We start from the raw sequence: 56808 nt of genomic DNA, 5'->3' as shown, positions 1-56808 counted from the left end.
TCGGATTCAGCCGACTGAAAGTTAGCAAAATCCCGCTGAGGCGGTAAGTTACAAGTACAAACGCTGTTTTTCCCGACTTTTAATCACAAGGAGCTGAAGTCTTTCGTGACTGCACAACCACGCGCCATTGAGCTGGCGACCGCCGCGGCGAAGGCCGCCGATAGCAAAAAGGGCGAGGACGTCGTTGTTCTCGATGTCTCTGGCCCGGTGGTGATTACGGACGCATTCGTCCTGGTCAGTGCTGACAATGAGCGTCTGGTTGCCGCAATCGTCGACGAAATTGAGGACGATCTGCGTGACCTCGGCGCAAAGCCGGTTCGCCGCGAAGGTGTTCGTGAAGGACGTTGGGCGCTGCTGGATTACGGCGACATTGTCGTGCATGTCTTCCGCAGCGAAGAACGCGACTTCTACGGACTGGATCGACTGTGGCGCGATTGCCCGCGCATCGAGGTCGAGGGCATCGAGCAGCCGAGCAATGAGGACGGCGAAGATTCCGCCCGCAATGCTCGTTCTATCGACGAGATTCCGCTGGCTGCCGAAAATCCGGACACGGATGAGTTTTAACTGTGGCGGGCTCACGCGAGGCACATGTGGCCGCTCGACGTCGCCTGATTATGCTGCGGCACGGGCAGACGTCGTACAACGCGACCGGTCGCATCCAGGGACAGCTGGACACGCAGCTTTCCGACGTTGGCCGCGAGCAAGCCCGTACTGCGGCGCAGTACCTGGCGGAGGCTGAACCGCGAATCACAAAAATCGTGTCCTCCGACTTGGCCCGGGCCGCCGACACCGCCCGCGCGCTAGCTGAGGCCACCGGTGCAGAGTTGAGTTTTGATAAGCGCCTGCGTGAGACCAACCTCGGTGAATGGCAAGAGCGCACCTACGACGAGATTGACTCCGCGTTTCCCGGCATGCGTGACCACTGGCGCCATAATCTCAACTGGGCGCCTAAGGGCGGCGAGACCCGCTTTGAGGTTTCCAACCGGATGCTGGCAGTCATTGCTGAGCTAGCGGACAACCCCGCGTGGGAGACAGACACTTTTGTGCTCGTGTCCCACGGGGGTGCCATTGCTGCTGCTACCGCAGCCCTGCTGCAGATGCCGCGCGACTTTTTCAGCACGTTCAACGGCCTGGGCAACACTGCGTGGGTCGAAATGGAGCAGCGCAGGCGCGTCAATGGTGAGACCTCCTGGTACCTGAATGCTTTTAACGCGAAGGTCCGTGAGCGGGAGTCGCAGGTTTTTGACTCTCCAGGAGGCCGCCATGCCCGGTGACGGTCGCGTTCGCATTGTTGTCGATGACACCGCGTGTCTGATGCCCGAAGTTGCCCGCAAGCTCGACATCACTGTGGTTCCCATTGGGCACGACATCAATGAAGACGCCGTCACCACGTCGGCAGTCAGCCCGCTGAAGCTGTGCGCCGCGTATGCGCGTGCGCTGGAACGCTCGAACAAGGACGGTTCTGATGCCGGCGTTGTTGCCCTGCATCTTGGCAAGGGAATGTCTGCGACCTGGTCTAACGCTGTCACCGCTGCTGGTGCGCTGGACCGCGTGACCATCATCGATACCGACACTGTAGGAGCGGGAGTCGGTGCCGCTGCGATCGCGGCAGCCAAGGCAGCGCGGGCCGGGGCCAGCCGTGATGAGGTTGCCGATGTCGCCCGTGATGTGCTGCAGCGCTATCGACTCTGGTTGTTTGTACCAAAGCTTGATTCGCTGCGCCGTGGTGGTCGCATCTCCGCGGGCCAAGCGATGCTCTCTACGGCTCTCGCTATCAAGCCCATCGTCGGCATTAAAGATGGCTCACTGGCACTTGTCGCCAAGTGCCGTACAGAAGCGAAGGTCAAGCAGCGCATGGTGGATTTTGCCACGAAGATGGTGCGGTCTGCGTCATCGGCGAACCGTCCTCCTGCCGTATTGCTGCATCACTCCGACGCGCTTGACGACGTCCACGAGCTCCAGGCCATGCTTGCCGAAGAGCTACCCGACGATACCCGGTTTAGAATCCTGGACTTGCCGGAGTCACTTACTGCTCATGTCGGGCAGGGAGCTTATGCAGTTGGCATGGTCTCCGGTGGCTCGATTGATTCGGATGCCATGGATTTTGAAGCAGAGATGGGTGTGACAGCGCTGCTCCATATTGTGGAGGAGAGTGACGCGGCTGTTGTTGATGCTGAGGTCGCGGACGCGGGGGAAGATGACTCTGGGGACTCAGTTGATTCCGCTGGCACCGCCGATTCAGGTGAGCCGATTACCGATCAGGCTGCGGTGAAACTGGTTGAGAATCCGGCTGCAAGTCGCAATCGAAATAAGCGAATCCATCGAACAGTCGTAACTAATGAACAGGGAATTCCGCTTTTCACCACGGCGGTTTCTAAGTTGCCAACGTGGAGCGAGAATCGCCAAGCAGCCCTGGACAAAGCTGAGCGTCTGGCGAAGGCTATCTCTGATTTGGCGCTGCGCGATAAGTCCGATCCTGAGGGAGCTGTATTTGGCACTGAAGGGGAGAAATCGCAGGAGTCGTCGTCAAGCGACACATGTGATGATGACGGCGACGAGAAAAAGAAATAGCTTCTGAACTGCGTAGATGATATGACCTGTGGATAACCTCCACAGGCCATTTTTTATCCACAGATAACGCCTCGATGAGCGTTCTCGTCGAGGTGGGGTGTGGAGCAGGGCGCTAGTGTGCGCATCGTGACGAATTTGCGGAATCGGCTGGCGGACTATCTGGAACCGATTGATCAAGGCAAGCGCATGGCGGTGGACTTTTCCACGCGCCGGGCGGTGGTGACGCCGCGGGTGGCGATGGCTGCGTGCGTTGTGATTGGGGTGTTGGCTCTGGGAGCGATCGCTGCGGTGGTGTGGCCATCGTCGCCGCAGGTAGAGATGCCAACAGTCCAGGACGCGACTGTCGCGGGGACGGCACCGGAGACGACCGTAACCTCAGTGGAGACGCCAGGCGGTCCCGGGCAGGAGATTAATGCACAGGCGGGGCTGTTGATTGTGTCGGTGGTGGGCTTGGTTGTAAATCCTGGCGTGGTGGAGGTGCCAGCGGGCGCGCGGGTGGTGGAGGCAATTGAGCGTGCGGGTGGGCTTTTGCCGGATGCTAATCCCGCAAGCGTAAATCTGGCGGCACCGCTGGTCGATGGTCAACAGATTGTGATCGGGACGGAGGCATTGCCGGCAGGGACGGTGGAGGGGAGTTCCGATGGTTCTGGCGGTTCTGGGGCCGGTGCTGCTGGCGTGGGTGGTCCGGCCGGTTCTGACGGAAAGATCAACATCAACACCGCCACCGTCACTCAGCTGGAGGAATTGCCCGGAATCGGACCCGCAACGGCGACGAAAATCATCGACTTTCGTGAAAAGAACGGGCCTTTTGCGAGTGTTGACGCGCTTGAGGAGGTTCCGGGAATCGGCCCGGCGAAGGTAGAGGCGCTGCGCGATGCCGCCACCGTCTGATTTGCGCGCTCGTGCTGGGCTCGATGTGCGGTTAGTACCAGCAGCGGTGTTGGTGTGGGCGACTGCGGTGGCGGTGATTATGCGCCCAGAATGGGCGATAGTTGTGGCACCGAGCGCAATCGTAACTGCGGTGGGGTTGCCGTTGGTGTGGCAGCGTTTGTCGTGGCGATGGGGCAGAGGTGCGGTGACCTTTGGCTGGCGAGCGATCACTACTATCCTGGTGCCAGCTGTGGCGGTCGCCAGCGTTGCGGTAGCCACGCGAGTCCGCATAACGCGAGCCCGGGCCCATGAGCTCTATCGCGACATTGGCGGGATGGCGAAAGTGCAATTGCGCCTTGTCACTGAGCCGAAAGCAACCGAGTTCGGGGCCAGTGTGAAAGCACGCATCGAAGGTCTTCCGGGACAGGTGTCGGTTTTCGGCGACGAGTCGCTGTTGGCGGTCACGAGAGACACCGTCCTCGAATCTTCCGCCGGTGTGCGCGCCGCGAGCAAACCCTGCATTAGTGGAATTCAGCTGAATCTACGCGGTGATGTTGAGGTCATCACACCACCGCAGGGGTTGGCAGCTCAGGTGCACCAGCAGCTCTTTGACTCAGCACAGAATCTCCCTGTTGGTCCCGACCGTCTCATACCCGCGATGGCCATCGGCGATGAGCGTGGTTTCACCCTCGCTGACGGCGACATGATGACCGCTTCCGGGCTTTCACATCTGTCGGCTGTCTCTGGAGCCAACGTTGCGCTCGTCGTCGGCGCCGTCGTGGTGGTCTTTTCCTGGGCTGGACCGCGGGTGCGAGTCGGAGTCGCCGCATTTGCCTTGTATGGCTTTGTAGCAATCGTGGGCACAGAACCCTCAGTGCTACGCGCAGTGGTCACCGGCTGCATCGGGCTATTGGCAATCATCGTGGGGCGAACTGGCCAAGCCATCGCAGCGCTGTCGGCTGGCATTATCGGGTTGATTCTCCTGGCACCAGACTTATCGGTGTCAGTGGGCTTCGCGCTTTCGGTCGCAGCCACCGCCGGGCTAGTCCTTCTTGCCGAGCCCCTTGCCAGACGCCTGTCCGCCACCACCGTTATGGGCACCTGGCCCGCCCCAGTAGTCCGCGCCATCGCAGTGGCAATTGCTGCACACGTGGTCACCATGCCAGTACTGGCGCTGCTCATCGGCGAAATTAGTCATGTCTCACTGCTCGCCAATCTTCTCGCCGCACCCGCCGTCGCACCCGTTACTATCGCCGGTTCTCTCGCTGCCGTTGCCGCCGCGCTGAATCTCAGTTGGCTGGTCAGCGCTCTGCTATGGTGCGCCGCGCCGTGCGCGTGGTGGATTCATCAGGTCGCACGCCTCACTGCAGGCATCATCGAGCCCGCCAATGGAGCGGTTCCGTTGGTCGTTTCCTGCGCGCTCACAGTTGCATGCTTTACGACGCTCTGGGGCTGGCCCCGTTTTGCGCTCCGCGCTGGGGCCTGTGCCGTTGTCCTGGCAGTCGGTAGTTATGCCGTTATATGGGTGTTCGGCCTCGACATTGCGCGTGCCCCAAAGGGGTGGAATCTTGCGGCCTGCGCTGAGAAGAATCAGATCGTTCTTATTCACGCGGGTGTTGTCGGAGAAACTGGTAACAATGCTGCTTCTGCTGACCGCTCTGCGCGAGATTCGGAGATCCACTCTGCACCGACTCCGCTCAGCCGGCAGTGCCGAATTGCCCTGGGGCTCACCGAGGAAAAGACGTGGTATTCCCAGGCGTTTGATGCTGCCGCTGATAATCCCACGATAGAAACCGTGGTGGTGGAATCCCCGTCATATATTGCTGAAGCAGTGAGCGGCAGAGCTCCCCCAGCACACCACTCACCCCAGTGGTTTATCGCCCGCGAGTGTGGGCCACGTGTGCGAAAAACAGTAATGACACCCGAGCACATTCCCGTGGTCTGCCCACAGCGAGATGGGCCACAAGCTCTCTATTCGAATGGTGATGTCTGGCGAGGGAGGTGAAATCCGGACTGTCCCGTAGGCTAGAAACAACAGTCGCAGGAATCAACGCGGAAAAGAGGTCGGGATTGAGCGCCGTCGCACCCGTGAATTTGATTGTGGGCAAAGAAGAGCTCCTGAAAGACCGCGCCCGCCTCGCCATTGTCGCCGCCGTCCGCGCGCAGGCGGCAACGGAGTCTGATCCAGGCGGACGCTCGGTGCCTGTGACCACCATCCGTGCAGGGGACATGACCACTGTCGACGCAGTGGAGCTTTTCAGCCCTTCGTTGTTTGGGGATGACCGCATTGTGGTTGTCACCGACTGCCAGGATGCGGGCAAGGAACCAGCGGCGCTGCTGATAGATTCTGTAAAGGATCCCGCGCCGGGCATCACGTTGATTCTCCTTCATACAGGTGAGGGACGTCAGAAGAAGATGGTGGCTGATCTGCGCAAGCTAGGCGTCCGCTTTTTCGAGGCACAACCGCTCAAACGAAACGACTTGCCCGGTTTCGTAGGTGAAGAGTTCGCCTCGCACGGGGTTAAGGTGCGTCGCGACGTTATTGATACCGTCCTAGATGCGGTCGGTTCAGATCTCCGTGAATTGGCAACCGCCATTTCCCAGCTGTGTTCGGATACCGCGGGAAAGGTCACCTCGGAAGCAGTGCGCACCTACTACGGTGCTTCGGCGGAGGTCTCAGGTTTTGAGATTGCGGAGCTCGCATTGCGTGGTCGCGGTGGGGAAGCGTTGGCCAAGATGCGCCGTGCTTTGCAGCTGGGAATGGCACCGGCACTGCTGTCGGCTGCAATCACAGGAATGGTCGGTGACGTAGCTCGGCTCCACGGGGCGCGTGGAGTCAATGCTCGTAGAGATGCCCACCGCTATGGCATGCCGCCGTGGAAGTTGGAGAAAACGCAGCGGTTGGCATCTGCCTGGTCAACCCCGGCGGTTGCTCGCGCTGTGGTTGTCGCAGCACAGCTGGATGCGGACACCAAGGGTGGCTCTTCGACGCCGGAGCTATCACTGGAACAGTCGGTGCTTCGTATCGCAGAGCTGGCGCATTCGTCCCATCGACGTTAGATAGCTCGGGGTCCTGCGGGAGCTTTATTTCCGTGGAAACTGTGCGAGTTTATGGCACTTTGATGCCGTTTTTTGGCCTATTTTTGCCATAAACGCAGTCAGTAACTTTGGCAGGGGCGGGCGGTCATTGCCATAAACGCAGTCCCTAACCCCATTCGCACGAAAAAACCGCCTCCCACCATATCCGAAATGAAATCGGAAAACAGCAGGAAGCGGTTATTTTCACGGCGTAAGCACGGCGTAAAGCAGTGCTCACACGGCGCAAGCGCAGCGCAGAAACAGCACAGCGCCAAAAGGGAATTAACCCTCCAGCTTATTGAAAGCCTTAGCCATACCGGACTTCTTGTTAGCCGCAGTGTTGCGGTGGAAGACGCCCTTGGTGACAGCCTTGTCCAGCTTGCGGGAAGCAACGCGCAGCTGAGCCTCAGCAGCAGCCTTGTCGCCAGCCTCAACAGCAGCCTGGAACTTGCGGATCTCGGTGCGGACTGCAGAGCGGATAGCCTGGTTACGCAGGCGAGCCTTCTCGTTGGTCTTGTTACGCTTGATCTGGGACTTGATGTTTGCCATCGTGAATACCTCTTGTATCCGTAGTAGTTGGAATTGTTACTGTCCGCCACCAGGAAAAACCCTGATCACAGTGCAAAATTCGGCTCGAAACTCTGCCGGTCAAACTGATCAACCAGCGCGATAAAGCTACGCACTGCGCTTATACAACGATGAAAACGCGAACCCAAGGTCCTGCCCGCGCTCGCCGCAAAGGAACGCAACGGTAAACAACTTGCAGAATTCTAGCAAACGGTCCGGCCTAATTCCAGCCGCACCTAATTCCAGCCGCCGCCCAGTTTCAGCCGCTGACTAATTCCAGCCGTAGTCTCCGCGCAGCCGGGCGGCGATGAGCTCGAAGCGCCTGCGGGGCATCATTGCACCGGCGCGGCGAATGCCAGATTCCGGGATGAGCAAGATGCGGTCCATTCGAACCCACGATGGCTTGGGGTCTTCATTCCAGAACCCGCTGCCGATAAACTGCCACTCCGGATGTTCACTGTGCTCGCTGCGTGTGGAGATCAGCATGCCCAGAAGATACTGTTCGTGGCGGCCAACCACGACCACAGCGCGCTCACGCAAAGCGGCATTTTCACCTTCGAGCTGCAGCGGAATCCACACCACTTCGCCAGGGTCGGCCTGGCCGTCCATGTCGGGGCTGTAGACGATTGTGCGGGCCAGCTCCGCTGTTGGACGTGCAATGGTTACCGAATCTCGCAGTCGAAGTAGGGCCTCCTTGGACTCGTCGGAAAGCGAGGTGTCCTGGGCGAGACCTAGCTGCGTGTTGAGCTTGAACAGCGCCTCGTCGAGTGTGTCGGGGCCGCGGAACCACTCGGTACCGGCGAAAAGACGCGCGCTGATGCGATTACGCAGGCGCCGCGGCCAGCTTTCGCGTTCATTTTGATCGGTGGACGAAGTGGAGCTCATGGAATCTAAGTCTAGAGGTTTAGTGCGGAGGGAATCGATAGGTAAGATTGTGCGTGATTGTATTTAAGCCCGGCTGGTCGGTTTTCGAGGCCGGCGCATATGGGTCGGCCAACGCCGCGACCCAATGCCCATAACGTCTTTATTTTTCGGAGTAGACCCAACGTGACCAAGAATTTTGCGGAGCAGACTTTTACGGACCCTTCACGGATTCGAAATTTCTGCATCATTGCGCACATTGACCACGGTAAGTCCACCCTGGCGGACCGAATTCTGCAGCTCTCGGGTGTTGTCGAGGCGCGCGACATGCGCGATCAGTACCTCGACAACATGGATATTGAGCGCGAACGAGGCATTACCATTAAGGCTCAGAACGTGCGCCTGCCGTGGGTTCCGCGCACAGGTAAGCACGCAGGCGAAGAAATCGTCCTGCACCTGATTGATACGCCGGGTCACGTTGACTTCACCTACGAAGTCTCGCGTGCGCTGGAGGCGTGTGAAGGCGCAATTCTGCTTGTCGACGCTGCTCAAGGCATCGAAGCGCAGACGCTGGCCAACTTGTACCTGGCCATGGAAAACGACCTGGAAATTATCCCGGTACTGAACAAGATTGACCTTCCAGCTGCGGATCCGGATAAATACGCGGAGGAAATTGCGCACATCATCGGCTGTGAACCGGAAGATGTCATGCGTGTTTCGGGCAAGACAGGTGAGGGCGTTGAGGAAATGCTCGACCGTGTCTGTGAGCTCATTCCAGCGCCGGTCGGCGATCCGGAGGCACCTGCTCGTGCACTGATTTTTGACTCCGTCTACGACACCTACCGCGGTGTGGTCACGTACATCCGTGTTGTCGATGGTCAGCTCAAGCCGCGTGAAGTCATTCAGATGATGTCCACCGGCACCAAACACGAGCTGTTGGAAATCGGCGTCGTCTCACCGCAGCCGAAGAAGTGTAAGGGTCTTGGCGTCGGCGAGGTCGGTTACCTCATCACTGGTGTGAAGGACGTTCGTCAGTCCAAGGTTGGTGATACCGTCACGCTGAACGCCACGCCGGCGGAGGAGCCGCTGGAAGGCTACGAAGAGCCAAAGCCGATGGTCTACTCCGGCCTGTTCCCGATCTCTCAGGCTGACTATCCCGACCTGCGTGATGCGTTGGAAAAGCTTCAGCTTAACGACGCTTCGTTGACATTCGAACCGGAGACCTCGGTGGCCCTTGGTTTTGGTTTCCGCGGTGGCTTCCTGGGCTTGCTGCACATGGAGATTACCCGCGCCCGCCTGGAGCGCGAGTTTGACCTGGATCTGATTTCGACGGCCCCGAACGTTGTCTACCGAGTGGTCACCGAGGACGGCTCTGAGGTCACGGTCCATAATCCGAGTGACTGGCCGGAGGGTAAGCTCCGTGAGATTTACGAGCCGATGGTTAAGTGCACCATCGTCGTGCCGAGCGAATTCGTTGGTCCCACCATGGAGCTGTGCCAGCAGAAGCGCGGTGAGATGGGTGGCATGGACTACCTGTCCGAGGACCGCGTGGAGCTGCGCTACAAGATGCCACTGGGCGAGATTATCTTTGACTTCTTCGACATGCTGAAGTCCCGCACCCGCGGTTATGCTTCGCTGAACTATGAAGATGCCGGTGAGCAGATTGCGGACCTGGTCAAGGTTGACATCCTGCTGCAGGGAGAGGCCGTCGATGCTTTCTCCGCTATCGTCCACCGCGACAACGCCCAGTGGTACGGCAACAAGATGACCAAGAAGCTGCGCGAGCTGATTCCTCGCCAGCAGTTCGAGGTCCCGGTTCAGGCTGCAATCGGTTCGAAGATTATCGCCCGTGAAAACATTCGTGCACTGCGCAAGGACGTCCTTGCCAAGTGCTACGGCGGTGACATTTCCCGTAAGCGCAAGCTGCTGGAGAAGCAGAAGGCCGGTAAGAAGCGTATGAAGAACATCGGTTCTGTCTCGGTGCCACAGGAGGCATTCGTGGCTGCGCTGTCGACCGACGAGGGCGGTAAGTAGAGGGAGCGGCTCTGCCTTCTTCGTGGAGCCTCCCAACCGGGAGGCTTAAGTTGCCTAGGTTTTGGGTGCGTTGCTGTCGTACAATCAGGCAACCTATCGCGCCTCTTTCAGAGCGCGACAGTATTGAAATACCTCAGTCGAAAGAGCTTGGCTGTGCCAGCGGCGAAACTTTCCGGAGCCACCGTTTCGCATGAGGCTAATGACAAATTGGCGTGCGTCTATCAGCAAATCTGGTTCCGTCTTAAAGATTTCACGGAGTGTTCCTATCGGCATTTCGACGCCCACAGTGTCAATGAGATTGTAAAAATGTCGTTCGAAATATATCCAAGAATGCTCACTTCTGATAATGGCGTTGTCGTAGCCTTTGTCGAGGACACATGAAGGCAGATTAAAGAAGACAAGCTGGTGCATATCTGCGATGCGCCCTTCTGGGTCATCGAAAGGGAATCTAGGAAAATAAGCTAGCTCGAGATTTCCGACGTTGAGTGTTGCGAATCGCCCACCCGAGGTATTCGGGTAGTCAGAGATTGTCCAGTACGTAGATTCCAGTTTTATTGCATCAGGGATTACGTGGCTGAGACAAAAAGCGAGATCATCTAATACAGCCGTATAGGTTTCATCGGATACCGAGGTTGGAACCTTGGAACGAAGCTTACTTGGAGTCGATGGGACTTCAGATAGGCGTAATTCTAGGTTTTCAAGTTCGTAATTGCCGTGGCCGAGTGCCCAATGGCTCTGTTCCTCGACGGTGACAACATCATCAAATTTTGAAGGCTGATTGTGGCCAAGGTTGAAAACCTTGTTCCGCAATTCAAAGCCGAGTGATTTTTGCCTAAAGATTTCTTGGTATTCCGCTTCGTCAAGATTTCCCACTGGCACCTCGCGGAACTGAATTGCTACAACGTCGTCCCAACCCTTGTGGTGGGATGAGCCGTGGACATGTGTTGCAAAACGGCTGACAACGTTTACTGATTGACCGACATATCGACAGCCATCGGCGAACTCGAGAACATAGATGCCACGTCGGTGGTTGCTGATTAGTGAGCTGATGCTCATGCCAGGTTCTAGTTCCCAGCGTTTGAAAACGATGTTGTCACCTGCAGGGTTCATGGATATTGATTTTATGGGTAGCGATTCTCCCGTAGTTAACCCTGCGCCAAACTCTCCGACTTCCGCTAGCCTGCGTGCATAACAATGAGTTTTCATTTTCCCAAAAACCTTCGACAAGCCAAAGCATATTGCTAGCGAGACTGCAGAAAGGTAAACCCCATGCCACGGAAACGGAAGAAACTGGTCGAAGATTTCGAAGAGCTGCTCGAAACCGGTGACATGGATGCGCTGAAGGCCGTCTATGACACTTGCGCGCTCGATGCGGTTTTCGGATACAACAAGGACACGGCACTCGCACTTCGGGACACCCCGCCAGAGCTCATGCGCTGGCTAATCGACCAGGGGCTCGACATAAACACCGAGAACCGCTTCGGTAAAACCGCCCTGGCAGAGCACGCAAGCCGGGGCGATACCGACAAGATGAAGGTCCTGCTCGAATGCGGTGCAGACATCGAAGCCGGCAAGCATTGGCCTCTTTTTCAAGCAGCGATGAATCATCAGCCTGAAGCCATTGCGTTTTTGTTGGAGCGCGGCGCTGATCTTCATCGTGAGAACCGTCTCTCGCATGGCCGCACAGCCTTCAAAGAGGCGGTCGCTACCGCCGATACGGATGCAGTCGGGCGAGTGCTAGACAGCATCGAGGTGCTCCTGGACGCTGGTTCGGAAATCGACGACGAAGTGCGCGAAGAGTTCACCAAGTTCGGTCGCCGCTACAACCGCCTGTCAGACAAGCAGCGCGACAAGTACCAGCCAGTCATGGATCGACTATATGAGCGCATCGGTGCTGACCGCCCGCAGGAAATCACGCCTCACGACGGCCACAGCGACATTATTGTCCCCGCAGACAAGTCGATCAACGGCCAGTTCCGATACCTCTGGAACTACCTGGTGCCGGGTGGTGGCCCAGCCGCGACTGTGCAGGGCGAAGTTATCCGCATCGTGGGCCGGCTCGGGTACGAAGCGCTGGAGATGGGCTACGTCAACTGGGACGAAGACTATGCCAAGATGATCGACTTCTGGCTGGAGACGGTTGGGGCCGCCGAGGATGCCATGGCCGTCGTAAAGCAGCGCAAAGCTGGTGAGGCGGACATTGATGCGCTGACGGAGGCGACAATCGAGTGGGTTACAGAGCACCCGCAGCCGATTGCGTTGGGCGAGGTCCCGTACCGGCGCTAACTCCCAAGAAGCTAACCCCGGTTTGGTGTTAAAAATCTGTTAATGGTTAGCCACTGCATCAATCGGTAGTGTCAGCTGATATCTTTGATGGGTGGAATCCGTATACCTAACAGCAATACTGTTTTCGATTATCGGCGGACTCGGTGCGTCGTTGCTTCGGCTGCCGCCGCTGATTGGTTTCCTTGGGGCCGGTTTTGCCGTTCATGCAATGGGGCTTGAGGAAATCCCGTTCATTGATTCGCTGGCCGAGCTTGGTGTTACCACCTTGCTGTTCACAATCGGTCTGAAGCTAAATCCGAAGGATATCGTGGCGCCACGAGTGGTCTTTTCGGGGCTTGGCCACGCGTTTTTAAACACGGTAGTTTTTGCCGTGCTGTTCGGTGTCGCCAGTTTCTTGCCGCTGCGTGAGCTCACGGGACTGTCGGTGACCGCGCTAATTTACATCGGCATCGCGACTTCATTTTCGTCGACGGTGTTTGTGATGAGCCACTTGGAGGAGCAGAACCGCGGTGCTTCGGCCATCGGACGTATCGCGATTGGTGTACTCATTCTGCAGGACATCATTGCGGTCGGCGTGCTGGTGGCATCGTCGGGTAAGACCCCGGAGCTGTGGGCGCTGGCGCTGCCACTATTGTTCTTCATTCGCCCGCTGGCGGCGCGGCTTCCCAACCGCATGTTCCGCACTGAGCTGCTGGTTCTCACCGGTATTGGTATTGCAGTGGCTTCTTACTCGGCTTTCGAACTGGCAGGGCTCTCTGGCTCGCTGGGGTCCCTGGTCGCCGGTATTCTGCTGTCTTCGCACCCAATTTCTGACCGTCTGTCGGAAGCACTGATTAGTATTCGTGAGCTACTGCTGGTCGCGTTCTTTATCGAGATTGGTCTCGGTGGTCTGCCAAGCGCGGGCGGCTACGTCATCGCTGCGATTATGGTGCTGTTCCTGGTGTTCAAGGCCACTATCTTCATCTGGATTCTCAAGCGCATGGGACTGTCGCTGCGCACGAGTGCGCTGGCGGGGCTGACGTTGAGTAACTACTCGGAGTTCGGCCTAATTGTGATGGCGGCGGCGACGCAACAGGACATTCTGCCGGAAGAATGGACCTCGATTATGGCAGTCGCCGTGGCGGGTAGCTTCATTGCCAGCTCGCTGATGGCCCCGCATGAGGACAAGCTGGTCAGCTTCCTGCAGAAGTTCGTCCCAGAAACCCCAGAGGACCGCCTGGTCCCAGAAGAGGCAACGGTCATTATTGATAACGCTGATGCCCTCATCATGGGTATGGGGCGCGTCGGCGTCGGTGTCTACGGCAGGTTGGTTAATGAGTACGGCATGAACGTCTTCGGCGTTGACTTCGATGAGGATCGCATTGAAGAGCTGCGTGAGCAGGGCTACCAGGTTATCCCGGGTGATGTGACAGACCCAGAGCTGTGGCACCACATCGAGTTGGAGAAGAAACCAGCGCTGTACGTGTTGGCGCTGTCTGAGCACGCTGAGACCTACGCGATGATTCAGAGCATCCGTAAGCAGGACACCGAAGCCGTGGTTGCTACCACCACTAAGGTGCAGAGGTTTAAGGATCAGCTTCTCAACGTTGGTGCCGACATGGCCGTCTACCTCTATGACGGTGCTGGCGAGGAGCTTGCCGACCGCGCAGTGGAAACACTTAAGCAGCGTTCGTAGCCGGATCCGTGACCCCGTGATGGGCTAGCAGGGCTGACGCGGCTAACCGCACTTTCAGATAAGCCTAAGCTGGAACTATGACTGATTTATATCTCGTGCGGCACGGCGAAACTGAGTGGTCGCGCACTGGACAGCACACATCGGTAACTGATCTTCCTCTGACTGACAACGGTCGGGAAGAAGCCGAGGCCCTGAACGGCTGGCTGGATCCGAAGGACTTTGGGCTAGTGCTGGCATCACCCCGCCAGCGTGCCCAAGAGACCGCTCGATTGGCAGGATTCCACGACTTCGAAGTCGAAGAGGATCTCGCGGAATGGTTCTACGGCGACTACGAGGGGATTACCTCGAAGGAAGTGCAGAAGACTGTTCCCGACTGGCAGATTTGGACTCACGGTGTGCCCAATGGCGAAACCGCGGAAGAAGTCCGTGAACGGGTTGAGCGCGTGGTCAAGAGGGTGCGCGAATCCGGCGAAGACAAGGCGATTTTGTTCGCCCACGGTCACTCGCTGCGTGCACTCACCACGGCCTGGCTAGAACTGCCCATTGCACTTGGCCAGTCCTTCCCGTTGAATACCGCATCCCTATCCGTGCTTGGTCGCTACCATGACCGACCTGCGGTTCTGCGCTGGAACCTCTCGCGGGGATTGTAGCGGCGTTGTACAGGTGTCTCGGTGAATTCGCCGATGCCATTCAAGCCGCCAACGCCGTCAAGCTCTGTAAGAGGTGCCTGTGAATCACAATTCCGATGCTTTCGCCCGCGTAGTCGACCGTGCCCGCGGTGTGCTCTATGGCCAGGTCATCGGCGATAACCTCGGCGCGCTAGTGGAGTTTTGTAGTGCCGAGGAGATTGCACAGCGCTACCCACACGGTGTCCGTGAACTTGCCGATGGCGGCACCCACAACATCGCCGCCGGCCAGCCCACTGATGACTCCGAAATGGCGCTGGCGCTGGCACGCTCACTGGTGCGCTGCGAAGGCTACGATGCCGCCGATGTCCGCGAGTCCTATGTGCGCTGGGCAAACTCCGACGCTTTCGACATCGGAGAGGCCACCACGGCAGCGTTGCTCCGGCGCGCGCCGAACCCGAACTCCCAGGCTAACGGCGCGCTCATGCGTATCTCACCGCTGGCTATCGCGTACTGGCGCAACCCCGCACGTGCTGGCGAACTCGCCCGCAAGGACGCCGCCATCACGCACCCGCACCCAGTGTGCATAGAGGCCAATTCACGTTACGCATCCGCGCTTGCCGACGTCATCAGCGGCGGCCTCCACCAGCCGCGCCGCGGCATTGGCGTGAGTGCGCTGATGGAGTGGCTGGCTTCCCAGCGCGCGCAGTGGGAAACCAAGTGGCAGGCCAGCGGTGCCGTGGTGGATAGCGGGGAGCCGGATTTCTCGGTGCATCAGGGATGGCTGCGCTTTGCGCTGTGGGCACTGCATGAAGAACTGCGCCGGGTAGAAGACAAAACCACGACCTTTGAGGACTCTCTGGTCCGAGTCATTGGCCGTGGCGGCGACACCGACACTAACGCGGCCATTGTTGGTGCTTTTCTCGGTGGCGTCTTTGGGGCCTCCGGCATTCCGCAGCGGTGGCGGGATGTCATTGATTCCTGCTCGCCGAAGCGAAACCGGCCCGCGCAGTATCACCCAAACGATGTTGCGGAGTTGGCGGAGAAACTGGTGGGCATGGAGAGCTAATATTCGGCGACGCACTCACTAATGAGTGGACGTATCGTCAGATTTCTTTCCACTTGACGCCGTTTCTTCTCGTCGTCCACGCCGAGCCTCCTTGGTTTACTTTTTATCCAGTTAACCCTGTATCCCGAAGATTTTCTTCATTTAGATAGTTGGCGTGGGCATTAGGGGACTCGGTGAGTCCAGCCCTCCGTGCCGTATTTGGTGTCAATAAGATGTTGCGCCGCAGCGAAGTCCTCGTCGGAAAGCGATGCTTCGGTGGCACCGTAGCGGTTGATGAATGTCTGCTTCATCGTGTCGATGACTTCCGCGCGGCTGGCACCGGTCTGGCGACGCAGCGGGTCGACGCGCTTCTTCGCGCTGCGCAGGCCCTTATCGGCAATCTTGGCCTTACCAATGCGCAGGACTTCCATCATTTTGTCGGCGTCGATGTCATAACTCATCGTGACGTGGTGAAGCACTGTCGAACCACGGCGCTTCTGTGCGGCACCACCAATCTTGCCGCCATCGGAGGTGATGTCATTGATGGGGACGTACCACGCATTGACGCCGAGCTGCGCGAGTGCAGCGATGACCCAACGGTCGAGGAACTCGTAGGATTCAACGTAGCTAAGGCCGGCGACCAGCTTCTCTGGTACATAGAGCGAGTAGGTGACGCAGTTGCCGCCCTCCATGAACATCGCGCCACCGCCGGAGAGACGACGCACCACTTGCACATCGTGCTTCTCTACACCCTCGGGCTCGAGTTCGTTGACATAAGACTGATATGAACCGATGACGGTGGCACGATCATCCCAATCCCAGAAACGCAGAGTTGGTCCGCGCTGTCCGGAATTGACTTGGTCAAGGAGGACCTCGTCGAGAGCAACATTCATCACCGTCGGCAGGACACCCGGCTGCACAACCTCCCACTCCAGATCCGTGAAGTCGACAGCCTGTGTCAGTGCGCGGCGAACGACCTGTGCCACGACGTGGGTATCAAAACCGTGCAGCCGCACCTCGCGGCCGGACTGATCCTCAAAATCCTTTAACGCTGCATCGAGGCGAGCCTGTAGGCGCTCCGTATTGTCCTCGGCAGATGCACCGAGGAGAGCGTCATTAATAATGTCGTAGGCCTCATCGGGCTCGAGGAAAAAGTCGCCCGAAATGCTTATCGACGAAATAGTGTCACCGGTGGTTTCACAATCGGCGACAACTAACTTGCCGCCGGGAACCTTCATTTCTGAGTGGAACTTCTGTGCGGGGATCATAGGTTTCGAGAGTACTCTCGCCGCGCGTTACGATGTCCTCCGTGTTTACGTCATCCTCATTAGATCAACGCGCCCGCAAAATTGTTGCCTGGGTAGCAGGCCTGAATCTTCTCGGTTTCTTCATTGAGTTAGTTGTTGCCTCAATTATTGGCTCCGCAGCTCTGTTTGCTGACGCTGCGGATTTCCTTGAGGATTTCCTCATCAACCTGCTGGTTCTCACCGCATTGGGTTGGTCGCTGGCGAGCCGTCGTAAAGCGAGCTTCGGCCTTGCCGGGCTGATTCTGATTCCGGCGATCGCGGCGTTCGGCACTGCCATCTGGAAGATGATCAGCGGTGAGCCGCCAGAGCCGCTAACGCTGTCAGTGACTGCGATTATTGCGATGGTCATCAACCTAGTCTGCGCGATTTTGCTGATGAATCTGCGCAAGGCTGACAGTGCTCTCATGCGTGGCGCGTGGTTGGCGGCTCGTAACGACGTCCTGGCGAACCTGCTCATCCTCGCCGCCGGAGTAGTCACCGTGTTCTGGTTCAGTGCATGGCCCGACATCGTCGTGGGACTTGTCATCGGTGCCATTAACCTCACGGCAGCGAAAGAAGTCTACGAGCAGGCGCGTGCCGAAGACCCCGAGCTGGAGATGGATGATGATGACGACGACTAGTGCCGGCTAGTCGTGTGTGGCGGGGTGCGGTCGAGGCCTACTTCCACATTTCCTTCTGCCACTGCGGCTTATGGGCGTAGGCGAACTCGTAGTATTCCTTGTTTTTCAGTTCGCTGGCTGCGGCCTGGTCAATTACAACCGTGGCCCGTGGGTGTAATTGCAATACGGACGCGGGCATAGAGACGCTCAGCGGGCCCTCGATGGAGGCGGCAATAGCGTGCGCCTTTGCGGTGCCGGTGGCCAGTAACAGGAGATGGCCCGCGCGTGAAATAGTGCCAAGCCCCTGGGTGACCACGTGGTACGGCACGTCGTCCGCGGAGTCGAAGAACCGGGCGTTATCCAGCACGGTCTGCGGGTGCAGCGTCTTAATGCGGGTCAGAGAACTAAAAGAGCTGGAGGGCCCGTTAAACCCGACATGCCCATTGGTGCCGATGCCCAGCAACTGAATGTCAATGCCACCGGCCTCGATAATCTTGCGTTCGTAGTCCTCGCAGGCTGCGCCGATGTCGTCCCCGAGACCATCGGGAATATGGACACGCGCCGGGTCAACATCCACGTGATCGGAAAACTCATTGTGAATCACGTGGTAGTAGCTCTGCTCATGCTCGATGGGCAGGCCCACGTATTCGTCGAGTGCGAAGAAACTGCAGTCCTTGAAAGTGACTTCACCAGCCCGATGGCGACGAATCAGTTCTCGATACGTCGCAAGCGGGGTCGATCCTGTTGCCACACCGAGGTTTCCACCTTTGTTGGCGTAGTACGCGAGGTAGTCCGAAGCGATGTTCGCGACTTCAGCCTCAGAATCGACGATGATGATTTCCATGGTGGAACACTCCAGAAAACGAGGGCTCGTGGCAGAAAATGAAAAGGGGCGGGGCAGAATTCTAGTGACTCCACAACGCTAGGCGCTACAGCCCTATTCAGACGAGGTTAATCTGCCATTGGTTAATTCCTGTAATTACACTCTGTTTTTCTTGTTTATCAACTTCTTCCGGGCAACGAAAAACACTCAGGGCAACGCCACAGTTGGCGTTACTCTGAGTGTGTTGGGGGCGTATTGTTTCTGGCCCTGGGCTACTTCACCCAGAAATTGCCGTCTTCGTCCTTGTAGATGATGTCACCAGCTTGAGCGACTTGGGTATCGTTGACCTGAAGCTCAACCAAATCCAGTGTTTCGACAATTGGTTCAACGTACACGCCACCGTCAAACCAAACCTGGAAAGCATCGGCCGAAGTCGAAGATCCTGAGAAACGGTGCTGTTCGTATTTGTGCACCGGAGCAAATGGGCAGTTAATCGCCTGTGCAATTGTCGGGGAAGCCACGACGGAGCCAAGTACGGCAGCGGCGCCGATGATAACAGCGGCGAGAGAGCGAGAGAACTTCATAGTTAATTCCTTCCCGAGTCGGGGTTATGACGCAGTTATGGGGATGCCGAAGTGCGCACTGTCGGCTGCTGTTGCTGTGGGCTAGACTGAGCCTTCTTTTTCAATGACAAGCATGCGCGCCTCGCCCTGCGGGTGCGCGACATGCTCGTCGCCGGCTTCTGCAAAACAGATAGTGCCAGGCGTTAATGTGCGTACGCATTCCTGTCCCGCATCGCGGTAGTGCATGTCGACGGCTCCGTCGACAACCACAAAGACCTCTTCGCCATCATTGATGTGCCACTTGTATGGCTGATCGCTCCAGTGGAGCCGGACGCTTGTGGCGCCAGTCATAGTGACAACATTCAGTGCACCCCACGGGCGATCAGCGGTGAAGTCTGCGGCTTCGATGAATTTCATGAGCCAATTCTAAGCGGATTTCGTCCCGAGTGGAAAGGCCTGGATGAACGGCTGCCGTCCGGTGTCTAGCGCTACCTACCGCCACTCGGCACTTGCCGGGTCAATACCTTCCTTACGGGCCTGAGCTTCAATCAACTCCAGCAGGTAGCCAGCATTGCCGCGGTAATACCGGTCAAACCGGGAATCAGCGACGTACATGCGAGCCAGCAGAATCTGCTTTTCTCGACCGGCCTCGTAGAAGCGGGTAATAGAGGCCAAGTGACGGTCAACTAGCTCGGCCGCCTCTTCGGAACCTGGCTCCACGTGTCGCTCGGCAGCGTCGGCAAGCGCATCGGCAAAATCCTTAGCCTCTGCCTCAAGAGCAGCCCAGTCGTTATCCGTCATGTTTTTCTGAGCCTGCTGGGACTGCTCCCACTCGGTGGTGTCACCCCAGCGCTCCTCAGCCTCGGCCTCTAGATTCTGCCAGTCGCGGCCCAAGAGCTCTGCCTTCGTCTTAGCTTCCATCGTGTGTCCTTCCTCAATCAGTTTGTCCAGAGACTGCACCATGTGGTGCAGGGCAGCGATCTTCTCTGTGAGAACAGTTCGCTGTGCGAGCAAACGATCTTTCCGACTTCTCGAGGAGGAATCGCAGTGGATGAACTCCTCGATAGTCTTCAACGGCACACCAGCGGCGCGATAGACCAGAATCTCCAATGCCGTGTCGATATCCTCATCGGTGTAGAGGCGGTAGTCGGACCACGTGCGATACTGCGGGCTGAGCAGCCCGATGGCATCCCAATGTCGCAGCGTGCGCGTTGTAACGCCCAGGAGCTCGGCTGCCTCGCCGATGGTGTACTCGTTGTCGTTGTTGCTCACGGGAATCATCTTTCTGTTTGACGTCGCGTCAAGGTCAAGGCCAGATGCCGGAATCAGATGAGGAAGTTTGCTGCGGCAGCCGCAGGAATGTCGTTCCCGCGATTGCCAACCTTCGGGCTCCTACCGCAAGAGCCGGAGCCTGTTGATTGCCGCCGTCACCTCCTGGAAACGAGGCTCCGCGAGATGACCTGAATTATTGAACTCAGCTGTCGCGTCGAAGAGCGAATGACAAAAATTGTCGTACTCACGCTGGATTAGCTCGATAAGGTCAGTACGCCCATCGAGCTGCTTGACGACGGCCCCCAGAATCCGGGCAATTGCTTCTGTTTGGGAGGAGCCCATCAATTGACTGACAGCGCGCAAGTCAAGATTGTCCTTGCCCACCTGAATCATCTCGAGACCACGAGCACGCGGTGGCTTAGGCGGTTTCGCACCGCGGCCACGACCATCACGCCCGCCGCCACGTCCGCCGCGGTGACCGCCACGTCCGCGACCATCGCGGCCGTCATGCCCGCCACAGCTCTCACCGGCAGGAGAGCCTGCCTGCAGTAAACGCTCACCAATCTGCGCGAATGCTGGCGAAGGTGCAGCCGGAGTGGCAGATTCGCGAAGTTCACGGGCGCGCTCGGTGACGTCGTAAGGCGTGTACGCATCCATAGCAATCACGGTGTCCGCGACATCGATGAAAGCACCAGAACCACCAGCGACGATGACCGTGGAGATCCCGTGGTCCTCCCAGAGCTCGCGGACCCGTGCGACCAGTGGAGTAATCGGCTCGCGGTCATCGGGGATGAGTCGGCGCATACGCTCATCGCGAATCATGAAGTTGGTCGCGGAGGTGTCCTCATCGATGAGCAGCACTCGCGCACCGGAACCCAGCGCCTCCATCAGACCCGCAGCTTGGGAGGTCGACCCCGACGCGTTCGCCGTGGAAAACCGGGTCGTGTCATCACCGGAGGGAAGACCGTTGATAAACGGTGAGATATCCACACCAGTGATGGCCCGGCCGTCCTCGGCACGCAGCGCAACCGCAGTCTCGTCGGCGACCACAAACTCGCGGCCATCGCCAGCGACATGGTTATATACGCCCGTGACCAGGGAGGACAGCAGCGTGGACTTACCGTGATAACCGCCACCGACAATCAACGTCACGCCCCGCGGGATGCCCATGCCGTGCACCGTTTTCCCCGAAGGTAGCTGAAAACTGTGCTGCAACGATTCCGGCGAGGTAAACGCAGTCGCACCGGGCTTTGGCAGCTGGCTATTGCCCGCCTGACGAGGCAACACGGACCCGTCTGCCACAAACCCAATCAGGTCCGCGTCCGCCACTGCACGGCGCAATGAGTTCTGGTCATACTCCAATTCCGCGGCTGCCTCGAGCGCATCGATGGGTGCGTTCACGATGGCGTCGTCAAGCGCGTCCAACAAATCCTCACAGATCAGACGCGCTGCCTCACGGCCGAGAATGCGTCGGCCGCGGGCGGGCAGTTGGATTTCCAGGCAGATCTGGAGGGCATCATCATGCTTATCGACGTCGTGCGCATCCCCACGGAGCTCAGCGACAGCTGCTCGACGCAAAACCTGCTGACCTGGGGGATCGATAAACAGACCGCGGCCATACTTCTTAAACGCGCGCACGAGGCGACGGTTCAATAAGTCGAGCTCTGCCGTGCTGAACCTGCCCGGTTGTGCGCGGGATGCGCCGCGATAGTCCAGCACTGACAGCGGAATGTGGACGCGTGCCCGTGATGCTGGGGCGTAAGGGTCGGATTGGACCTTGTCGATAAACAGTGTCGTGTCGAGATCCGGCAGGTCGTGGGAGCCACGAAGAGATTTGTATGCACCGTAGCTCTTGCCATCGAGGTTGGAAAGACGTCGATAAAGGTCAGCGGGCATATTGCTACTTTCGTTGAGGGAATTCGGTGTTCTTCCCGCGAGTGTAGCGACTGAGCGCCGGATGAGAATTGCCGTCGGGCGACACAGCGGGGCTGCCGCATACGGTAGCGCCGTTGCTACAGGCAGGTAGCGTGAGAGCCATGACTGATAGCTCGGAAGCTGACAAACCCACGGACGCAGGGAGCACCCCAGAGTCGGTGCAAAAACACGCCCGCGCGAATGCCAAGCGTTACGTTTGGGCGAACGGACTACAGAATATCGGCGATCAAATCGTCGCGGCGAAGACGCTGTTGCCATGGCTGCTGCATTCGGCTGGCGCGCCGGGCTTCTTCATCGCCATGCTTGTGCCGGTGCGCGAGTCCGGTTCGATGCTTCCGCAGGCCGCCCTCACACCTTGGGTGAAATCTCGCCCGCGCCGCACAACCGTCTGGATCGCTGGTGCTTTGGGGCAAGCCATCGCAGCAGCGCTGATTGGTCTGGCTGCGTTGTTCCTAGAAGGCACCGCGCTCGGCGTCGCTGTCATCGTCGCGCTTGCAGGCTTTGCGACGGCCCGAGCCCTGTGCTCGATGGCCTCAAAGGATGTCCAGGGCCGCACGATTCCGAAGGGGCAGCGCGGGCAGATTAGTGGCCGAGCTGCGATGTTGGGCGGTGTCGCCGCAATTATTGTTGGTGCAGTGTTGTGGATTATCCGCGACAACGTCACCAAACCAATCGTGGCGGGGCTCATCTTTGTTGCGGCACTGTCGTGGGTAGCAGCAGTTTTGATTTTCCGTGGGATTGTTGAGCCCACCAACGACGGGGACAAGGAAGAACCGAATAAAACCTGGTGGCAGGACACCTGGCGGCTCTTTAAAGAGGATAAGAACTTCCGCGACTTTGTGATCGTCCGTAGTTTGTTGCTGGTCACAGCACTATCCACGTCGTTCATCGTAACCCTAAGTGCACAGGTGGGAGCTGATCTGGAAGCCTCTGACGGTAGCGGCGGGGGAGTAAGCGCCAATGTCGGTATCTTCATGCTCGCCGCAGGCTTCGCCTCTTTGGTTGGTGGAAAAGTCGCCGGAATCTGGTCGGATAAATCCTCGAAGAAGGTGTTGACCTACTCTTCGCTGGTCGGTTCTATTGTTCTCTTTTTGTTGGTCGCAAGTGCTCACTGGCTTTCCGCCGGTGCGAACGCTTGGATTTTCCCGCTCGGCTTCTTCGCGATGTCCGTCGTCCACGCCGGTGTTCGCGTGGCTCGTTCGACCTATGTTGTGGACATGGCAGAAGGCGACAAGCGCACCGAGTATGTCGGAGCAGCCAACACCATCATGGGCGTTGTCCTGCTCATCGTCGGTGCGCTTTCGGGTGTTATCGCCAGCTTCGGCCCTGCGGCAGCTTTAATCTTCCTGGCACTAATGGGACTGGTTGGTGTCGCTATGTCCAGCAGGCTGAAGGAAGTCTCGGCGCCGCACAAGGTGACGCCTTAGCAGGGCAGTTCTTTAACAAGGCGGAAGCGCTAGCTCACACTAACCGCTACAGCCTCATCGTTCTTGCGCCTGACAATGTCAATAACCAGCGCAGTACCGATCACCGCAGCCCGCGTTTCCTCGTTCAAGTTCGGCTCCAAATGCAGAGCGTACGTGTCCTTGCCGGTAATAGCGCCTTTGAGACCACGGTACTTCCGGTCAATCTTCGCAATCGGGCGTCCCTTGCTGGTCAGTGCGTAATTTTTACCGCGGAAGCCGCCGTCAACATCGACGTCGGAAAGCCCTTTGACGGACAAAGCTAGCCGTGATTTTAGGCTGAATCGTTTGGTCTTGGCTGTGGCGATTTTAGCGCCGTTGGGTGTGAGAACCTTGTATGTGTCGCCGAAAACGTTCGCGGGGTCGGTGATGGTGAGGAGCTTGTCGCCCTCTTTGCCATCCTCGTCCACATCGAAGATGTCGTACTTGACACCGATGCCCAACATGCGTCGACCCAGTGATCCTGCTTGGGTAATTTGGGCAATCTGGGTGCCGTTGTCATCGAAAATAGAGTATTCACTGCGCATAACGTTGCGTGTTTCTTGAACTAGCAGTGTGTCGGTCGTAAGCAGTCGAGGTTTCTGTGTGTTCACGAATTAGCTCCAAACTCGATGACAGTTATTTAGAACTCTACGACCATCTTGCCGGTATTGCCTCCGCTAAACAGTTCGAGGAATGCAGCTGGCATGTTCTCGATACCGTGGCGAGTGGTGACATCGTAGGCGACCTTACCGCTGACGACCTGCGGAGCCATTCGCTCCTGGAATTCACCTGCCAGGTGCAGGTACTTGCCCAAGACGAAGCCGCGCAGAGTAATGCACTTGCCAATCGCCAGAGCCAAGTTACGTGGTCCGGTCGGAGCTCCAGTGTTGTTGTACTGGGAGATTGCGCCACACATAGCAACGCGGCCAAAGGTGCGCATCGCGCCGATGGCTGCCTCGAGATGGTCGCCACCGACGTTGTCGAAGTAGAAGTCAATGCCCTCTGGAGCGGCCTTTGCCAGCTGTTCTGCAACCGGGCCGTCGTTGTAGTTGAAGGCGGCATCAAAGCCGAGTTCGAGTAGACGCTCAACCTTCTCGTCCGAGCCGGCGGAGCCAATGACACGGGCTGCGCCCATCTGCTTGGCGAACTGACCAGCAGCCGAGCCGACCGCACCAGCAGCGCCAGAGATAAAGACGACGTCGCCTTCCTTCATCTCTCCGACAGCAGTCAGGCCAACGTAAGCAGTAAGTCCAGTAAGACCAAGGATGCCCAGGTGGGCAGCAGCCGGTGCAACGTTGAGGTCAACCGGTGTTGCCTCGGAATCGGCAATAACAGCATTGGTCTGCCAGCCATAAGAGTGGCGGACAGCGTCGCCAACCTGGAACTTATCCGACTTGGACGCAAGGACAGTGCCCACAGCGCCGCCAGTCATTGGCTGGTCAAGCTGAAAAGGAGGAACGTACGACTTGGTGTCGTTCATCCGGCCACGCATGTAGGGATCGACGGTAGCGACCGAGTTGGCTACCAAAATGTCGCCGTCGTTAAGCTCTGGCAAATCGACGGTCTCGAGGCGGAAATTCTCGTCAGTCGGCAGGCCGGTCGGTCGGGAAGCTAGAACCCACTGCTGAGTGGTGGTGGGCAGTTCGGTTGTGGACGATGCATCAGTGGAAGTCACTGTTTTTCTCCTGTTGCGTATTCCTGGATCTATTGTCGGATTGTTGTTGCGTGGCCTCTATATCGTGATAAATATCCGAGCCACGTAGGCTGCCACTGTACCGTTGCCGGAGTGGTTCAGGCTATGCCTAGACATGTTTTTATAACTTAAAGCGATTGGAAAAACGCAGGTTACGCCGCTTGTACCCAGGAATCGAGGCGCTCAATTAGAATGTCCAAGTCGTCCAACAGAGGCATGTCGGGCAGTCGTTCGGCGATTACGTTGCGGACATTCGTGTACCACCAGAGCTGCTGGCTCGGAGTTGAACGAAAGCGTCGCCACAGGGAGTGGCCTTCGCGGTCTAAATCCTCCAGAGTTTGGCTGAGATTGTGGAATTTATCCGCGGCGGCCACGATGATTGACTCCGCGCTGCCACGAGAAAGTTGCTCCAGGTAGGCATCGGCACGCTCCTGCCAGGAGGGCAGGGAAGAATTCTTGGTGACGCCATCGACGATCGTGGCCACGCGAGGTCCGAACTCATCTTCCATCTCGGCACGTGAGTAGTTTTCCGGCACGTCTTCCAAAATGTCGTGGAAGAGGGCTGCCAACAGCACGTCTTCGTCGTTAGTCACGCTCGCCGCAATCAGCATTACCGCCATTGGATGGCTGATATAGGGAACGCCAGAGCCCTTTCGGTAGTGCCCATCGTGCGCGCGGGAAGCAGTTGCGATGCCGCGCATGAGCCTGCCACTGGGGCGTTCCGAAACAAAGGTGTCAGCGTTTTCCATGGGTATCCCGACCTTTCGTTGATGCTTGAAAAATAGCAGCGTCTAAGCTTGAACATCATGAACGTCGCAGAAGTAGATCCGCTCATCGAGTCGATGTACCGGTGGTCCGATGTCAGTGGTGTCCTGCTCATGGGCATCATCGGCGGCACCATCGCCCGGCAACGAGGCTACGACATCATCGGGTTCTTCTTTATTGCACTGTTCTCTGCACTGGGTGGCGGCATGATTCGCGATGTTCTGATTAACCAGGGCACCGTCGCCGCAATGAGTCAGCCGGAGTACCTAATCCTGGCATTCACCGGTGCACTTATCGCGCGATTTTTCTATTTCAAAGGTAAGACCTGGGAATACGTTCAGGTCCACGGTGACGCTGTGGTTTCGGGTCTTTGGGCCGCTACGGGAACGGTCAAAGGTGTCACGTATGGCTTGCCCATTCTGCCGTGCATCATGATGGGCGTTTTCACAGCCACTGGCGGTTCCATGATTCGTGACATTGTTACCGGACGGGTACCCGCTGTTTTCGGCGGCAATCAGCCCACGGTCATCCCCGCCGTGGCTTGCGCAATTATTGTCATCGGAGGCCACCATCTGGGATTTATGGCCGTGTCCATGGTCGTCGGTCCCGTCGTCAGCATTCTGCTGTCGCTGCTGGGGTACTGGGGCAATTGGCGCGTATCGGCACGCTCTGAGTGGGCACCATTGAACGACACCGCGTCGCAGATTGCGGTCCTCGCGCGTCGCGCAGAGGGCAAGAGCCGTGAGGTCGGTCGACGCTTCGAGCCCGCGCGCCTGCGCAGTTGGCGCCACCGCCAGATGGAAAAGGCGCTGCAGCGTCGCATTCAGGCTGAGGTCGATAGGGGAGTATCGCGTTCCGACGCAGAGGCCAACGCGGAGGAATTCCTGGAGGAGTTCAATGCGGACTTCCCAGCGGATCTGGAAGTTCCGTCGGCACAACAGGAGACAGAGCAAGACGAAAGCGATGAATCCAATTTCGGTGTGGACCTATCCGGCGATTCCTATGACGATTACGGGGAAGATACTGCGCTGCGGCAGCGGGAATACCGGGAGATGTTGGATCAAATTCTTGCTGACGATGAGGCGACCGATTTGCTCGTCGCAAAGCTAATGAAGAAATACGACCAGCGGGATTAGAGGAGCGGTAGAGACATGGCATCGACGAGTACTGTGAGCAGGCATTTTGGGCACATTATTAAGGAACACACCCTTGAGGTTCCCTGGGATCCTTTTGCCGGGGCTGCGGATGCTGCGACATTTGAGCTCTTCGCAAGGGAGATCTATGCGCCAGGAAATGAGGACGCGCCGGCAGTTGTCTATTTGCAGGGAGGTCCAGGCTTCCCGGCACCGCGTCCGGTGGGAACTAGCGGAGTAATTGGTGAGGCGCTGAAGGAATTCCGCGTGATTCTTTTGGATCAACGTGGCACGGGACGCTCGCATCGAATTGATGCGGCCAATATTGCGGGTATTCCGGCCGCGCGGCTTGCGCAATTGCGTCAGGAATACATTGTCGAAGATGCGGAAGCATTGCGAAAGTATTTGGGCATTGCGAGATGGTCACTGTATGGGCAGTCCTTTGGTGGTTTTTGCATTACTTCATATCTCAGCCGCTATCCGGAATCCGTGGAGCACGCTTACCTCACAGGTGGTTTGCCCGTTCTGGACCGTGGCGCTGATGACCTTTATCGCACGACATATGGGAAGCTGCGCACCCGCCACGAGCGCTTTTATCGCGAGTATCCTTGGGCCGAAAACCGCATTCGAGAAATCTGTGCGCACCTGGAGCAATCTGCAGAAACTCTCCCCACTGGTGAGCGTCTGAGTTCTCGCCGATTCCGAACCATCGGAATTGAATTAGGCCGCGGAGATGGATTCCATAATCTGGCGTATTTGTTGGAAGAGCCATTCAACATTCGCGATGGCGAAAAGCAATTGCGCATTGATTTCCTAGCCGATGTCGGATCCCGCGTGAGTTTCGCAGACGGTCCGCTATACGCCGCGATTCATGAATCAATTTATGGTGGCGTCGGGGACCAGCCCATAACTAATTGGGCAGCACATCGCATTCGTGAGGAGATTCCAGGTTTCGAAGAAAACGCTAATCCGGCAGGAGACGAGCCGTTTTACCTCACCGGCGAGCACATTTTCCCCTGGCAGTTCGACGAAGACCCCGCGCTCATGCCTTTTAAGGACAAGGCGGAAACATTGGCACAGCACACCTGGGAAAACTCGCCGTATGATTCCGCACGTTTGCTTGCCGACGCCCCGACCTCGGCAGCCGCGGTTTATCTTGACGACATTTTCGTACCGTTCGAGTATTCAATGGCGACAGCTAACTGCTATCGGGACTTGCGACCACATGTGACCAATGCATTCCAACATGACGGTATTCGCCACGATGGCTCGACCATCTTCGCGCTGCTCCGTGAGCTCCTCGAGGATCACTAGGAGATATATCCGCGGACTGAGTCTTTGCGCGGCGAGTTAGGCCGAGCCTAGACCTCAGCGCGCGCAAGCCGAGCAAAGGCGCCGTTGGCGTTCAAGAGATCGTCATACGTGCCGTGCTCTATGAGCTGGCCGTTTTCGATGACGAGGATGTCATCGGCCTGGGCGAGAGTCTGAAGCCGGTGTGCAATGAAGATGCAGGTCGCGCCACTTGTGCGGGCATTGTCGACGATACGAGCCTGCGTCAGTGGATCTTGGTGGCTGGTGGCTTCGTCGAAAATGACGATCTTTCCGGCGAGGTGTGCAGCGGGGTCGTCCGGCACGGAGCCGTCGGCAAGTACCGCGCGTAAGTAGGTGCGAGCCAGCGCCAGACGTTGACGCTGACCACCGCTAAGCCGCTGCGCGCGGCGGCCAATGGGCCTGTCCAGCGGCATCTCAGCAGGGTTGATGGCGGCGAGTTCGAGTGCCCAGTGCATCAGTGATTCGGGAACCTCGCAGCCATCAGGTGCGCCGAGACACAAATTCTCAGCGACAGTTGCCTCCATGAGAAAAGGATTCTGATCTGCGACAACAACAGCTCGGCAGACATTGGTTGAGCCGAGGTCACGGGCATTGTGGCCATTGATGATGACCTCGCCGACATCCGGATCGACATGCCGCTGGATTAGCCGGGAGAGTGTGGACTTGCCCGAACCGGTTGGTCCGACCACACCGATGAACTGCCCAGAATTAATCCGTAGATTGATGTTGCTCAGCGCTGGGCTGTCGGCGCCAGGGTAGCGATAACTGAGATCACGCAATTCGAGGGCGGGGGCTGAGCCGGTGGATTCGGACAGAGAAGCCTGTACGCCTGGTGTCTTCTGGGCCTTCAGTTGTTCCGGCAACTCCATCTGCTCCGGCTGCTCTGGCTCTTCCACGGTCGGTGGCTGCGCAGCAAGCTTTCTAATCCTCGTGACTGCGCTGAGTCCCGCTGGCAGAGAAGATGCCAGGCGCTCGATTGAATCCATCGATGAGGCAGTTCCCGCAACCAAGGAGGTTGTCACTAAAACGGCAGGGAGCAGACGGTAATCGGCTGAAAGAGCCGGGATACCAGCACAAAAGACGGCAATGCTACCGCCCCAAATCCGAAGGCCGGTCGCACCCGAGCGCAGGCCAGCCCGCCTGCCACCTGCACGCATCTTCTGAGCAAGCTGCTCGTCGAGCTCACGCAGTCCCCGCAGCCGCTGCTCGACTGCACCGTAGATGAGGATTTCCTCCCGAAGTCGCAACGTATCGGCGATATACTGCGCAATATCCGTGCGAGTGGAGTTCGTTGCGGAAGCCTCCGTCGTCGCCTTTTTAGAGCCTGCGAGCGCAATTGCCAAGCCAACCGCAAAGGTCAGCGTCAGAACAATTGCAGGCAACGCTCCGGCCGTCAATGCTGCTGTCACGACCGCCAGCAGAGGGATTAGTACGGCCGTCACCGCAGGCGCAATCGTGTGCGCGAAGAAGACTTCCACGCGGTCAACGTCGCGAATGGCAATTGTGTGAATCCTGGCGGTACCCAGCCCATCGGTTACCGCGGGTGCCTGCGGGATAAGGCGCTCGACAATCCACAACCGCAGTTCGCCTAGCAGCCGAAACGCCGCCAAGTGCCCGAGGTACTGCTCGACGTACCGCAGTATCGCTTTCAACAGAGCCAGACCCGCAACCACGCCAATGATCGCCCACGCCCACCTCATGCCCATGCTTTGCGACGAGTCGGTTGCGTCCCACTTCGACAGCGCAATTGTGGCAATTGCCCAGGACGGCACAGCCAGCATCAATGCACCCAAGATGTGCCCAGCCACTCGTGCGAGGATAGATGCGCTGAGCGCTCCGCGAGCCTGTGCGGAAAAGCGCAGCAACCAGATGATGTTGTTCATGTCAGCTCTCCTCGGTCAGCGCCCGTGCGTAGTACTCATTGCTTGTACTCAGTTCGTCGGGTTTGCCCGCAGCCACGATTCGGCCATCAGTGACGACAATGACCAGGTCAACGTCCGATAGTGCTTCCAATCGGTGAGCGACCATGATGCTAGTTCGGCTTTCAGCAAGGCGGGTTAAGGACTCCTTAATGAGACCTTCCGTCCGACGATCGATGTCCGCTGTCGGCTCGTCGAGAAGCACAATCGGAGCAGCGCCGAGCAGACCACGCGCAATAGTCAGACGGCGTCGTTGCCCACCTGAGAGCCAATTTCCTTGATCCCCAACCTCCGAATTGAGACCACCAGGGCGTTGCTCGATTTCGGTGAGTAAGTGCACGTCACGAAGTGCTTTTCGCATATCGACGGCCGTTGCGTCCGGGAATGCGATGCGAAGATTATCCGCTACGGTGGTGCCGAAAATGGCTGGTTGCTGGGAGATGAGCAGCGAGTTGGCGAGCAACTCCGGGGTTGTAAGCGAGCGGCCGTCGAGGCAGATTTCCCCGGAATACGGCTGCAGACCTGCGAGTACACGCAGGAGTGTGCTCTTTCCGGAACCGCTGGGGCCAATGATGCCGACTCTGCTGCCGGCTGGAATTGTCAGGTTGATATCGGAGAGAATGCGCTTTTCGCCGATGTCGACGCTCACATCACGGAGGGAAATTTCCGGTGCGTGCGGTGCGGAGGCCTTTGCGGAATATGCTGTTGCGGCGGTGGAGACAGCGGCTGGAGCAGATGGAAGTTCTGCGGGTGCGCCGAATACCTCCACAATTCCATTTCGATGCGTGCGACCACCGAGTCCGATATAGAAAGTGCGGCCGACGCGATTAACGGGCTCATAGAGCAGTACGGATAGAAAAACACCTGCGAGAGCCGTGCCCACGCTGATTGTGTCTGCCTGCAAACGCAGCAGGACTAGCCCGATTGCTGTAGTCGACATTGCAATTCCAAAAACCGCATCGTTGACAATAATCATCAGCTGATTGCGGGCGAGTAGGGCAGTGAGCTCAGCCATCGCAGTGCGAGTTTGGCTGGCGAAACGTGCCATGACCCGGTCAATTGCTCCAAGAACTTTGAATGTTCCCAGCCCTTCGAGCATTTCCAAGTACGCATGGGTGGCCTTTGCTTGCTTTCGGCGATACGTCGCATTGGATTTCCGCAGAATCTTTCCAGCACCAATAATGATCAACGGCGTGGAAATGAAAAATAGTGCCAGCCACAAGGCGGTTTTCGTATCCACCCACAAAGCCCAGACCGCCAAAATGATCAGTGGAGCACTAAACGAGGCCAACGTGGGGGCGAGAAATGTCGCTCGGTAATTCGCGGTCTGTTCGACGCTTGCGGTCGCTGCATCGAAGAGTAGACCCTCGCCAGTGTTGGCGGCGCTTCGAGGTGCGTGACCAACTTTCCCGCCTCCGTGCCCTCTTCCATGCGCGTGCTTCGGAGCCTGTTCAGGAGCGGAAAACTCCGGCTTCAGCACACTGCCAACAACATGCGAGCGCCACAGCTTTTCCTGCTTACCAGCAAGCCGTGGTGGTAGTGCCTCGGTGACATAAGCACAGAGGCTTCCCAGAATGACTGCCACAATTGCAGCGGCCAGGGATTCATGAAGTCCCCATTCCCCAAACCAGTTTCCACCACTGGTGTCTGTGATACCGCCGTGCAAACTGCTTAGAGCATCGAGTGCGTGTCCAAGAGACACAGCACTGAGAGCGAAGAAAAAGCTACGCCCCCAGCTGGATAACAAAACCCAGTGCATTCCGCGGGGTGGGGAAGTCAGTGCTTCATGAATCCACATAGCGACGTGAAAACCTATTTTCTATTTAGCCAGCGCGTCAGCGATCTCACGCAGTCCATCGGGCATATGCATTCCGGCGGTGCCAGAGGTCGTCTTCGCATCGATCAGTTGCACTCGATCATTCTTGACCGCAGCGACGTCGGCAAGCGCCGGATTATCCAGCAACTCCTGGAATGGAGCCTTGCCCTGGCCGTGGAAATCCTGAATCAAAATGACATCCGGATTGAGCTGCACAATTGTCTCCGGATCCGCGGGGACGGCACCCGGACGCTTGCCCTTTGGCGAAATCGGCTCGCCACCGGCCAGCTCAACGAGATTCGTCGTCGCCGACTGCATTCCCATAATCATCTTCTGGCCACCGCGGGCAAACAGAACCAGCGTCTTTGGCTTAGCTGTGGAATCAATTCCCGAGAGAATCTCTTCGGTTTCCGATTCAATCTTGGCAACCATTTCGGCTGCCTTGTCTTCGGCTCCGAGCAACTTGCCGAGCGTGGTCACCGACTCTGCCAGTGCCTCTGGCGAGGCAAAATCACTGCTGGAAAACGCCGCGGTCGGAACATCGCTGGCACCCAGCAGCTTACTTGCCGACTGTTCCTGATCATGACGGCTGGTCATCAACACCATGTCCGGTTCATAGGACAGAATCTGCTCCGGATCCGGCTTTGTGGAATTGGCAATCGCATTGGGCACCTGACGCGCCAGCTCAACCTGATTACCCGAGCTCTCATCGAGCGCGTTCTTCGTCACCGCGACGACACGATCTGGCCCAACCAGTTCCAGCGCCAGATCCGCAACCTCGGTCGACAGTGCAACGATGCGCTTCGGCTGGCTCTGCACCGTAACGTCGTGGTCGCCAACGGTCACAGTACGCGGCCACTGTGCCTGCTGGTTCGCCGTAGTTTCGCTTGGCGACGGTTGCTGCGCCGTCTCCTCCGAAGTAGAACAAGCGACCACCGCAGCGAGTGGGAGCGCTGCAATCAACGGCAGAGTGAAGGCCTTTTTAGAGTTTCGCTTCATGGCAGAGATAGGAGAAGTTGGTGAAAACACGTAAGTACTTCCTTGAGTGTTGAGTTTTGATTGTTGGGAAAGTTTTCAGTTGCGTTGGTGCTAGCTGGAATCAGACAGTCTGAATCAGTCAGCCGGGCGAGCCCGAGCCAACGCCGTCACTCGCACCGAACCGGTATGTGGATCGGTATCGACAGCACTAGAGATGCGATAAATCGCATCTATCCGGGGAGGCGTCAGCACTTCTTTGGCGGAACCAGTGACTTCTAATCCGCCGTTGTGAATCACACTGAGCCGGTGGCAGCTGCGGGCCGCGAGGTTGAGGTCATGAAGGACGACTCCGATACCGTGGCCCTCGTCGGCAAGCTCGCCGAGCAGCTCGAGGATTTCCAGCTGAAACCCGAGGTCCAAGGCCGCAGTGGGTTCGTCGAAAAGCATGACCTTGGCCTGTTGTGCCAAGAGCTTTGCGATGAACACCAATTGCCGCTGCCCGCCGGACAGAGCCGTGATAGGGCGGTCGGCGAGTGCGGTGACACCAACGCGGTCGAGGGCGTAGGCGACGATGTCGTGGTCCGTGGAGTTGAGTGAACTGCGGAAACGGTCACGCCGACGGTGGTGCGCGTACCTGCCAAGTGCGACGACAGTCCTAACATCAATGGCGGCATCTGCCGGTGTGTGCTGCGGCAGGTACGCCAACCGGGTGGCGCGTTCGTGGGCTCGAAGCTTCGTCAGCGGCACACCGAGGAGCTCAACCTGCCCCGAGCTCGGTGCCACAATGCCAGCCATAGCACGGAGCAAGGAGGATTTTCCGGTGCCGTTGGAGCCGATGATGCCGTGGACTTCGCCAGGTCGAATGGCGAGGTTCACGCCACTTACGACGGTCCGATGGCGGTAACCGACACTGAGGTCGGTAGCCCGCAGCAGCGCGTTGGTGTCGGCGTTTGGCTTAGCGGTGGGGCCGCTAGGAGTTTGTGTCTGCTTACTCATGACTGGCGGCCACCTTGCCGAAGAATTAACGCGAGTAGCGCAGGTGCACCAAGAAACGCGGTGACTGTGCCAGTTTGTAGCGCAACTGGGGAAAAGAGGCTGCGGGCGACGAGGTCGGCGAGAATGAGAAAAACTGCGCCGACGCACATAGAAATGGGCAGCAGACTGCGGTGGTCAGGGCCGATGACAAGGCGAATCAGGTGCGGGACGACTAACCCGACAAAGGAAATGACGCCAGTGACAGCGACGCCCGCTGCCGTGACTAAAGCAGCCAGGGCGAGCAGGAGTTGCCGGATCCAAACTGTGCGCATACCAGTGGCAGCGGCCTGTTCCTCGCCGAGGAGAAGCAGGTTGAGTTCGGGAATGAGCATCATCAAGATAACCGTGCCGACGATAATGGGGCCGACTGCCAGCGCGATGTCCTGCCAATTCGCAGCAGTCAAATCGCCGTTGAGCCAGAACATGGCCTGTTGAGCGTCATCGCTGTGAGGCGCGTTTGCAATGGTGGCGGCAATGACTGCGCCGAGGAACGCGTTGAGTGCAATGCCGACGAGCAACAAGGTGGCTCCGCTGCCACCATTGAGACCGGCGACGATCTGGACAAAGATGACAGCCAGCAACGCGCCTATGAATGCCCCTGCCGAGAGAACCCACGGCGCTTTCGAGGCCACACCGGTGACGATGAGAATGACGGCCACTACTGCTGCACCGGACGAGACGCCGGTAACACCAGGTTCGGCCAGTGGGTTGCGAAAGACTGCCTGCATAGTCGCACCTGCGACAGCGAGCGAGGCGCCGACCAGGCCCGCAAGGAGGACGCGGGGCAGCCGGATGCTCCAGACAAGTGATTGCGTGGCGGGGGATATCTCAGGCAAAAGGTGGTTGAGACCTGGGAAGCCGTCGGCAAGCGAATCGATGAGCGGCTTGAGTAGTGCGACGATACCGTTGCTGAAACCTGTTCCCGCTGGGCCGATGGAGATTGCCAGGAGGATTGTGGCGGGGACGGCCAGGAAGAACAAGAAGCCGAAGAGCCGGGCTCGAAGTTTTTGTTTTCGAGTACGCGGAAGAGAAGCTCTATCGACAATAGTTTGCACTTGGTTAATGATGGACAATTTGAAAATAATTGTCAATAAAGGCGTGTCAGTGGGGCTACGGAATCTCCTAAGAACACAAAACCCCGCACCAGCTCCCTGTGTGAACAGGGTGCTAGCGCGGGGTGAAAAAGCTCTGTAGCTTACTTCTTGTCGCCCAGGCGCTCGTCTGCCATGTCGCGAACCTTCTTGATCTGATCAGCCTTGTCCTCGCCGAGCTTCTCCTTGCCCAGCTGCTCAGCCTTGTCCAGGACCTTGTCGGTGTTCTCTTCGTTGCTCAGTGCTTCCTTGGCCTTATCCATAAGTCCCATGGTGAAGTCTCCTTCCATTCGTAATGTCTACTCGCGTTTTTTCGTTTGTGACATAGAGTGTACCGATGAATTGGTGACCTTGCGACCGTATTGGCCCCACGGAGTGAAGTTGATATTCGACTAGCAACACCGTGACCGACAGTTATTGAGCTGTTTTGGTGCGGGCTTCATCTGCCTTGTGCATGACTTCGCGCTCGTACTTGCCGACGAAGATCATGAGGACAAACGCAATAGCGACAACTCCAATGAGGGTCGCGAATGTGACATTCCAGCCTGCGAAGTCGATCAAGAGGCCGACACCAGTCGAGGCGAGTGTTGCGCCGAGAAGGTAGCCAAACAATCCAGTGAAACCAGCTGCGGTTCCCGCAACATACTTAGGCGAGAGGTCGATAGCTTGCAGTCCGATGAGCATGATTGGGCCGTAAATGAGTGCGCCGATCAGGGAGATGAGCACATAGAACATCCACAATGGTGCCGTAGCGGGTAGCTGCCAGTATGCGAAAATGGTGATGCCGGTGCCAACCAGGAAGAGCATGCCGGCGCCTGAGCGCCAGCCCTTGAAGACCTTGTCGGAGACCCATCCGCATAGTAGGGTGCCCACAATTGCTGCACCCTCGTAGAGCATGAATCCGATGATTCCGCCCGTGACATTGGTCTTGTGCAGTTCGTTTGTCAGGTAAATCGGAATCCAGTTAAGAACGCCGTAGCGGAGTGCGTAGACGAACACGTTGGCTAGCGCCAGCATGACGATAACCGGATTGGTAAGAACATGGTTCTTGACGATTGTGAACCAAGGTTCTTGTGCCTCGTCATTAGTTCCTTCGACCTTGTCTGGGTCGTTTCGGTATTCCTCGACCGGAGGCAGGCCCATGGATTGCGGGTTGTCTCGAATCAGCAGGAATGCGATGGCGGCAATCACGAGCGCGACAATCGCCGGTAGCCAGAATGCGGGAGTCCAGTCGGCGTCGGAAGTGGCGAACGAATGCAAGCCCCAGGCTGCCAGAGCGCCGCCGACGGCGGCGCCGACATTGTGGGCAGTGTTCCAGATCGACATCAAAGTGCCACGCTCGGATGTCGAGAACCAGTGGACGACAACGCGTCCAGAAGGAGGCCAGCCCATGCCTTGGAACCAGCCATTGATGAACATGACTGTCGCGAAAATCGCAACAGAGGCACTAATCGCTGGGACGAACGCAACAAAGAGGTTTACGACCGCGGACAGTGCTAGGCCAAGCGGGAGGAAGTACCTGGCATTGGCTCTGTCGGAGAGCATGGCCATGAAGAATTTGGATAGGCCGTAGGAGAACAGAACCGCATTGGCTACGATGCCAATCCCGGCTGCGCCAAGTAGGTCGTGCTTTTCCAGCACGGCAGACACCAGGGGGATGTTATTTCTGATGAGGTAGAAGCCCGCGTAGCCGATGAAGATGCCCATGAAGACGTTGAATCGCCAGGTCCGGTAAGTCGGGGCAATCTTTTCCTCGGGAAGGGGAGCTGCTGGGCCGGGTGCGCTGAGCCAGCCGAGCCTCTGACTGCTCATAATGAGAGTCCTTTCGCTGAAGGCCGCCGCTGTCTCTGGTGCAACCTGTGCGGGTGGCTAGGGACAGCAGGCGGAGAGCTTTATCGTTTCAGCGGCGAGTTTACAGTGGCTTTATCTCCTATTAACGGGCTGTTAACTTCCTGGTCTTGGAGACCTTTGAAGGGGGTTGGTGTAAAAGCGATTAACGCTTGTCATCGGTTAGAGAATGTCGTTAATGGCCTCGGTGGGGCGCGCCATCCTTACCCCCTTATTGGTGACGACAAATGGGCGCTCAATCAGGCGTGGATGCGCAACCATTGCGTCCAGAAGTTCCTCGTCGCTGGAGTCCTTGGAGAGTCCCAGTTCCTTAAACTCCACTTCCTTTGTGCGCACGGCATCGATGACGTTCAGGTTGGCCGCCTCGATTAGCGAGCGCAGCTCGGCCTTAGTTGGGGGAGTGTCCAGGTATTTGATGATTTCCGGTTCGATGCCGGCCTCGCGCAGCGTGGCGAGGGCCTGACGGGACTTCGAGCAGCGGGGGTTGTGATAAATCTTCGCTTCCATGTCTCCATCATGGCTGATGTTGTGGCGGGAAGGTTGGTGCTGTGGCGCAACGGCCAGCGGCTAGATTTTGTTCACTCTTTATCTTCAAAAAATGTAATACCAAAAACATCTAAGTTCAAAAGGTTGAAAATAGATGTCGTTAGGTTTACTCTCACACCTGATAGATGAACGGTGAAGTGCGCCCCAACCGTCCTTAAAGTGACCAGCTTTATTGAAGCGGGCGGTCAGCGAAGCCGTCGTAAAGCAGTAACAAACATTCAAGAGTGGACACCAGTATGACAATTTCCGGAAAGCTTTCGCGATCAGCCAAGTCCATGTGTGCTGGCCTTTCAATCTTGCTAGCGGGCGCTGGCCTTGCAGCTTGTGGCGATAGCAGTGAGGGGGCCAGCGGCGAGAACCCAATCAACGTCGTGGCTTCGACGACGCAGATTTGTGATTACGTTAAGCAGCTCGACATCGATGAGGTGGATTTGACCTGCCTGTTGGCGCCGAATGCAACAGCGCACGAGCTGGAAATGACCCATGAGCAGCTGACCAAGACCGGTAATGCGGATCTTTTGTTCGTCAACGGCGTCGACCTGGAACACTTTCTGGACCAGGCGATTGAGTCGTCAGGCTTTTCCGGAACGATGGCAGTGACCAGTGGCGTCCTCACGGCAGCTGACGTCGACGCTATGAAGGCGGACAAGGACCTGGATAAGACGAAGCCACTGCCACCGGAGGAAGCGAAGAACGGCAACTACACCATTGACCGTGGCGTGGAAAAGGTCGATGTCGCCCCGTGGCCATTCCCGCCGGAAGAACCCGGTGAGCAGGCAGAATTCCGCTTCGATCCGCACGTGTGGACCTCACCGAAGAACGCTAAGATACAGGTTGCCAACATTGGCTACGCCCTGGAACAGGTTGCTGAGGAACGTGGTGACAATGAGCTGAAGTCCACTATCGCCGACCATGTTGCGGCCTACCAGGACAAGCTGGATCAGCTGGATGGCTGGGCAAGTAAGTCCATCGCCAGTGTGAAGGATCCTGTTCTGTTTACCAGCCACGATGCGTTTGGATACTTCTCCCACGAGTTCAATATCAACTTCATCGGCGCAGCGCTGTCTGATTTCAATGAGCAGCAGGATGCCACGGCCGCGCACATCGCAAAGGCCGCGAAGACCGTGAAGGATTCGGGTGCAACCGCGCTGTTTGCGGAAAACTCGAATAACTCTAAGTCAATTGAGGCAATTGCCAAGGCCGCGGGTGTCAAGGCCGTCGTCGGCGAGGACGCACTCTATGGCGACTCCCTTGGTCCGGCCGGAAGTGCTGGCGAGACCTACATCGGTTCAATCATCCACAATGTCACTCAGGTAGTGACTGCGTGGGACGGAACCGTCGCGCCGCTGCCGAAGGACATCAAGTGACCCCTAGCGACCCAGTCGATCCCATGTCTGCCAACCTCATGTCTGCTAACGCCATAGTCTCGCTCCGCGATGCCTCATTCGGCTACACAGCGGTGCCCATCGTCAGGCACATCACCGCCAGTGTCGCGCCGGGCACTGGGCTCGCGCTAATCGGTGCTAACGGCTCCGGCAAAACCACCTTGCTGCGTGGAATTCTGGGTGGGACTCGTCTTCTCGCCGGTGAGATGCATAACCGTGCGAAGACTGTGTCCTACGTCCCGCAGTCGGCGGACCTCGATCGCACTTTTCCGGTAACGGCCTTCGACGTTGTCGCAATGGGCGTCCTGCACGAATTGCGCTCCTTCCAGCCGCTCGGCCACCGCAAAGAGCGCATCCGCGCAGCGCTGGCCAAAGTAGGGCTCGCCGACCGCGCCAGCGAACGCTTCGGCAACCTCTCCGGCGGCCAACAACAACGCGTCCTGTTAGCGCGCGCCATTGTCGCACGCCCGCAGCTCGTGCTTCTCGACGAGCCGTTCAACGGCCTCGACACCGAAAACCGGGCCGTGCTGTTGAACCTTCTCAACGAACTGAAAGAAAACGGCACAGCGATTATCGCTGCCACCCACGATCTCGTGCTAGCTGAAGAGACCTGCGAAAACACATTAATTGTGGCAGAACAGCCAGCCTTTGGTGCGACCTCGAAGTTGGTGCCAGCCTATGTGGACTGAGCTTGCGAATGCGCTTGGGGTTGCGCCTTTCATGTTCAGACCACTGGTGCTGCTGATTGCCCTCGGGGTGGTTTCCGGTCTGGTCGGTGTCATTGTGAACCTGCGTGGTCTTGAGTTCAACGCAGAAGCCATGGTGCATTCAATATTTCCCGGGATTGTGGCCGGTGCCGTATTCGGCGGCATCGACATGATTATCCCGGTGGCAGCCGCATTTGCGGTGGTAGTGGCAGTGGCGCTGACTTTGGTATCGCGCTCGCACATGTCGGAAGCTGGGGTTGCAGTTGTGCTGACCAGTTTCTTTTCCATCGGTGTGATTCTCTCGCTGAAGAAAGGCGACCAGTCAGGACAGCTGGAGGCGCTCATGTTTGGGCGACTATTGGAAGTCACCGACTCCCGTCTCACCAGCGCCCTGATTGTCTGCGCCATCGCTTTGGTTCTTATCGCAGTGACGTGGCGTCAGCAGGTGTTTGTCGCCTTTGACCGCTTCGGAGCCCAAGCCACCGGCATCAATGTGTGGGGCGTTGACCTCACCATCAATGCGGCAATCGCTGCGGTGGTGGTGTCGTCGGCAAGCGCAGTGGGCGTGCTGCTGGTGGTCGGCTACCTGGTCGTACCGGGAGCAGCGGCGAGACTGCTGACGCGCCGGGTGCATGTGATGGTGCCGATTGCGATTGCAGTGGGCTGTCTCAGCGGAATCGTTGGTTTGGCACTGGTGCCCTTGGGGCCGGTGTCGCCCCAGGCAGTCGTAGCGCTGACATCGGTGGGACTGTATTTCGTGGCACTGGGACTGCGCGCAGTGATGGGAGGCGACCGTGTCTAACATCCTGATTTTGCCAATTATCGAGCTGATACTGGTAGGCGCCCTGGCTGGCTTAGTGGGAGTACTCGCGGTGCTGGGCAGACAAGTGTTCTTCGCAGAAGCGATTACGCATGCGACTTTCCCCGGCGCGGTTGTGGGCGTTGTTATTGCGGCAGCGCTCGGCCTGAGTCACTCATGGATTTCGGTGTTCCTCTTTATCGGAGCGTTTCTGATGTGTATTCCGATCGGGGCTCTGTTCAGTCTGTCCAAGGTAGGAACGACGTCCTCAGCGGCGGGAATTGTGCTGACATTCGGGTTTGCGCTGGGCTACTTCCTGAACAAGTGGTTCGCTCCGTTGCCGGTGAAGGTGGAGAGTTTCCTGGTTGGCAGCGTACTCAATGTGAACAAGATTGATATTGCGCTGTCCGGCGGTCTCTTACTGCTGGTGGCGTTGGTGCTTTTGGCTCGGTGGCGTCAGCTGATTTACTTCACCTTTGACCCGGAATCTTTCGCTGTCGCTCATTCGAAGAGAAAAGCGCAGTTAGTCATCAGTGGGCTGATTGTGTTGACCCTGGTGGCGTTGATTCCAGCTGTGGGCACGATTCTATCCATCGCGCTGTTGGCCGCTCCGGCAGCTGCGCTTGTTGGGGTAGTGAACGATACCCGTTGGCTATTCGTGTTGGCACCATTGATGGGCATCGCGATTGGGCTGGTGGGCTTATTCATTGCGGTGGCGACGAATCTGTCTGTTGGTGGCTGCATTGGCGTTTGTGCCGGTTGTTTCTATGTCCCCCTCAAGATTGCGTCAACACGCAATAACGCTAAAGTCTAAAGAATGCACGTGGAGGATTTACCAGCAAAGACCCAGGACTACCTCAAGGTCATTTGGGATTTGCACGAGCGCACCGGTGAAAAAGTGGCACTTGGCGATGTCGCTGAGCGGATGGGTGAGAAGAAGCCCACCGCCAGCGAGGCTGTGAAGAAGCTGGCTGCACGTGGTCTTGTTATTCACGAGCCGTACCGGGGCATTAGCCTTTCAGATCGCGGGCGCGATATCGCGTTGGTGATGGTGCGACGCCACCGGCTTATTGAAAGCTTCTTGGTCTCGACTCTGGGATACACCTGGGATGAGGTTCACGAGGAAGCGGAAAAGCTTGAGCATGCGGTCTCGGAGGATTTCATTAGTCGTATTGATGCGATGCTGGGATTCCCTGAGCGCGATCCGCATGGTGATCCAATTCCCAGCGCAAGCGGTACCATCGCCAACGCGGTGCGCACCGACCTGACGGATATCGAAGTTGGCGAGATGGTTGTGGTCGATCGCATTAACGACTCCGACCCGGAATTGCTGCGCTACTTGGCGACATCTGGGGTTGGCCCGGGAACCGTGCTCCGCGCAGAAGCCGCACCATATTCGGGTATGCACGTCTTCGCCATCCTCGATGAGGTGGGCGATGCCCAACCAAAGAAAATTCATGTGGCAGACTCGGCTCTATGGGCAATCAAGGCGACTCCAACGACGAACTGACCAGAGCCGCAGCGCGCTCTTACTATAAGGTGTCGCGGAATCTCAGTGGGCCGACCAAAGTGCCGCCCGCACCGTCGGTTTCGTTCGACAGTGTTAAGAGTGCTCGTCGGCAGGCATATACCAGCGTCGAGAGCTTTGATGTGCCGTTGAATGCCATCGCTATCTCGTCCGCTGAGCAGCAGGAACACATGGCTGACATCGAAGGTCGCTTGAAGGCCTCGACCAAGGACATGCGAGCACTGCTTGACTACGAAGAGCAGCGCGTTGCGGTCACCAGCACTGTTAAAGAAGCAATCGTCTATACGCTGCTGGCCATACTCCTTCTGGCAGCGGCCATCGGACTTGGCTATGCCAGCCACCTGGGCGCCGATGCGATTCTCAATGCCGGGGCGGTGGTGATGCCGCGATGAGTAAAGGCTCAGGTTCCGACAACGGCTGTGCGATGGTCATTGTCGTCTTTTTCTTCTTCGGCCTGATTATTCAACTCTTCGGGGTCACGCTGTGGATTCTGCAATTTGTGTTGCCAGTTGCAGGCCTGATACTTGCGATTCTCATTGGATATCAGGCATGGGCCGGTGTGCGCCGCAGTGCTGAGGCCCACGAGCTCGCCGAGCGGAATCACGCCCAGCTGCAGCAGATCGCCATGGACACGGAGTACCAGCTCACCGCAATCCTCTCTGCTTGGGACAACGTGAACACCACAATGGGCGTTGGCACCATCTACAAGGATGTATTTGCCTCTGGAGAGGCTACGCCGGAGCTCATCGAGCTGCGCGGTGAGCTCTCTCGAGCTCGAAAGCTAAACAACCGACTGCGCGAGCAGCGCGAAACTATGACTAACCGGGAGCTGGTGGAAGCCATCTCTGATGCCGACGAGCTCTGGTGCTCGCTGACGAAGACGTATCAGAACGCTCGTCGCGAGCTGTAGTAACGCACTTGAATTAGTCGACGGTCATCACAACCTTGCCGTCAGCGTGTCCGTCTTCCAATACTCGGTGGACCTCCGCGACCTCGGTGAGGTTTTTAGCCAGGCCGATAGGAAGTGAAATCTCACCGGCAACCACGCGGTCGGCCAGGTCGGCATAAATAGTCGTGTCATTCGAAATAGCCGGGATGTGTGCCTCAATGCCGCGTTTCCTCGCCGGTGCCAGGTCGGCCAGTGAAGGCAGCGCCACAATCCGACCATCCGATGCCAACACATCCAGCGAGGGGAGGAAAGTGTCGAAGTACACGCCGTCAAGGACAACGTCCACGCCTTCGGGGAACTGTTGTCGCACAGCCTCGAATACATCTTCCGCTGTGTAATCAATGTGCTGCGCGCCAAAGTCCACTAGTTTTTCATGATGGCGTGACGACGCACTGGCCAACACAGTTGCGCCACGGGCGACTGCCAGCTGCGTCATCAGCTGGCCAACACCGCCACCGGCACCATGAATTAATACGGTGTCCCCGCTTTTTACCTTTGCAAGCTGCTCGACAGCCACGGTCGCCGTGATTCCCACTAGGGCAAGGCCCGCAGCGGTAACGTCGTCAAGCGAATCGGGCGTTCGGACCACACCGTCGGCGGGGAAGACGTTGTGCGTTGCGTAGGTGCCGCGGAAGTCGTCGAAGCCGCGCATCCCGAAGACACGGTCGCCGGGGGCGAAGCTGTCCACACCTTCGCCGACGGCAACGACTTCGCCAGCGGCTTCGCGTCCGAGCACCGCGGGAGGGGTGAACTTTGCGCACAGACCGGAAGAGCCATCGCGCATCTTGTAGTCCAGCGGGTTTGCGCCGATGGCTGTGGTTTTAACTAGGATTTCGCCGGGACCGGGCTCCGCAGGCTCGATAGGTGTCCTGGTGAAAATGTCAGCGGGGCCGAACTCCGTAATAGTCATTGCGTATGCGTTGCCTGAATTTGCTGCCATGTCCATCACTGTAGTCCTAGTAGCTAATTATCAACGGTCGGCAAGCGGGAGGGCAGCGGTGACGGCACCGAACGACTCGTTGAGGTAGGCGCTGAGGAGGTCGGCGGCGTGGTGTGGGGTGTCCTCGATGAGAACCTTGGCGATACTGATGTGGCGATCGGCGTATCGGGCATGGAGCTCGATGCTTTGGGGGTAGGAGAGAAAGCAAAGACGGAGTTGGGCCTGAATGGATTCGGCGGTTGCTAACAGGTCGGGAGACCCGGAAGCTCTGACGATGGCGAGGTGAAAGGCATTATTCCGTTCGGGAAGGTTCAATGATGACTGCGAACCACAAATAGAAAGAATCTCCTCGCCGAGGAGCTTTGCTTGGCTCTTGCTTAGCGACCGCAGTGTTCCGCATTCGGCGACATGGCGAAAAGCATACAGCTCGCGGATGCGTTCTTTGTCGAAGGAGGCGATAAAAACGCCGTGATGAGGGATATGAGTAAGAAGCCCCTCAGATTCCAGCTTCCGGTACGCCTGTCGGATGGTGTTGCGACTGACCTGCAGTCGCGCAGCAAGTTGGGTTTCACGGAGCTGCTCGCCGCTGTAGTGCTTTCCGGCGAGAATCTCTCGGCGCAGGACAGTTGCGGTGACATCCGCTACTGAAACGTCATGTTGTTTTTCCCCAGAGGACGTGTGGGTCTGATCGTCGAGGATGTTTCCGGGGGTAGTCATGTAATACAGACTACTAAATCACTTTTGTGTGGCGGCCATCACCAATTAACATACGAGACATTGTTCAACAATCTCGGTGCAGACGATCTTCAACGTAGGAATCCTTCAACGTGGGGATTGTCAGATTTGTAGGGAAAGGCCTGACGCTATGGACGCTTCAACATCTGCCCACAAGGCGCGTCGAACGGCACTCCTCGGTGCTGTATTCCTGATGGCGACCAGTGCTATCGGGCCGGGCTTCCTCACCCAGACCGCAACCTTTACGGCCAAGCTTGGCGCGGCTTTCGCCTTTGCCATTGTGATCTCGGTGCTTCTTGATATCGCGATTCAGCTCAACGTGTGGCGAGTAATCGCTGTCTCTGGACGCCGCGCGCAGGAGCTCGGCAACGCCGTGATTCCGGGGTTGGGCTGGCTTATGTCAATTCTCATTGTCATCGGTGGTGTGGTCTTCAATATTGGCAACGTCGGAGGTGCTGGACTTGGCGCGAACGCGATGTTGGGGGTGGACGCAAAGATCGGTGGCATTGTTACTGCAATCCTCGCCATTGGCTTCTTTCTCTCCCGGCGGGCGGGTATGGCGCTGGACAAGGCGCTCGTTGTGCTCGGTGTAGTGATGATTCTGGTCACTGGAATTGTGGCGTTCAGCTCTAATCCGCCAGTAGGGGAAGCGCTGAAAAACACGGTCATGCCCGACACGATTGACTTGCTGGCAATCATCACGCTGGTCGGAGGCACTGTTGGCGGTTACATTACTTACGCTGGCGCTCACCGCATGCTTGACGCTGGCGCCGGCGGTGTGGAGCACCTCGCGCAGACCACTCGCTCATCTGTTACGAGCATCATTGTCACGGCTATCATGCGTTTCCTACTTTTCCTAGCTGTCTTGGGAGTGGTCGCGGGTGGCGTGGTCCTCAATACGGATGGAAACCCCGCTGCAGAGGCATTCCAAGCTGCGGCAGGTGATTGGGGTATGCGATTCTTTGGCGTTGTCCTGTGGGCTGCGGGAATCTCGTCGATTGTGGGTGCCAGCTACACCTCGGCAACGTTTCTGACTCGTTCCTCGGGTGCTGGTGCCAAGACTCAAAACACGATCACCATTGTCCTAATTGCAATTTCCACGCTGCTGTTCGGTGTCATCGGTACGGCTCCAGCGACGCTGTTGGTTTTCGCCGGAGCCTTCAACGGTTTGGTTCTACCAATTGGCGTTACTGTGCTGATTTACATCGCGCTGTTCCGTGCGGACCTCATGAATGGCTACAAGTACCCGAAGTGGTTGGCGGCTATCGGAATCGTGGGTGTCGCAGTCGCTTGGTTCTTGGCGTGGCGCTCGTTCGGCGGCGTGTTTGAAATGCTCGGCTAATCGGCCGGTTATTCGTACAGCTCAGATGAGGACCAACATATCAACGGTACAAAAACCAGCATTACTACCTGGAAGGAGCGGCGACGTTTATGGGCGCCACTATCGATCTCAACTCTGATCTCGGGGAAGCTTTCGGCTCATGGAAGATGGGGGATGACATCGCTCTGCTGGACATTGTGACCAGTGCGAATGTTGCTTGCGGGTATCACGCGGGTGACGCTAGCGTCATGATGGAGACCTGTGAGGCAGCTACCGCGCGCGGAATTCGCATCGGCGCACACGTCGCCTACCGCGATCTCGCCGGATTCGGTCGACGTCGCATGGACTACTCACATCGAGAATTGCGAGCCGAAACCGTATACCAGATTGGTGCCCTATCGGCATGTGCACGGGCGGTGGGTACCGAAGTTTCCTACGTCAAACCCCACGGTGCCCTCTATAACCGCATCGCAGTGGACGAAAATCAGGCCACTGCAGTGGTGGAGGCGCTCCTGCTCGCTCGCTCCACCTGCGGAGATGGGCTTGCCATTATGGCGCAGCCGGGGTCGGTCATCGAACGGCTCAGCCTCGACGCGGACCTCCCTGTGATTCGGGAAGCTTTTGCTGACCGCGCATACAACTACGACGGAACGTTAGTTTCCCGAGCGCTCGCGGGCTCGGTCATTGCAGACCCCGATGCCGTCGTCAAACGCGTCATTGCAATGGCTAGTGGGGAACCAATCGCCGCTTACGACGGTTCACCGTTGACCGTACAGGCTAACTCTATTTGTTTGCACGGAGACACCCCTGGCGCGGTCGAACTCTCCCGTAGGATTCGCCAAGGGCTCGTCGACGCCGACGTCACCGTCGCTTCGCACGTATAGCGAGGACTCGCACACCGGACTTATCCACCGCAGTTTTTCGACCTCGCAAGAAAGAAAGGATCAGCACCGCCGTGGCCAAGATTCGCCCTATGGGAACAAACGCGCTGCTTATCGACTATTCATCATCGGCCAATCCGTTGGCGAAGGTACTTCGTGCACACTCTGCTGCAGCCGAGATCGAGGGACTTGTTGACAGGGTACCCGCAGCCCAAACGCTCCTACTTCGCTTTCGCGGTCCGGCTCGTCGATACCTCAGCGCAGTCGAAACCGCGCTGCAGGGCAACAATACGCAGAGGCACACCGTCGACAAGCGAAAGACAGTGACGATTCCCGTTCACTATGATGGCGCGGACCTTGAGTCTTTGGCACAAAGCCTTGGGACGAGCCCCCAAGCGTTAATTGATTGGCACTGCGAGCGCCCTTGGACGGCCGCGTTCGGTGGATTTGCGCCGGGCTTTTATTACATGGTGCGGGGGAGCGGTCAGGGATGGCCAGAGCCGCTTGATATTCCCCGCCTTGCGACGCCGCGCACCCGAGTTCCCAAGGGCTCTGTCGGACTTGCAGGCCAATTCGCAGGGGTGTATCCCATCGATTCGCCCGGTGGTTGGCAACTCTTGGGGCATACAGATGTGGAGATGTGGGACTTAAATCGGCCCAATCCGGCGCTGCTTGAGCCCGGGGTTGAGGTTCAATTTGAGGCGACTTCTACGGCGAGTGCGGCGTAGAAAAGGGTGCGGAAGAGATGAAGAATTCTATCGAGATTATTCGACCCGGTATTTTGACGACTATTCAGGATTGGGGCCGTGCTGGGCAAGGGAGCTTGGGGGTGAGTACCTCCGGTGCGTTCGACCGCGAGTCCGCGGCAGCTGCTAACCGGATGGTTGTCAACGATGAAAACCTCGCTGTGCTTGAATGCGTCGTCGGCGGGTTGGAGTTCCAAGTAGCGGAGGGAGCAATCATCTCCTTTGCAGGAGCCCACGGTGAGGTGACTGTCGAGCAGGATGGCAAGGTCATCAAGACCTCGATGAATAGCCGAATTGTGGTCGGGGCGAAGGCAATTGTGCGGCTTGGTACCTTCGATGCAGGTCTTCGCGGGTATGTCGCGATTCGAGGGGGCATCGATGTCGCGGAAGTGCTGGGGTCGCGGTCATACGATACGCTCGGCAAGCTCGGCCCAGCGCCTTTGCAGGCTGGTCAGGTTTTGCAGGTCGGCGACCCGGAGTATTCGACGGGGTCGTCAATCGCAATTTATCCCGCGCCTCATTGGTCGAGCGAGGCTGCGCGCCTAGATGTTGTTCCTGGTCCTCGGGCGGACTGGTTTACGTCGGAAAGCGTCAATGATTTCTTTCACGAGACATGGACCGTGACGCAAGAGGCCAACCGCGTCGGACTTCGGCTGAGTGGGACTACTCTTGAGCGCCAGGTCACCCATGAGTTGCCAAGCGAGGGAATGGTTCCCGGTGCGATACAAGTGCCCGCATCGGGGCAGCCGATTATTTTCGGTCCTGATCATCCGGCGACGGGGGGATATCCGGTCATTGGTGTGCTGACGGAGCCGTCATTGTCGAGAGCCGGGCAATTGGTGCCCGGCGCGAAGGTAAAATTCCGCCGGGTGCGGGCGGCATAGGTCTGCGGCGTCATCCTGCGCTATGGTGCGCCAAAACGTCTGCCAGCTGTCAGAGTCGCACAGCACTCCGCAGTAAAATCAGGCACCATGATTGAGCGAGCTTCTTTTTCCGACCTCAGCGCGACCGATGCGTATGCCATCTCGGCGCTGCGTACCGACGTGTTCTATCTTGAGCAGTCCTGTGAGGAGCCGGAAATGGATTGGCGCGACCTGGAAGATACCGCAGAGCACTATTTCATCCGCGACGACAATGACTCCCGCAAGATTATTGCGTACTTGCGTGTAATTGACACGCTCGATGAGTACTCGTCGAGCTACCCGCGCACCATCGGCCGAGTTGTCGTCGATGCTGCGAGCCGGGGTAGGGGGTTGTCCTCGAAACTGCTGCAGCAGGTCATCGCTGACCACCCGGATACGGGGCTAATTCTGCATGCCCAGACGCAGGCGAAAGGTGTGTACGAAAAAGCCGGCTTCCATGAGGTCGGGGAGACCTTCATGGAAGCCGGCATTGAGCACATCACCATGGTTCGTGATGCAGCCCGTGGCGAAGCCTAGGAATTAATCGCCTAGACTCCGGTTTGTACGGCGTTGCTTACTTTCGGGTTTAAGCGTTGACCTTCGAATCCGCCAGGATGCGATTCAGGGAGTCGATGCTGGCCTTCGCATCGCCGATAAGCATGTCGGTGTTTTCGTTGAAGAACAGCGGGTTCTGCACGCCCGAGTAGCCCGAACCCATCGACCGCTTGAGAACAATCACACGCTCAGATTCCCACACCTTCAGCACCGGCATACCCGCAATCGGGGAGCCCGGCTGCTCTGCCATCGGGTTGACGGTGTCATTTGCGCCGATGACCAGGGTGACATCCACATCAGCGAAGTCATCGTTGACCTCGTCCAGCTCTAGCACGATGTCGTAGGGAACCTTGGCCTCTGCCAACAGCACGTTCATGTGACCTGGCAGGCGGCCAGCGACTGGGTGGATACCGAAGACCACTTCCTTACCGTCGGCACGCAAATTGCGTACCAGATCGGCGACGGCGTACTGAGCCTGTGCCACAGCCATACCGTAGCCCGGAGCGATGAGGATCTTGTCCGCGTTGCGCAGGATTTCTGCAGTGTCCTCGTGGTTGACCTCAGTGTGGGAGCCTTCCACAGCGCTTGCCGACGTAGCTTCGGAGCCAAAGCCACCCAGAATAACGTTGGCAAAGGAGCGGTTCATGGCCTCACACATGATGTACGACAGGTAGGCGCCGGAGGAACCAACCAGCGCACCAGTGATGATGAGCAGCGGGTTGCCAAGCATGAGACCGGTGAAAGCAGCGGCCCACCCGGAGTACGAGTTCATGATGGACACGACAACCGGCATATCGCCGCCACCGATGGCGATGACCAGGTGCCAGCCCAAGAACAGGCCCAAAGCAGTGACTGCAACCATGCATGCCCATGCGATGGCGCCGCCCTCGGTGCCGGTTGCGATGAAGACAGCCAGGAGAACCAGAGTGACCACCAGAATGGCAATGTTCAGAGCGTTGCGGCCCGGCAGCAGTAGCGGCGAGCCCTTGATCTTCTCAGACAGCTTCAGGCCTGCGACGATGGAGCCAGTGAAAGTCACGGCGCCGATGAAGACGCCAATGTAAACCTCGCCGAAGTGGAACTTCAGGGCATCGGGGGCGACATCTTCGGCGAAGATGTAGGAGTTGAAGCCGATGAAGATAGCGCCGAGTCCAACCAGACCGTTGAACAGTGCAATCAGCTGCGGCATACCAGTCATGGCAACGCTGCGTGCGCGACTGATACCGATGACACCACCGATGCCGATAGCGACAGCGATGAGAATCAGGGTAATCAGCGGGGAGAAGTGAGAATCCGGCTTGGTGTCAGCGGTAACGAGTGCCTGGAAGATGGCGATGACAACGGCGACGGCCATGCCGGCAATACCGAAGGCGTTTCCGCGGCGAGCGGTCTCCGGCTTGGACAGGCCCGAGAGTGCAGCGAGGAACAGGACGGCGGCGACAATGTAGCCGACGTTGGACAGGCGGTAGGTCCAGTCCAGAAGCGAAGCAGTATCAATGCTAGCCATTAGACTTTATGCCTCCTCTTTCACGAACATGCCAAGCATGCGGTCGGTGACGGCGAAACCGCCGAAGATATTGATGGAGCTGACTACGATGGCCGCGAACGCGAGACCGGAAACTAACAGGTTGGAGCTTCCCACCTGGAGAATCGCACCCACCAGAACAATGCCGGAAATCGCGTTGGTCTCAGACATCAGCGGTGTGTGCAGGCGCGGCGTGACCGCGGAGATCACGTAGAAGCCAAGCACGATAACCAAGGTGAGAACCATGAAGTTGGCGCTCACGCTGTGCGGCGCGCTGAGCATAACCACAATTGCCAGCAGTGCCGTCAGACCCAGAGCAATCTTCGAGCCCAGGCCCGATCCCATGAAAGAAACCTTCTCCGGCGCATTCTCTTCTAATGCAGCCTGCTGAGCCTGCTGTTCCTGCAGCGGGGCAGCAGGGGTGACAGCGACCTTGATTGGCGGTGGTGGCCAGAGAATCTCAGCTCCGGTAGCGCCGGCACCATTGTGTGGGCGAGCCTTTGTCACCGTGATGCCACGGATAATCTCGTCCTCGAGATTGAGAACTGGAGAGCCATCCTTTTCTGGCGTAATCAGCTTGAACAGGTTGAAAATGTTCTGGCCGTACAGCGACGATGCCTGTGCGGGCAGACGTCCTGCAAGGTCGGTGTAACCGATGATGGTCACCCCGTTGTCAGTGACAATAGTCTTGCCTGGAACGGTCACCTCGCAGTTACCGCCACCGGCGGCAGCCATGTCGACGATGACGCTGCCTGGCTTCATAGCTGCAACATCGGCAGCAGTCAGCAGCAGCGGAGAGCGACGGCCCGGGATATTCGCGGTGGTGATGACAATGTCAGCTTGCGCGGACTGCTCGGAGTAGAGCTTCGCGGCAGCGGCGGCCTGATCATTGGTCATTTCCTTGGCATAGCCATCTTCGGACTTCTCAGTGGCGGCCGGAATCGGGATGAACTCTGCACCCATCGATTCCACCTGTTCACCGGCTTCAGGGCGCAGGTCTGTTGCCTTGACAATCGCGCCCATCGAATTAGCCGTACCAATTGCCGCAAGTCCGCCGACACCAGCGCCGATGACGTAAACGGTAGCTGGTGGCATCTTGCCTGCGGCAGTCACCTGACCAGTGAAAAGGCGACCATATGCAGAAGCCGCTTCGACTACTGCGCGGTAGCCGCCGATGTTGGCCATCGACGACAGCACGTCCATCGACTGTGCCCGGGAGATGCGGGGAACTGCGTCCATAGCAAGGGCAGTGATGTTGCGGTGCGCGAGCTCTTCGACCAGCTCTTCGTTACGGCCTGGCGCAAGTCGGCTGACCAGCATGGCGCCGTCGTTAAGCAGTGCGCGGAACTGCTCCGGCGGAGTGTCGAGCGTTACGACGATATCGCTGTGCCAGACAGACTCGTCGACAATGGCGGCACCTGCGGATTCGTAGTCCGCGTCGGTGAACTTTGCAGCCAGGCCGGCGTCAGCCTGCACGGCGACGTCGTAGCCAAGCTTGACGAGTTTGCCGACGGTCTCCGGGGTCGCAGCCACAATTGTTTGCTGGGGATCGGGTTCTAAAGGGATGCCGATTCTCATTGTGGGAGTTCTTTTCTGTTCGGGGGTTTTTGTTAAGGGCCATGCACACTCGGTTGTCGGTTAACAGTGAGCGTGGGCGTGACCGCTTTCTCCTTGGTGTCAATAAGGTATGCGCTGGCGGGGAAGCAGCGTAGGCGTTTGTGGAAAAAGGTAATAAAAATATGTGGGTAACGGTGGTGAGGTGGGTTTTTCTGAGTTTGTGCACTCTTAGAAAGGGGGTAGAAAATGGGGGTAAGAGTGCGAATTTTGGGTGAGAGTGAACATTTGTAGCGTTCTGAATGATTGTTTGAGGGGTGAAGTACGGGGGAGGGTATTTCTGTCTTTACGTACGTCGTTACGCATTGGGTAGATTTGTATTCCAAGGTTTTTGGCAAGAGTTAAGGAAAACGATGATTGGTTCACTAAGTGCCGCCGGAAAGGCCGTGTCGGCATCCCTCCGAGGGCAGGGGCGTACGTTCTCGAAGGTGGTTGCTGTCTCGCTAGCAGCTGGTGTAGTTCTCGGCGGACAGGTGCCAGCGCAGGCGGCACCGCGCATTGGTCAGCTACCGGACATCACTGCACGCGAAAGCACTATTGACTACCAGAACTCGGAAACCGTGGACAAAATTGGCGGTGGTCTGGTGGATGTCATGGGTGGCGTGAACCGTGTCATTTCCGGTGGCGAAAGTGGCCATATCACCGAGCCGTTCGACCCAGAGGCGGGGCAGCTGCGCAAGGAGTTCGGAGCGATGGGCTCCCATCCAGTTGCCGCAACCCGCGAAGCAATGCCATGTGATGGTGTCGTCTACACCATCTATAACCGCGTACTGCGGGACCTCCACGGTCTCCACGGCACCACCGGCTGCTATGACGTATTGCCTGAATCGGCCAACGCCTCCCCAGTTGGCGCACAGCTTATCTACCCGGCGGATATTGACTCGATGGAGTCTGCGCCACTGATGGTTCTCAGCCCTGGCATTGGTACTGAGCCGGGTATGTACGACGCGCAAGCGCGACTCTATGCAAGCCACGGATACGTCGTGGCTCTTGGCTACAACTTCACCAACTGGTTCGCGCCACAGATGGTGCTGGCAGCTTCAGTTGCCGCAGCGGCCAATGAGGACGAGTCCACACCACTTGCAGGCAAGATCGATTTCTCCCGCACGATGCTGGTCGGGCACTCTGCGGGTGGTGGCTCCGCAATCTTCCTGAACAACAGGATGGATAAAGCCTTCCAGGCTGCGGGTATCGATATGGTCACCCGCGGTCTGGTTGCCATCAACCCAGGGCCTTCCGACGCTGGACTAATCTCCACACCGCCGGAGATTCCAAGCCTGGTGGCCATTGCGGAGCACGAGGACATCGTTCCTTTTGATGCGGATCGACGTGGTTACCGCGATGCTGTAGGGCCCGCCTGGGAAGCGGTAGTCACCGGTTCCTACCACGGCACCTACCTGGATGATCCGTCCAAGAATGTGCTTGGCTCGCTGGTGCTGTCCTTTAGTGAGTATGTGCTCGGCGGAACGAGTCGAGCAAAGGCCGTCTATGAGGGTGCTAACTACGGCCTGGCTACTGACTCCGAGCTCAAGGACGTTCAGCGCAAGGGCGTTTAGAGCTGGCTACTCCATCGACTCTGGAATCAGCTTTGCCGCGGCCTCGGCGATTGCCTTACGCTGTGCTTTCGTGAGCTGATTGCCGTTGAGGTAGTCGTTGGCCCAGAGTCCATCGGAAATCATTTGGACAACGTAGGCCATGCAGGCCTCCTCATCGGTGGCAATCTGTTCTACCGGCGGATTCCACCGGCGCAAAAGGCGCGTCCAGATCTCGCGCAGCTCCGGGTCGGCGGCAGAGTCGATGGACATGAGTAGCTCGGCCCTCGTTGCCGTATCCAGTGAGACCTGGAGGTTTGCGCGTAGGCGGTTGGCGGGGGATACCTCCTCTGCGGGCCCACCCGCGGCTTCGATAAGCTCCTCTTCCCATAACTGCGCCATGTGCTCATGGACGCTGCGAATCATGTCTTCGCGGGAGGGGAAGTGGTAAATCAACCCTGATTTACTCATTCCGCATTGAGTTGTGACATTTTCGTAGGTGACCTCGGAAAAGCCACTTGTCTCGATAATCTCAACGATTGTGTCGAGAATGGCAGTGCGCTTACTCGTGCGCATATTCAGTCTCCTTCGGGTTGCCGCGAAACGCCACCGCAGTCGCAATCGCTGCAATGACAGCAACGACAGCCAGGATAATCAAAATGGCCAGGTAGGAACTGTCGAGGCCGGCGCGGGCGCCGTCGTTAAGCGCTGGCGTGTGAAGTGCATCGGTGAGTGAGATGCTGGCGTCGACAGGCGTGAACAAGGCGTAGAACATTGGTAGGAGGCTGCCTGTGATTGCGACGGTGATTAGTGTGCCAAATTCGTAGGACACGGATTCCATCGCCGCCGCCATACCGGCCTTTGACCTCGGGGCTGAGCCGATAATCGCGGTCGACGACACCGACATCACAGAACCTGCGCCCGCGCCGAGCAGTATCAATCCTGCGATCATGAGCGGGAAATTGCCCGAGGAAACACCGTAGTACATGCCTGCCAGGCCGATGGCGTTGAGGAGGAATCCGCCGGTGATGAGTGTGCGGAAACCCACTCGATGCAGCACCATGCCGCCGATGACACCAACTGGCAAGGACGCCAGTGCCGCGGTGGCAACTAGCAAGCCCGCGTCGAGTGGTGTGTATCCGACGGAAATCTGGAAGCGCTGCGTCGTCATTAATTCGGCGCCTGCCAGGACAAACATGGCAAGCGCGGCTGCCAGCACGCCACCGGAAAACATCCGCGAACGGAAGACGGAGAAGTCGATGAGGGGTTCAGTGAGACGTGCCTGACGACGCTGAAACAGTACCGCGCCCACTAGCCCGCAGGCGATAGCTGCGACGATGACGGTGGAGGAGCGATGACCAGCGAGTTCCTTAATGAGCGAAACCAGGCCCAGCATGGCCAGCATCGCGTAGAGGCTGGTGAGGAAATCCCAGCGCTTGGCTGGGTTGGGCTGATTCGGCGGAGCAAAAATCAGCGTGCCAATGATTGCGAAAATTACTACAGGGATGTTGATAAGGAAGATTGAGCCCCACCAGAAGTGCTCCAATAGGAAACCGCCAACGACGGGGCCAGCGGCGGCACCCAGTGTTGCCGTGGCAGACCAAATGCCAATAGCTGTGGCAAGTTCACGAGGGTGGCGGAAGGTCTCACGTAGCAGTGCGAGGGTCGCCGGCATCATGGTCGCGGCGCCCAGTCCTAGACAGCCGCGGGCGATGACCAGCGCCCAGGCGTGCGGCGCAAAGGCCGCGGCCAGGGATGAGAAGCCAAAAATTGTCAGGCCCACAAGAAACATCTTGCGGTGACCGATGCGGTCGCCCAGGGTGCCTGTGCCGAGGAGGAGTGCGGAGACTACCAGTGGGTAGGCGTTGATGATCCACAGGCCCTCCAACTCGGTTGTGTGGAGCTGCTCGCGCAGAACCGGCAGAGCAGTGTAGAGCACCGAGTTATCTATGCCGATGAGTAGTAGGCCGGCGCTGATGATAGCGAGGAAGATCCACCTGTGGGTGACTGAAGTGGGCGGATTAGCCCTCGTGGAAGCGGCGTGGTCGGTACCTGTCATTCCAGTAACTGTAACGAACGTTCGGTTTAGTTACAACTTCTGAAGAGTGCCGATTTAGGTTTAAAACTTCAAGAAAAGTAAGCCAATCCCGCACAAGGAGCCGGTGAAAAAGTGTCTAAGTTGCAGGCGTTGTTGAGGTGCGAATTCACGGACGCCGTTCGATCCGTTACCGTGATGGTGTCCCCCTCACGGGGCGCGGCCACCAGGCCCGGTATGGCTTATCTGCGTGAACATTTCCATAATCCGGGGGTGTTGCCACCGGACACCGGGGACAACCGCTGACAGCTAATAGGGACACGGACCAAACAGAGGTCTCGTCGTAACGTGGGTGCCTGCAACGGATGTCCAAGACACCTGTGACCAGCCGCAACAGAAGGGCACCATCATGGAACCGTCCACAACACCCGACATCATCATCGGCCTCGACGTCGGCAAAACCGACCACCATGCCTGCGCGCTGACCAACACCGGCGAGAGAATTTACGACAAGCCGCTGCCCCAAGACGAAGCCGCACGGCGCGAAATCTTCGCGTCCATGCAGGCCCACGGCAGCGTTGTCATGGTTGTCGATCAACCCAACACGATCGGCACCCTGCCCATCGCCGTGGCCCGCGACTGCGGTTGCACGGTCGGATACCTCCCCGACCTAGCCATACGACAAGCAGCCGATTTCTACCCTGGACGATCAAAAACTGACCGCCGGGATGCATTCATCATCGCCGACACCGCCCGCACCATGCCGCACACACTGCGGACAGTCGACCGCGACGACGAGATACTAGCAGCGCTGAAGACGCTCGCCGGATTCCACGACGACATCACCAAAGACGCCACCCGAACGAAAAACAGCCTTCGCAGCGTGCTCACACAGATTCACCCCGCACTCGAGCGCGTCTTTGCAGGCGAGATTCTCT

Annotated in this window: 56 protein-coding genes (1 of these 56 cut by a window edge); 30 read left to right on the top strand and 26 right to left on the bottom strand. The window is 57.9% G+C overall.

Features of this window, described 5'->3' with window-relative positions:
• The 7 genes from nadD to holA all read left to right on the top strand — a co-directional run.
• Positions 1-18 carry the final stretch of a nicotinate-nucleotide adenylyltransferase gene (nadD, locus tag HMPREF2787_RS09505; protein WP_070859113.1) on the top strand. The gene continues 738 nt to the left of window position 1, outside the view, so the window shows 18 of its 756 coding nt (coding positions 739-756); the start codon falls outside the window, past its left edge; its stop codon occupies positions 16-18.
• Positions 19-105: 87 nt separating this feature from the next.
• Complete coding sequence (rsfS, locus tag HMPREF2787_RS09500) at positions 106-564, top strand: ribosome silencing factor (RefSeq protein ID WP_005511538.1); 459 nt, start codon at positions 106-108, stop codon at positions 562-564.
• 2 nt (positions 565-566) lie between these two features.
• A complete protein-coding gene (locus tag HMPREF2787_RS09495; protein WP_070859112.1) occupies positions 567-1274 on the top strand; it encodes a histidine phosphatase family protein in 708 nt (235 codons plus the stop codon).
• Entirely contained in the window at positions 1243-2571 is a 1329-nt protein-coding gene (locus HMPREF2787_RS09490; RefSeq protein WP_246824291.1) for a DegV family protein, read from the top strand. Before HMPREF2787_RS09495 ends, HMPREF2787_RS09490 begins: the two co-directional genes overlap by 32 nt.
• A 126-nt stretch (positions 2572-2697) precedes the next feature.
• Positions 2698-3462, top strand: a complete 765-nt coding sequence (locus HMPREF2787_RS09485; RefSeq protein WP_246824290.1) for a ComEA family DNA-binding protein — start codon at positions 2698-2700, stop codon at positions 3460-3462.
• Positions 3446-5446, top strand: a complete 2001-nt coding sequence (locus tag HMPREF2787_RS09480) for a ComEC/Rec2 family competence protein (protein WP_070859109.1) — start codon at positions 3446-3448, stop codon at positions 5444-5446. Before HMPREF2787_RS09485 ends, HMPREF2787_RS09480 begins: the two co-directional genes overlap by 17 nt.
• Positions 5443-6501, top strand: coding sequence for a DNA polymerase III subunit delta (gene holA / locus HMPREF2787_RS09475; protein ID WP_083326697.1), 1059 nt, complete (start codon positions 5443-5445; stop codon positions 6499-6501). The genes HMPREF2787_RS09480 and holA overlap by 4 nt, the downstream gene beginning before the upstream one ends.
• Positions 6502-6801: 300 nt before the next feature.
• Here the strand turns inward: holA and rpsT are convergent, their stop codons facing one another.
• A complete protein-coding gene (gene rpsT, locus HMPREF2787_RS09470) occupies positions 6802-7068 on the bottom strand; it encodes a 30S ribosomal protein S20 (RefSeq protein ID WP_016422323.1) in 267 nt (88 codons plus the stop codon).
• A 288-nt stretch (positions 7069-7356) separates the two neighbouring features.
• A complete protein-coding gene (locus HMPREF2787_RS09465; RefSeq protein WP_070859108.1) occupies positions 7357-7971 on the bottom strand; it encodes a type II toxin-antitoxin system PemK/MazF family toxin in 615 nt (204 codons plus the stop codon).
• Between the two features lie 162 nt (positions 7972-8133).
• Between HMPREF2787_RS09465 and lepA the strand changes: the two genes are divergently transcribed.
• Entirely contained in the window at positions 8134-9981 is a 1848-nt protein-coding gene (gene lepA, locus HMPREF2787_RS09460; protein WP_038628148.1) for a translation elongation factor 4, read from the top strand.
• Between the two features lie 93 nt (positions 9982-10074).
• Here lepA and HMPREF2787_RS09455 read toward each other — a convergent pair whose 3' ends face one another.
• Positions 10075-11091: a GIY-YIG nuclease family protein gene (locus tag HMPREF2787_RS09455; RefSeq protein WP_070859107.1), complete on the bottom strand. Its 1017-nt coding sequence runs from the start codon at positions 11089-11091 to the stop codon at positions 10075-10077.
• Between the two features lie 159 nt (positions 11092-11250).
• Here HMPREF2787_RS09455 and HMPREF2787_RS09450 point away from each other — a divergent pair, with 159 nt between their 5' ends.
• The 4 genes from HMPREF2787_RS09450 to HMPREF2787_RS09435 all read left to right on the top strand — a co-directional run bounded on the left by HMPREF2787_RS09450 (position 11251) and on the right by HMPREF2787_RS09435 (position 15637).
• Entirely contained in the window at positions 11251-12267 is a 1017-nt protein-coding gene (locus tag HMPREF2787_RS09450; protein WP_070859106.1) for an ankyrin repeat domain-containing protein, read from the top strand.
• Between the two features lie 91 nt (positions 12268-12358).
• Positions 12359-13942 (top strand): cation:proton antiporter family protein, encoded by a 1584-nt coding sequence (locus HMPREF2787_RS09445; RefSeq protein ID WP_070859105.1) that lies wholly within the window; start codon positions 12359-12361, stop codon positions 13940-13942.
• A gap of 77 nt (positions 13943-14019) precedes the next feature.
• Positions 14020-14592, top strand: a complete 573-nt coding sequence (locus HMPREF2787_RS09440; RefSeq protein WP_070859104.1) for a histidine phosphatase family protein — start codon at positions 14020-14022, stop codon at positions 14590-14592.
• A 79-nt stretch (positions 14593-14671) separates the two neighbouring features.
• On the top strand, positions 14672-15637 hold the full coding sequence (locus HMPREF2787_RS09435) for an ADP-ribosylglycohydrolase family protein (RefSeq protein WP_083326696.1): 966 nt from the start codon (positions 14672-14674) through the stop codon (positions 15635-15637).
• Between the two features lie 161 nt (positions 15638-15798).
• On the opposite strand, the gene HMPREF2787_RS09430 is transcribed toward HMPREF2787_RS09435, so the two are convergent.
• The gene (locus tag HMPREF2787_RS09430) at positions 15799-16884 is read right to left on the bottom strand and encodes a lipoate--protein ligase family protein (RefSeq protein WP_070859102.1); all 1086 of its coding nucleotides are present in this window, start codon (positions 16882-16884) and stop codon (positions 15799-15801) included.
• 32 nt (positions 16885-16916) lie between these two features.
• On the opposite strand from HMPREF2787_RS09430, the gene HMPREF2787_RS09425 reads away from it, so the two are divergent.
• Positions 16917-17543: a cation efflux transmembrane domain-containing protein gene (locus HMPREF2787_RS09425; protein WP_070859101.1), complete on the top strand. Its 627-nt coding sequence runs from the start codon at positions 16917-16919 to the stop codon at positions 17541-17543.
• A gap of 37 nt (positions 17544-17580) precedes the next feature.
• On the opposite strand, the gene nagB is transcribed toward HMPREF2787_RS09425, so the two are convergent.
• The 5 genes from nagB to HMPREF2787_RS09400 all read right to left on the bottom strand — a co-directional run bounded on the left by nagB (position 17581) and on the right by HMPREF2787_RS09400 (position 22076).
• Positions 17581-18366: a glucosamine-6-phosphate deaminase gene (gene nagB, locus HMPREF2787_RS09420; RefSeq protein ID WP_070859100.1), complete on the bottom strand. Its 786-nt coding sequence runs from the start codon at positions 18364-18366 to the stop codon at positions 17581-17583.
• A gap of 251 nt (positions 18367-18617) precedes the next feature.
• The gene (locus HMPREF2787_RS09415; RefSeq protein WP_016422332.1) at positions 18618-18929 is read right to left on the bottom strand and encodes a hypothetical protein; all 312 of its coding nucleotides are present in this window, start codon (positions 18927-18929) and stop codon (positions 18618-18620) included.
• An 81-nt stretch (positions 18930-19010) separates the two neighbouring features.
• Positions 19011-19325 (bottom strand): cupin domain-containing protein, encoded by a 315-nt coding sequence (locus tag HMPREF2787_RS09410; protein WP_070429484.1) that lies wholly within the window; start codon positions 19323-19325, stop codon positions 19011-19013.
• Between the two features lie 75 nt (positions 19326-19400).
• Positions 19401-20189: a MerR family transcriptional regulator gene (locus HMPREF2787_RS09405; protein WP_038628167.1), complete on the bottom strand. Its 789-nt coding sequence runs from the start codon at positions 20187-20189 to the stop codon at positions 19401-19403.
• Between the two features lie 111 nt (positions 20190-20300).
• Positions 20301-22076 (bottom strand): ABC-ATPase domain-containing protein, encoded by a 1776-nt coding sequence (locus tag HMPREF2787_RS09400; protein ID WP_070859099.1) that lies wholly within the window; start codon positions 22074-22076, stop codon positions 20301-20303.
• A gap of 140 nt (positions 22077-22216) precedes the next feature.
• On the opposite strand from HMPREF2787_RS09400, the gene HMPREF2787_RS09395 reads away from it, so the two are divergent.
• The gene (locus HMPREF2787_RS09395; RefSeq protein ID WP_246824289.1) at positions 22217-23542 is read left to right on the top strand and encodes an MFS transporter; all 1326 of its coding nucleotides are present in this window, start codon (positions 22217-22219) and stop codon (positions 23540-23542) included.
• A 29-nt stretch (positions 23543-23571) separates the two neighbouring features.
• On the opposite strand, the gene HMPREF2787_RS09390 is transcribed toward HMPREF2787_RS09395, so the two are convergent.
• From HMPREF2787_RS09390 to HMPREF2787_RS09380, 3 genes are all read right to left on the bottom strand, one after another.
• Positions 23572-24105, bottom strand: a complete 534-nt coding sequence (locus HMPREF2787_RS09390; RefSeq protein WP_246824288.1) for an LURP-one-related family protein — start codon at positions 24103-24105, stop codon at positions 23572-23574.
• A 95-nt stretch (positions 24106-24200) separates the two neighbouring features.
• On the bottom strand, positions 24201-25235 hold the full coding sequence (locus HMPREF2787_RS09385) for an NADP-dependent oxidoreductase (RefSeq protein WP_162837321.1): 1035 nt from the start codon (positions 25233-25235) through the stop codon (positions 24201-24203).
• A 170-nt stretch (positions 25236-25405) separates the two neighbouring features.
• Positions 25406-26002 carry an HD domain-containing protein gene (locus tag HMPREF2787_RS09380; protein ID WP_049180858.1) on the bottom strand — a complete coding sequence of 199 codons (597 nt, stop codon included), beginning with the start codon at positions 26000-26002 and terminating at the stop codon, positions 25406-25408.
• Between the two features lie 57 nt (positions 26003-26059).
• Here HMPREF2787_RS09380 and HMPREF2787_RS09375 point away from each other — a divergent pair, with 57 nt between their 5' ends.
• Positions 26060-27154 (top strand): trimeric intracellular cation channel family protein, encoded by a 1095-nt coding sequence (locus HMPREF2787_RS09375; RefSeq protein ID WP_038628175.1) that lies wholly within the window; start codon positions 26060-26062, stop codon positions 27152-27154.
• Positions 27155-27169: 15 nt separating this feature from the next.
• Positions 27170-28465 carry an alpha/beta fold hydrolase gene (locus tag HMPREF2787_RS09370; RefSeq protein ID WP_070859097.1) on the top strand — a complete coding sequence of 432 codons (1296 nt, stop codon included), beginning with the start codon at positions 27170-27172 and terminating at the stop codon, positions 28463-28465.
• A gap of 47 nt (positions 28466-28512) precedes the next feature.
• Here HMPREF2787_RS09370 and HMPREF2787_RS09365 read toward each other — a convergent pair whose 3' ends face one another.
• The 8 genes from HMPREF2787_RS09365 to arsC form a co-directional block, all read right to left on the bottom strand.
• Positions 28513-30366 (bottom strand): ABC transporter ATP-binding protein, encoded by a 1854-nt coding sequence (locus tag HMPREF2787_RS09365; RefSeq protein WP_070859096.1) that lies wholly within the window; start codon positions 30364-30366, stop codon positions 28513-28515.
• Position 30367: 1 nt separating this feature from the next.
• Positions 30368-32104 (bottom strand): ATP-binding cassette domain-containing protein, encoded by a 1737-nt coding sequence (locus HMPREF2787_RS09360; RefSeq protein WP_246824286.1) that lies wholly within the window; start codon positions 32102-32104, stop codon positions 30368-30370.
• A 117-nt stretch (positions 32105-32221) separates the two neighbouring features.
• Positions 32222-33247 (bottom strand): ABC transporter substrate-binding protein, encoded by a 1026-nt coding sequence (locus HMPREF2787_RS09355; RefSeq protein WP_070859094.1) that lies wholly within the window; start codon positions 33245-33247, stop codon positions 32222-32224.
• Between the two features lie 84 nt (positions 33248-33331).
• The gene (locus HMPREF2787_RS09350) at positions 33332-34192 is read right to left on the bottom strand and encodes an ABC transporter ATP-binding protein (protein ID WP_070859093.1); all 861 of its coding nucleotides are present in this window, start codon (positions 34190-34192) and stop codon (positions 33332-33334) included.
• A complete protein-coding gene (locus HMPREF2787_RS09345; RefSeq protein ID WP_246824283.1) occupies positions 34189-35286 on the bottom strand; it encodes a FecCD family ABC transporter permease in 1098 nt (365 codons plus the stop codon). Before HMPREF2787_RS09345 ends, HMPREF2787_RS09350 begins: the two co-directional genes overlap by 4 nt.
• Positions 35287-35426: 140 nt before the next feature.
• Positions 35427-35594, bottom strand: a complete 168-nt coding sequence (locus HMPREF2787_RS09340) for an antitoxin (RefSeq protein ID WP_082149825.1) — start codon at positions 35592-35594, stop codon at positions 35427-35429.
• A gap of 142 nt (positions 35595-35736) precedes the next feature.
• On the bottom strand, positions 35737-37134 hold the full coding sequence (locus tag HMPREF2787_RS09335) for an MFS transporter (protein ID WP_070601649.1): 1398 nt from the start codon (positions 37132-37134) through the stop codon (positions 35737-35739).
• Positions 37135-37332: 198 nt separating this feature from the next.
• Positions 37333-37677, bottom strand: coding sequence for an arsenate reductase (glutaredoxin) (gene arsC / locus HMPREF2787_RS09330; protein WP_070859090.1), 345 nt, complete (start codon positions 37675-37677; stop codon positions 37333-37335).
• A gap of 275 nt (positions 37678-37952) precedes the next feature.
• Here arsC and HMPREF2787_RS09325 point away from each other — a divergent pair, with 275 nt between their 5' ends.
• Genes HMPREF2787_RS09325 through HMPREF2787_RS09295 form a run of 7 tightly spaced genes read left to right on the top strand, consistent with a single transcriptional unit; the run spans position 37953 to position 43045 of the window.
• Positions 37953-39083: a metal ABC transporter substrate-binding protein gene (locus HMPREF2787_RS09325; protein ID WP_070859089.1), complete on the top strand. Its 1131-nt coding sequence runs from the start codon at positions 37953-37955 to the stop codon at positions 39081-39083.
• 23 nt (positions 39084-39106) lie between these two features.
• Complete coding sequence (locus HMPREF2787_RS09320) at positions 39107-39790, top strand: metal ABC transporter ATP-binding protein (protein WP_070859088.1); 684 nt, start codon at positions 39107-39109, stop codon at positions 39788-39790.
• Positions 39780-40610: a metal ABC transporter permease gene (locus HMPREF2787_RS09315; protein ID WP_070859087.1), complete on the top strand. Its 831-nt coding sequence runs from the start codon at positions 39780-39782 to the stop codon at positions 40608-40610. Before HMPREF2787_RS09320 ends, HMPREF2787_RS09315 begins: the two co-directional genes overlap by 11 nt.
• The gene (locus HMPREF2787_RS09310) at positions 40603-41421 is read left to right on the top strand and encodes a metal ABC transporter permease (RefSeq protein ID WP_070859086.1); all 819 of its coding nucleotides are present in this window, start codon (positions 40603-40605) and stop codon (positions 41419-41421) included. The genes HMPREF2787_RS09315 and HMPREF2787_RS09310 overlap by 8 nt, the downstream gene beginning before the upstream one ends.
• 3 nt (positions 41422-41424) lie before the next feature.
• Complete coding sequence (locus HMPREF2787_RS09305; RefSeq protein WP_070859085.1) at positions 41425-42117, top strand: metal-dependent transcriptional regulator; 693 nt, start codon at positions 41425-41427, stop codon at positions 42115-42117.
• Positions 42084-42527 (top strand): hypothetical protein, encoded by a 444-nt coding sequence (locus tag HMPREF2787_RS09300; RefSeq protein ID WP_070859084.1) that lies wholly within the window; start codon positions 42084-42086, stop codon positions 42525-42527. The genes HMPREF2787_RS09305 and HMPREF2787_RS09300 overlap by 34 nt, the downstream gene beginning before the upstream one ends.
• Positions 42524-43045, top strand: coding sequence for a hypothetical protein (locus tag HMPREF2787_RS09295; protein ID WP_070859083.1), 522 nt, complete (start codon positions 42524-42526; stop codon positions 43043-43045). Before HMPREF2787_RS09300 ends, HMPREF2787_RS09295 begins: the two co-directional genes overlap by 4 nt.
• A gap of 13 nt (positions 43046-43058) precedes the next feature.
• Here HMPREF2787_RS09295 and HMPREF2787_RS09290 read toward each other — a convergent pair whose 3' ends face one another.
• Together HMPREF2787_RS09290 and HMPREF2787_RS09285 are read right to left on the bottom strand one after the other, a co-directional pair.
• Positions 43059-44024, bottom strand: a complete 966-nt coding sequence (locus tag HMPREF2787_RS09290) for a quinone oxidoreductase family protein (RefSeq protein WP_246824281.1) — start codon at positions 44022-44024, stop codon at positions 43059-43061.
• Between the two features lie 30 nt (positions 44025-44054).
• Entirely contained in the window at positions 44055-44741 is a 687-nt protein-coding gene (locus HMPREF2787_RS09285; protein WP_070833926.1) for a GntR family transcriptional regulator, read from the bottom strand.
• Between the two features lie 148 nt (positions 44742-44889).
• On the opposite strand from HMPREF2787_RS09285, the gene HMPREF2787_RS09280 reads away from it, so the two are divergent.
• From HMPREF2787_RS09280 to HMPREF2787_RS09260, 5 genes are all read left to right on the top strand, one after another.
• On the top strand, positions 44890-46101 hold the full coding sequence (locus tag HMPREF2787_RS09280) for an NRAMP family divalent metal transporter (RefSeq protein WP_070859081.1): 1212 nt from the start codon (positions 44890-44892) through the stop codon (positions 46099-46101).
• Between the two features lie 89 nt (positions 46102-46190).
• Entirely contained in the window at positions 46191-46964 is a 774-nt protein-coding gene (locus HMPREF2787_RS09275; protein WP_070859080.1) for a LamB/YcsF family protein, read from the top strand.
• A gap of 71 nt (positions 46965-47035) precedes the next feature.
• A complete protein-coding gene (locus HMPREF2787_RS09270) occupies positions 47036-47689 on the top strand; it encodes a 5-oxoprolinase subunit B family protein (protein ID WP_141763284.1) in 654 nt (217 codons plus the stop codon).
• Positions 47690-47706: 17 nt separating this feature from the next.
• Entirely contained in the window at positions 47707-48591 is an 885-nt protein-coding gene (locus HMPREF2787_RS09265; protein ID WP_070857056.1) for a 5-oxoprolinase subunit C family protein, read from the top strand.
• A gap of 87 nt (positions 48592-48678) precedes the next feature.
• On the top strand, positions 48679-49146 hold the full coding sequence (locus HMPREF2787_RS09260) for a GNAT family N-acetyltransferase (protein ID WP_070607808.1): 468 nt from the start codon (positions 48679-48681) through the stop codon (positions 49144-49146).
• A gap of 49 nt (positions 49147-49195) precedes the next feature.
• On the opposite strand, the gene HMPREF2787_RS09255 is transcribed toward HMPREF2787_RS09260, so the two are convergent.
• Together HMPREF2787_RS09255 and HMPREF2787_RS09250 are read right to left on the bottom strand one after the other, a co-directional pair.
• Positions 49196-50671 (bottom strand): NAD(P)(+) transhydrogenase (Re/Si-specific) subunit beta, encoded by a 1476-nt coding sequence (locus HMPREF2787_RS09255; RefSeq protein ID WP_070859079.1) that lies wholly within the window; start codon positions 50669-50671, stop codon positions 49196-49198.
• Positions 50672-50677: 6 nt separating this feature from the next.
• On the bottom strand, positions 50678-52267 hold the full coding sequence (locus tag HMPREF2787_RS09250) for a Re/Si-specific NAD(P)(+) transhydrogenase subunit alpha (protein WP_070859078.1): 1590 nt from the start codon (positions 52265-52267) through the stop codon (positions 50678-50680).
• A gap of 389 nt (positions 52268-52656) precedes the next feature.
• On the opposite strand from HMPREF2787_RS09250, the gene HMPREF2787_RS09245 reads away from it, so the two are divergent.
• A complete protein-coding gene (locus tag HMPREF2787_RS09245) occupies positions 52657-53859 on the top strand; it encodes an alpha/beta hydrolase (protein WP_070859077.1) in 1203 nt (400 codons plus the stop codon).
• A 6-nt stretch (positions 53860-53865) separates the two neighbouring features.
• On the opposite strand, the gene HMPREF2787_RS09240 is transcribed toward HMPREF2787_RS09245, so the two are convergent.
• A complete protein-coding gene (locus HMPREF2787_RS09240) occupies positions 53866-54411 on the bottom strand; it encodes a TetR/AcrR family transcriptional regulator (RefSeq protein WP_070859076.1) in 546 nt (181 codons plus the stop codon).
• Complete coding sequence (locus tag HMPREF2787_RS09235) at positions 54398-55894, bottom strand: MFS transporter (protein WP_070859075.1); 1497 nt, start codon at positions 55892-55894, stop codon at positions 54398-54400. The genes HMPREF2787_RS09240 and HMPREF2787_RS09235 overlap by 14 nt, the downstream gene beginning before the upstream one ends.
• A 385-nt stretch (positions 55895-56279) precedes the next feature.
• Between HMPREF2787_RS09235 and HMPREF2787_RS09230 the strand changes: the two genes are divergently transcribed.
• A partial coding sequence (locus tag HMPREF2787_RS09230) for an IS110 family transposase (protein ID WP_141763286.1) occupies positions 56280-56808 on the top strand: 529 nt, incomplete at its 3' end.

Source organism: Corynebacterium sp. HMSC061H03 (genome assembly GCF_001838215.1).
GTDB lineage: Bacteria > Actinomycetota > Actinomycetes > Mycobacteriales > Mycobacteriaceae > Corynebacterium > Corynebacterium jeikeium_D.
The sequence above is the reverse complement of the archived record's forward strand: the minus strand, read 5'-3'. Positions and strand labels throughout refer to the sequence as shown.

Coding starts and splice junctions, on each gene's coding strand:
- HMPREF2787_RS09240 (WP_070859076.1), bottom strand. CDS start 54,411: ATGCGCACGAGTAAGCGCACTGCCATTCTCGACACAATCGTTGAGATT.
- HMPREF2787_RS09275 (WP_070859080.1), top strand. CDS start 46,191: ATGGGCGCCACTATCGATCTCAACTCTGATCTCGGGGAAGCTTTCGGC.
- HMPREF2787_RS09300 (WP_070859084.1), top strand. CDS start 42,084: ATGGGCAATCAAGGCGACTCCAACGACGAACTGACCAGAGCCGCAGCG.
- HMPREF2787_RS09350 (WP_070859093.1), bottom strand. CDS start 34,192: ATGAGTAAGCAGACACAAACTCCTAGCGGCCCCACCGCTAAGCCAAAC.
- HMPREF2787_RS09260 (WP_070607808.1), top strand. CDS start 48,679: ATGATTGAGCGAGCTTCTTTTTCCGACCTCAGCGCGACCGATGCGTAT.
- HMPREF2787_RS09450 (WP_070859106.1), top strand. CDS start 11,251: ATGCCACGGAAACGGAAGAAACTGGTCGAAGATTTCGAAGAGCTGCTC.
- HMPREF2787_RS09280 (WP_070859081.1), top strand. CDS start 44,890: ATGGACGCTTCAACATCTGCCCACAAGGCGCGTCGAACGGCACTCCTC.
- HMPREF2787_RS09325 (WP_070859089.1), top strand. CDS start 37,953: ATGACAATTTCCGGAAAGCTTTCGCGATCAGCCAAGTCCATGTGTGCT.
- HMPREF2787_RS09290 (WP_246824281.1), bottom strand. CDS start 44,024: ATGGCAGCAAATTCAGGCAACGCATACGCAATGACTATTACGGAGTTC.
- HMPREF2787_RS09245 (WP_070859077.1), top strand. CDS start 52,657: ATGATTGGTTCACTAAGTGCCGCCGGAAAGGCCGTGTCGGCATCCCTC.
- HMPREF2787_RS09430 (WP_070859102.1), bottom strand. CDS start 16,884: ATGATCCCCGCACAGAAGTTCCACTCAGAAATGAAGGTTCCCGGCGGC.
- HMPREF2787_RS09305 (WP_070859085.1), top strand. CDS start 41,425: ATGCACGTGGAGGATTTACCAGCAAAGACCCAGGACTACCTCAAGGTC.
- HMPREF2787_RS09320 (WP_070859088.1), top strand. CDS start 39,107: ATGTCTGCCAACCTCATGTCTGCTAACGCCATAGTCTCGCTCCGCGAT.
- HMPREF2787_RS09285 (WP_070833926.1), bottom strand. CDS start 44,741: ATGACTACCCCCGGAAACATCCTCGACGATCAGACCCACACGTCCTCT.
- HMPREF2787_RS09395 (WP_246824289.1), top strand. CDS start 22,217: ATGACTGATAGCTCGGAAGCTGACAAACCCACGGACGCAGGGAGCACC.
- HMPREF2787_RS09365 (WP_070859096.1), bottom strand. CDS start 30,366: ATGAACAACATCATCTGGTTGCTGCGCTTTTCCGCACAGGCTCGCGGA.
- HMPREF2787_RS09235 (WP_070859075.1), bottom strand. CDS start 55,894: ATGACAGGTACCGACCACGCCGCTTCCACGAGGGCTAATCCGCCCACT.
- HMPREF2787_RS09335 (WP_070601649.1), bottom strand. CDS start 37,134: ATGAGCAGTCAGAGGCTCGGCTGGCTCAGCGCACCCGGCCCAGCAGCT.
- HMPREF2787_RS09425 (WP_070859101.1), top strand. CDS start 16,917: ATGTCCTCCGTGTTTACGTCATCCTCATTAGATCAACGCGCCCGCAAA.
- HMPREF2787_RS09315 (WP_070859087.1), top strand. CDS start 39,780: ATGTGGACTGAGCTTGCGAATGCGCTTGGGGTTGCGCCTTTCATGTTC.
- HMPREF2787_RS09295 (WP_070859083.1), top strand. CDS start 42,524: ATGAGTAAAGGCTCAGGTTCCGACAACGGCTGTGCGATGGTCATTGTC.
- HMPREF2787_RS09415 (WP_016422332.1), bottom strand. CDS start 18,929: ATGAAGTTCTCTCGCTCTCTCGCCGCTGTTATCATCGGCGCCGCTGCC.
- HMPREF2787_RS09255 (WP_070859079.1), bottom strand. CDS start 50,671: ATGGCTAGCATTGATACTGCTTCGCTTCTGGACTGGACCTACCGCCTG.
- HMPREF2787_RS09250 (WP_070859078.1), bottom strand. CDS start 52,267: ATGAGAATCGGCATCCCTTTAGAACCCGATCCCCAGCAAACAATTGTG.
- arsC (WP_070859090.1), bottom strand. CDS start 37,677: ATGGAAGCGAAGATTTATCACAACCCCCGCTGCTCGAAGTCCCGTCAG.
- HMPREF2787_RS09480 (WP_070859109.1), top strand. CDS start 3,446: ATGCCGCCACCGTCTGATTTGCGCGCTCGTGCTGGGCTCGATGTGCGG.
- HMPREF2787_RS09390 (WP_246824288.1), bottom strand. CDS start 24,105: ATGCGCAGTGAATACTCTATTTTCGATGACAACGGCACCCAGATTGCC.
- HMPREF2787_RS09440 (WP_070859104.1), top strand. CDS start 14,020: ATGACTGATTTATATCTCGTGCGGCACGGCGAAACTGAGTGGTCGCGC.
- rpsT (WP_016422323.1), bottom strand. CDS start 7,068: ATGGCAAACATCAAGTCCCAGATCAAGCGTAACAAGACCAACGAGAAG.
- HMPREF2787_RS09455 (WP_070859107.1), bottom strand. CDS start 11,091: ATGAACCCTGCAGGTGACAACATCGTTTTCAAACGCTGGGAACTAGAA.
- HMPREF2787_RS09465 (WP_070859108.1), bottom strand. CDS start 7,971: ATGAGCTCCACTTCGTCCACCGATCAAAATGAACGCGAAAGCTGGCCG.
- HMPREF2787_RS09405 (WP_038628167.1), bottom strand. CDS start 20,189: ATGATTCCCGTGAGCAACAACGACAACGAGTACACCATCGGCGAGGCA.
- HMPREF2787_RS09375 (WP_038628175.1), top strand. CDS start 26,060: ATGAACGTCGCAGAAGTAGATCCGCTCATCGAGTCGATGTACCGGTGG.
- HMPREF2787_RS09380 (WP_049180858.1), bottom strand. CDS start 26,002: ATGGAAAACGCTGACACCTTTGTTTCGGAACGCCCCAGTGGCAGGCTC.
- nagB (WP_070859100.1), bottom strand. CDS start 18,366: ATGGAAATCATCATCGTCGATTCTGAGGCTGAAGTCGCGAACATCGCT.
- HMPREF2787_RS09400 (WP_070859099.1), bottom strand. CDS start 22,076: ATGCCCGCTGACCTTTATCGACGTCTTTCCAACCTCGATGGCAAGAGC.
- HMPREF2787_RS09370 (WP_070859097.1), top strand. CDS start 27,170: ATGGCATCGACGAGTACTGTGAGCAGGCATTTTGGGCACATTATTAAG.
- HMPREF2787_RS09340 (WP_082149825.1), bottom strand. CDS start 35,594: ATGGGACTTATGGATAAGGCCAAGGAAGCACTGAGCAACGAAGAGAAC.
- HMPREF2787_RS09265 (WP_070857056.1), top strand. CDS start 47,707: ATGAAGAATTCTATCGAGATTATTCGACCCGGTATTTTGACGACTATT.
- HMPREF2787_RS09410 (WP_070429484.1), bottom strand. CDS start 19,325: ATGAAATTCATCGAAGCCGCAGACTTCACCGCTGATCGCCCGTGGGGT.